The following is a 41,996-nucleotide window of genomic DNA, read 5'->3' on the forward strand; positions in this document are numbered from 1 at the left end:
AGATGGGGGAGATGGGGGAGATGGGGGCGTGGGAGCGGGGAGCGTGGGGGCGTGGGGGAGGTGGGGAAGATAGGGGAAGAAATGGGGAGAGGGGGATGGGGGGTTAGGGGGTGGGGGCGGGTTTGGGGGTATTTGGGGAGGGTGGGTTGAGGCTGCGGAAGTAGGTGCTGCCGACGAGGGCTAGAAAGCCTAGATAGGCCAAAATTTGGACTAAATAGAGGTGATCGCGGTAGCCTAGCAGGGTTTTAAGCAAGATGCCGGGAAACTGGCGATCGGGCAGACTGCCGCTGCCATCCCACACCAGCGGGCCGAGGATGCAGGAGTTTTGGGCAAAGCAGAGGTCGGCCAGGGGGTTGATTTGGCTGATGGCGGCCAGGGCGGCATCTAGATTCTTAAACACCGAGATCACCAGGCCGCCCACAATCAGCAGCAGCAGCACTCCCATCACCTGAAAGAAGCGCTTGAGATTGATGCGCAGCCCCCAGCCAAACAGGGCCAGGCCAATGAGCACGGCCCCGAATACGCCTGCGATCGCACCCCCCACCGCCGCCAGACTGGCATCTACGTTAGTGAAGATAAACAGCACTGTCTCAAACCCCTCGCGCAGCACGGCAATGCAGACCAGGCTAAAGATGCTCCAGCCTGCGGTTTGGGTGTCGGTATCGTTGAGGGCAGAGCGCACGGTGCCCTCCAGCTCGCCCTTGAGACTGCGAGACTGGCGGGTCATCCACAGCAGCATCCAGCTCAGCATAATCACCGCGATCGCGCCAAACAGCACATTGAGCAGCGGCTTCACCACCATTTGCAGGCCCGGTAGCCCCTGCTGTAGCTGCTGTAGCCCCAGTCCCAGGGCAAAGCCCAGCATAACGCTGCCCGCTAAACCGGCCCCCACCCCGCCATAGGCCCAGGGATTGAGCACCTGGCGCTGGGCCTTGGCCAGGCAGGCCAGCACAATGCCAACCACCAGAGCAGCCTCTACCCCCTCGCGCAGGGTGATCAAAAACGTCGGCAGAGCAGCGGTAAAATCCATGCTTAGCGTAGATGAGGGAACGATTGCTATAGGTATTGTGTCAAACAACCACACCCTTTGCAGAAGGGATAAAGCCACTGCCAAAAGAAACGCCGCCCCACTCCCCCACCTCCCCCATCTCCCCCCACCCCATTACACCCCCCCACTCCCACGCCCCAACCCCATCACGCCCCCGCACTCCCACGCCCCCACGCCCCACGCCCCACGCCCCTACGACCGACTCTCCAACACCAGCGACCCCGCAGGCACAGGCGGATCCGAAGCTCGCTCAGCAGTCACTAGCATCTGCACCGGGCTCCTACCACAGGCGGCATCCGGCAAGGCCCATTGATTGGTGTCGTGGGTGGCATCGGGATTGAACTCACCGCAAAACACCGGATTGCCATCGGCCAAGGCCCACAGGCGGTAGACCTGATCGGCCCCCAGGGTGGGCAGGTCGGTGGTGACAATCAGCGCCGTCTGATCCTTCGGATCGACCACCAGGCGACCGCTGGCCTGGGTTTTGGAATCGGTGGCGGCCAGGGTGTAGAGCTGATTGGCGGGCTGGCTAAAGCTCGCTACCACCGCCTCGTTTTGCCGCAGAGCCAGGCGCAGGCGCTGGTTTTCTTGCAGGGTAAAGGCCAGGGCCAGGGCGGTGGCGGCCCAGCCCAGGGCCAGCCCCAGGCCGCCCCAGGGAAATCGGCGGCGGCCAATTTCGGGTGCTGGAACTGGGGCCAGAGCCACTTCTGGGGACGCTGCTGGAGCTGGGTCTGAACCTGGTTCAGGGGCGGCCTGCACGGCGGCCAGAATGCGATCGCGCACCTCCGGCGGTGGAGCCACGGGCGGCAGTACCGCAGGCAGGCTCTCCCAGGTGGTTTGCAGGGCCTCTAGCTCACTGGCGACCTCAGGATACTGCCCTAGCCACTGCTCTACCAGGGCGGCTTCGTCGTCGGTGACGTCGTTGAGCACGTACCCGGCTAGCAGCGATCGCCAGTCTTCAGGAAGGGGGGTTGGGTTCATCGGGACGGGGATGGGAGGTGGGCGTGTGGGGGTGTGGGGGCGTGGGGGCGTGGGGGGGTGGGGGAATGGGGGGTGGGGGTTAGTTGCGCTGGTGCTGGAGTAAGGCCCGGAGGCGGAGCAGGCCCTGGCGGCAGCGGGATTTAACGGTGCCGAGGGGAATGCCGAGCTGGGCGGCGATTTCGGACTGGCTGAGGCCCTGGAAGTAGGCGATCTCTAGCACCTCACGCTCGGTGAGGGGAAGCTGGTCGAGGGCATGGCGCAGGTGCTGCTGCTGTTCTTTGTGGGTGGCGTGGTCAAGGGGGTTGGGGACATGGGTAGAGGCCGCCGTAATGCGCTGAAACCGCTGCAAAATGTTGGCCCGTCCGCTGCTGACTCGCAGGCGATCGATAGCGCGGGAGCGGGTATAGGTAGCCAGGTAGCTGCCAATACTGCCCCGGTCGGGGTCGTACTGCCGTCGCTGCCAAAAATTGACAAACACCTCCTGGGTCAGGTCTTCGGCTTCGGCGGTGTTGCACAGCATTTTGAGAGCCAGGGTGTAGACCATGGAGGAGTAGCGATCGTAGAGGGTAGCGAGGGCATTGGTATCACCAGCCCACAGGCCATTGACCAGGTCGCGATCGCTCACCGGGTCAGTAGGCTGGGGGTCTGAGGCGGAAAATGGGGGCATTAGCTATCTGCCAGTGATACGAATCAGGGGGCGTCGTTGGATGGCCACAGAAAAAGACTGTCGACTCTGGGTAGGGGCCGATCATCCATTGGCTGGGGCTACTCGTATTGTGCCTGGTTCTTGGAAACAACAAGACCCGCCTAAGACGTTAGCGCAAAGGACACTCCATGAATAACGACCTAATGCCTTCAGATTCGCTGTTTTCAAAGTCTGGGGTTTCCCGGCGGCGGATTGTGGTTGGGGGAGCGATCGCAGGGTTGGCTGGCACCCTGGGCTTCTCGGCCATCACCAAAAACGCGGCCCAGGCAACCATGGACAACAGCGCCGCCGCCAACGATGTAGAAATTCTCAACGGTGCCCTCTACTACGAGCACCAGGCCATTTGGGCCTATAACACCGCCGCCGGTGGCCTGAGCGATACCGACGTGGGCAAAGCCGTTCTGGCCATTGCCCTGGCCAACCAGGCCGACCACATGGTGCACCGCGACACCCTATCTAAGGTGATTACCGATCTGGGCGGTCGCCCGGTGATGGCCAAAGATAGCTACGATCTGTCGTCCTACCTGGAGCGCGGCGATGGCGGCCTCGATTCCGATGTCAACATTGCCAAGCTGGCCCTGGCCCTCGAAACCGATGCCGCGATCGCCTACGCCACCGAAGTCTCGAAGCTTAAAACCCCAGAGCTGATCACCGCTGGGGCCACCATTGCCTCGGCAGAGGCCTCCCACGCCACCACCATTCGGGCGGCGTTTATCTCCCTGGGAGTCGATATTGCCTACGTGCCCGCGCCCTTTGTCAGCGCCGACACCCGCGAAGCCTGGGTGCTCAAGGTGTAGCCGCCATAGCCAAGTTGTTCTTGAAGTCGCCGCTCTAGATCGTCACATTCACAGACCGTCACATTCACGCCTGACTCAGCCCGGAGCATTGCTTCGGGCTTTTCTATGGGGCTGACTGGAGTTACAGGAGGGTCAGGGGGTGATGGCGGCCACCGCCGTCGATTGCGCGATTGCCTGCCAGCTGTCGGTGGTGCTGAGATAGCCCACTTCTACCACGTAGATGCGGTCCCATTCGGGGATGGGCAGGTACCAGTCTTGGGCAAAGTCGTCACGACAGCGCTGCTCGGCCACCGCCGAGGGCAGCGGCGACTGGGTAGCGCGGCCCGTCACATCGTAGAGACGCAGGGTCATAGTTTCGCCACCCTGGGCTTTGGCCTGGGCGCGATCGTCGCCGTCGATATGCCACACCGCATAGAAGCGATCGCCCTCGTGATCCACCGACAGGCGAATCCAGCTCTTGGCAGCCATGGCCGCAGGGGGATCGGTCTCGATCGCGGTCTCGACACTGGCGGGCATCACCCCAAAGCTGTCGGGCGAGCTGGGCGGAATGCTGGCCATCGCCGCCACCACCTCCGGCGGCAGGCCCTCTAGCCCAGAAGCGCCCTCAGCAACGGAGGTTTCGGGCGGTGGCGGAATGTAGTCGCCTGGCTCTAGCGCTACCGGCGGCGGCACGGGTACAGGGGCCGGGCGCAGCGGCGGCATCACACCAGCGGAATCGCTCGCCTCAGCATCGCCGGGGGGCAGGTCGCCGTCGGACAGTTCCGGCTGCCCCGTCCCTGGGGTAGACGGGGCACCCAGCTGCACCTGGCTGAGTAGCTCATCTTCCAGGGTGTCGGGGGGCAGGGGACCAGCGGTAATCCCATCGGCGGGCACCGGGCCTGGGGTAATTCCATCGGCAGGAAGCGGGCCAGCCGTAATTCCATCGGCGGGCACCGGGCCTGGGGTAATCCCATCGGCGGGCACCGGGCCTGGGGTAATCCCATCGGCGGGCACCGGGCCTGGGGTAATTGGCACCCCAGGGGAGATAGCCCCACCCGCTGAGGCGGCTTCGGCCTGGCCCGGCAGTCCAGCGGCTTCGGCGGCCAGGGCCGCAGGCACGTCATCGGCGCTGGGGCTGCTGGAGCCAGCCATGTCCACATCGGCGGAGGGGAGTCCCTGCACCATGTGCTGCAACTCCAGGGGCACATCGGGGTCGTAGTCTGGCCATGGCGCATATTCTGGGGGTACCACCCCCGGGGTACCTGCTTCCGGCCGCTCTGGGCGATCGCCGCCCAGGGCAGTAGCCTTGGCCAGACAGGCCTGGCCCTCGCTCTGGCGACCCATCTGAATCAGGGCCTGCCCCTTAGCAGCCCAGGCTGCCGCCGCCGTCTGGTCAAGCTCCAGGGCCGTGTCAAAGCAGAAAATGGCCTCTTCGTAGCGGCCCATATTGCTGAGCAGGCGACCTTTCCCAATCCAGGCCTCGATCACGCTGGTGTCGAGCTGGAGAGCGGCATTGTAGCTGTCCATGGCCTCATTGGCCTGGTTCAAGCGGGCCAGAGCGTCGCCCCGCTGGGCCTGGGCCTGGGCCGCAATGGCATTGATGCCCTGGGCCGGTATCCCCGTGGCGTCGGCCTTGCTGCGCTCCACTTCAGTGGCCTCCACGGCCTGGTTGAAGTAGATCAGGGCGGTATCGTAGCGGCCCTCCCGCATCAGCCGGCGACCCTCCGCCAAATCTATGCGGGCCTGCTCTAGCTTGCTGGGGGCTGTCTCCACCAGATATTCCCCTGCTTCGGGAACCAGCCCAGCCTCGGGGGGCAAACTCTCTCCGTCGGGCAGCGCCGGGTCTGGCGGCAGCGGGCCAGCGGTGATCGGCGGCTTGCTGCCCACCCCAGAGAAATCGATGTCCAGCCCAGGGCCTGGGGTCAGATCGGCCTCGGCGGTATCGAGGTCCACCGCATCGTCGTCGTCGTCGCGATCTTTGTCGCCAAACAGCGCCCCCACAATTCCGGCCAGCAGCAGCAGGGCCGGAATTGCCGCCAGCATCCACCAGGCGCTGGGCGGCAGGTTGCGAATCCGATCCCAAAGACTGCCCAGGTCAGTGGCTGACGTTTCGTCGGTGGCTTCGGATCCGCCATCGGCTCCAGAAACCACCTCACCCTGGTCGTTGAGTAGCTCCACCTGGCGATCGCTGCTCCCCACCACCAGCTGCCCCTCGGGGGTATAGCCCAGCGAAGCGGCGGGGGCCTTCAGCTGCATCGGCTCCGCCAAGCGCGCCGTCCCATCCGCCTGCCAGAGTTGCAGGGTGCCGTCCGCCCCTGCCGTGGCCAGGGTACTGCCGTCGGGGCTGTAGGCCACGGCGCTAACCGGGCCGTCGTGGGCATTAATAACATCGCCTCGGGGCTGAAGGGTTGCCCGATCCCAGTTGCGCACAGTTCCGTCGCCGCCAGTGGTGGTAATTACCTGGCCGTCGGGGCTGCTGGTAATTGCCGTCACCCCCCCCTGCTGGGCACTGGGAGCCTGCCCGGCAGCAGTGCCATCGGCATTCCAAAGGCCCAAACTACCGTCGCTGCTGCCGGTGATCAGCACCTGGCCTCCGGCGGGGTAGTGGAGGGCCTGCACCGGCCCGTTGGAGGCAGAAATAGGGTCGCCCAGGGGCGTGCCATCCGCCATGGACCAGCGCTCTACGGTGCCGTCGGCATGGCCGCTGGCCAGGGTTTGACCGTCGGGACTGAGGGCCAGAGCTAAAATTGGCCCGCCCTGCCCCACCATAGGTGCCCCCAGGGGGTTGCCGCTGCGATCCCAGCGGCGCAGGGTGCCATCGGCCCCGCTAGAGACCACGGTCTGCCCGTCGGGGCTAATGGCTACAGCGGAGACGGCCCCCCGGTGGGCATCGGCGATCGCGGTTTTCGTGGGGTTGCCCTGGGCATCTAGCCACTGAAGCTGGCCGTCCTCGGTGCCGCGCACCATAAAGCTGCCGTCGGGGGCCAGGGCCACACCGCCGGGTAGCTTGTTGGCCCCCACGGTCACGTTGGCGCTGGCGGTCTGCTTGGCCTGGGCCACGGCAGCCTGGCCCTCGTCGCTGGTGGCAAAGCCCAAAAAGGCCTCCACCGGCAGGCTGGGCTCGCCCCGGTAGATATAGTTGCGGGGCTGGGAGTAGGGATAGCGAGGGTCGTCGGGCAGGGCACCGTCCATGCTCACCGGGCGCACGGCATCCTGGTCTAGGACTTCAGAGGCGATCGCATAGCTAATTCCGTCTTTACCCAGTTCGCGCACCACCGCAGCAGTGTCGTCTTCGTCCACCTGCACGGCATTTTTGCCGGTTTCGAAGGGCTGCCCGCTAAAAATTTCGTAGTCGGCCAGGGCCAGCCGGGTATCGCTCTCGGCGGGGCGATCGATAAATCGGATGGGCGCGTCAGGGCCACCCAGCTCAGACCAGTTGGTAATCTCACCGCGAAAGATGGCCGCAAACTCCTCAAAGGTCAAGTCACCCCGAAACGGGTTATCGCGACCGACGATGATGGCAATTTTTTCCCGCGTGACCGGAATTGAGGTCAGGCTGGGGTCTTCTTCGGCGTCGCTCAGCCGCCGACCCAGGGCCGCCAGATCAATATTGCCGCCCCGCAGATCCTGGAGGGCCTGATCATCGCCAGTGGCCTCGTGCTTAACATCGGTATCGGGGTAGCGTTTCTCAAAGCCCTCGGCCAGGCTCTGATTGATCCCCTCCATCGACGGCGACCCATCGATGGAGAGCGTCGTACCGGGGGGCACAGTCTCCTGCAGGGCAAACGTAGGCGTGGGTTCCGCCGTCACCTGAGCCAATAGCCCTGGCTCAGACCTGAGCATGTTTAGGGGCAGCGCAGCGAGGGCGCTAAACAGTGCTAGCAGGGCCAGAGACGGCTTGGAAAGCTGATTCATGGCGGTACCCAGAAGTCAGTGAACAATCTGCTAAAGGATACACGCTAGGGCGGGGGGTGAGCGGTTTTTTTAGGCAGGGGGATGCGGGGATGCGGGGATGCGGGGATGCGGGGATGCGGGGATGCGGGGATGCGGGGATGCGGAAAGTTTTGGATGTTAGATTTTGGATTTCCCAAATTAATCCAAACTAAATTTACACCCCCCTACTCTCCCACGCCCCCACGCCCCCACGCCCCACGCCCCCGACGCCCCTACTCTCCCACGCCCCCCAAACAACCGCTAAATTAAGATCACCTAAGATCACCACCACTCCCCGCAAGCGCTATGAGCACTGCCGTTTTTCTGGTCGCTGGCCTCTTGGGCTTTGGCCTGTCATTTTGGCTCACCCAGCGATTACGGCGCTCCCCAAAATGGGGCCAGCCGGGGATGAAAACCACCCCAACGAGAAAATTACCGCAGGTACCCCTGATGATCCCAGCATCCTTCAACTCAGACGGGGCCGGGGCCGACCTCGATCGCCAGGTGTGCGACCTGATCGGCCAGGGCAGGCTGATCGACGCCATTAAACAGGTGCGAGAAAGCCAGGGCTGTAGTCTGGCCGACGCCAGGGCCTACGTCACCGAGCGGCTGCCCTAGCTCCCGGCGATCGCCATCCCCTACCCCCGGCCCCCGGCAAATCGCGATAAGCTGATAAAGGCTCAATTTTGCTTATCCACAGGCGACCTATGGCACTACGTGGGATCTTCACCGCTCTTTTAATTGCGGCCCTCTGGCTGCTCAGCGGGGTCGGGCTAACGGCCCAGGCGCTGACCCCCATCGACTTAGCCGACATCAGCTACGCCCCCTGCCCACCCGAATATGCCGACGGCATGGTCGCCGCTGGTTCCATTCAGGAGGCCAACTGTTTTTTAATCACGGGCACGGCCATCAACCGCACCGGCAAGCCCGTTATCGATGCCGATATTTTTGGCCGCATTTTTGACGCCAACGACAACCCGGTCATGCAAAACCGGGGTCGTCTGGGCGGCATTGCGGAGGTTCCCCCCGGCGAGAGTCCCTTTGAGCTGCGTATCTCGGTGGCAGCCAACCAGCCCGAACCACTGAAGCTCAAGCAGTTTAAGGCCTCAGGGTTTAGCTCCACCGTGCGCAAATATTCCGTCACCCCCTCGGCTCAGCAGTAGCGCTAGAGACACCAGAAGCGGATTGTTTCGTCGGCGCTGGTGCTGACTACCATGCGGCTGTCGGGGGTAAAGGCAAGAGCGCGCACGGCCCAGGCGTGGCGGAGGGGCGGAGCGGGGCTTTGGCCCTGCAAATTGATCAGGCTGAGGTGGCCGTTTTCGGCCCCGATCGCCAGCCAGTCACCACTGGGGCTAATCGCCAGCGCGGTGACAGGGCTGGGGGATTTGTGAATTACTAGCCCCTCGTCGGGGTTGGCGGCACTCCACACCTGCACCTGACCCGCCTGATCGCCGCTGACGATGCGGCCATCGTCGGGGTGACAGGCTAGGGCCGTAATAGCGGCGGTGGGTGCCGTCAGGGTGCGCGTGAGGCGACCAGAGGGCAACGACCAGAGGCGAAGGGTGCGATCGCGCCCCCCGCTCACCAGCAGATTTCCCGCCCTATCCACCCCCAGGGCTGTCACCTGGTCCTGGTGGTGCACCAGGGTTTTGGGCGTATTCCCCCTGGCCCAAGCTTCCTGATTTAGAGGCAGTAGATAGATCCGTCCGTCGCCGCTGCCCACCGCCACACTGTCGCCGGGGGGGAGAACGAGCAGGGCCGAAATCTGCCAGCCCGACACCGGCAATTTTTCCCCGCTGTAGTCGGCTAAATTCCACAGAAGGAGCTGGCCGTCTTCGCCGCCGCTGAGGACCGCATCTCCACTGGCGGTAAACACCACTGCCCTAGCCGCGCCGCGATGGCCCACGCCGAGCATCCCCAGGGATTTACGAAAGCTGTGGATGGACTCGCCGTTGGTGCAGTTCCACAGCCGCACCGAACCATCGGAGCAGGCCGCAGCGATCGCCCGTCCGCTGGGGCTAATCGCCAGCCCGTTGGCCATCACCCCCGCCAGGCTGAGGGCAAACCGCTGCTGCCAAAGCGGCGCTGGGGCCTCCAGGATCATCGGGGGCTGAGCCGAACCCTGGGGCGCTACGGCACCACCCTCCAGGGCCAGACCGCTCCAGCGCAAATCCGCCAGCACCTGCTGGGCGGTGGCGTAGCGCTCGCTCAAGCGGCGGTTGACCATGCGATCGAGCACCCGTCCCAGTGGCGGACTCACGGGATTCGTTAGGTAGGAGCGCCACACCCAGGCATCGTCGCCGACGGAATACAGGTCGAAGGGGTGCAGCCCGGTGAGCAGGTGCAGGCAGGTCACCCCCAGGCTAAAAATATCGCTGGCAAAGACGGCCTTGCCCAGGGCTTGCTCCGGGGCGGCATAGCCCGCGCTGCCGATCACCGTGGCGGTGCGCTTGAGCTGTGCGGGGTCGGCGATGGCCTTGGCCGCGCCAAAATCAACCAGCGCTAGGGGTTGAGGAGCCGGGGGCGCAATAATGTTGGCGGGCTTGATGTCGCGGTGAATGACGCCGTGGTCGTGAATGTAGGCCAGCACCGGCAGCAGCTCGTAGAGCACCCGATGCACCAGGGCCTCACCGCCCAGGTCGGGGGATTGCTGAAGCAGCTGATCGAGGTTGGGGCCAGGGACATAGGCCTGCACCAAAAACTGGCCCTGGGCATTGTCGATCACAGCCAGCAGGGCCGGAATTTGGGGATGCTGACCCAGGGTAGCCAGGCGATCGGCCTCGCGGTGGAAGCGATCGCGCCCCTCGGCACGATCTTTCCCCAGGGCAAGGGTCATCTGCTTGACCACGCAAACTGGCTGGGAATCGCTGCCCTCATCCACTGCCAGATAGGTGCGGCCAAAACCGCCCTGCCCCAGAGGGCGCTGGCAGCGGTAGCGATCGGCCACCCGCAGCGGCTGACCGCAGGCGGCACAGACCAGCGCAGCCGCTGCATTGTCAGGCCGGGGGCAGGCGGGGTTAACGCACAGAGTAGTCAAGCGGCGCACTCACCTACCCATTCACCCATCTACTCCTAAGTAGGCACCAGCTCGCCGGGGCGCAGCTTGGCCCACTTGCCCTGTTCTTCAACAAAGCTGTCGCAGCCCACCACGTCAAACTCCTTTTCAACCACGTCGCCAACTACGCGGAGGTTGGCATTGATGGTGGGATTCACCGCTTCAAAGCTGGGGGAGTCGGTCAAATGTACCTGTTCGTGCAGCTCTTCTACGGCATGGTAGGTGGTGCAGCGATCGACGTAGTGGCAGTTCACACAAATGCACATGGCACGCCCCCAGCAGGAACACAATCAGGTCAAGGCCGCTATCCCCAGTTTAGTCAGCCCTGGACTAGCCAGCCGTCATGCTTTGGGCTGAAAGGGTTTCTAACGGCAAAGGGGATGCGTTTTCTGGTAGTCTAGCTCAAGTTTTTTGAATGTCCCGGGCGGCCCAGCCCAGATGTTGCAAAATGAAAACCTTCTCCAGGTTTTCGGCTGTTCTCTGCGGGGCCAGGGTGTCAAGACTAAAAAACCCTGTTGTAATGAAATAAATGAGGGTTCATTGAATCCAACGCTATCACCAATCTCCCTTGCAGTGGCTACTGAACAATCGGCGCTTTCGCCAAAAACCTGGCCCTTTAGCGTGTCGCTACTGCCGCAGCAAGCCTACCTGGTGGGGGGAAGTGTCAGGGACGCACTGCTGCGTCGTCAGGCCGATTATTTAGACCTCGATTTCGTGCTGCCGGAGCGGGCGATCGCCACCGCCCAGGGCATTGCTAAGCAATACGGCGCAGGCTTTGTGGTGCTCGACGCCGACCACCAGATTGCTCGGGTGGTGTTTGCCAACGCCACCGTAGACTTTGCCCAGCAGGTGGGGCCAACCATTTACTCCGACCTGCATCGGCGCGACTTTACTATTAATGCGATCGCCTACAGTCCCCACAGCGAAACCCTGCTCGACCCCCTCGACGGTTGCGCCGACCTGGCCCGCAAAACCCTCTGCATGGTCGCCGCCGAAAACCTGGAGGATGACCCCCTGCGGCTGCTGCGGGCCTACCGCCAAGCGGCCCAGCTGGGCTTTAGTCTCGACTCCAGCACCCAGCAAACCATTCGCGCCCTGGCCCCGGCCCTGGGGCAGATGGCCGCTGAGCGGGTGCGCGGCGAGCTAGACTGCCTGCTCAGCCTGCCCGAGGGATCGGCCCTGCTGGAGCTGGCCTGGCAGGACGGTCTGCTGCAAGCCTGGCTGCCCGAAGTCGATCGCTCCCACCTGGAGCATCTGGCCACCATCGACCAGCTGGCGGCCCAGTACCACGAGCGCTGGCCCGAGTTTTCCCGGCTGCTGCACAGCTGGATCAAAGAACAAACCACCCCGGGCCTGCACCGCAGCTGGCTCAAGGCCACCAAGCTCAGCCAGCTGCTGCCCCCCGATCTGTCCAGCGCCGAGGCGACCCTGGCGAAGCTCAAGTACAGCCGCGCCGAGCAGCAGGCGGTGGTGAGCATTCTCAAGGGCTGGCAGTACCTGCACCTGCACCAGGGAGCTACCCCGCTGCCCCCCGGCCAGCAGTATCAGCTGTTCAAAATTGCGGGGGCAGGGTTTTGCAGCGTGGCCCTGCTGAGCCTGGCCCATGGGGTGCCCGAGGCGCTGGTGCTGCCGCTGATTCAGCGCTACCTCACCCCCCACGACCCCGTGGCTCATCCCCAACCCCTGATAACCGGAAAAGACCTGGTGCAGGGGCTTGCCCTTAAACCAGGTCCCAAAATTGGTGAGCTGCTAGAGGCCGTGCATCTGGCCCAGGCCGAGGGGCTGGTGGGCAGCCGCGCCGAAGCCCTAGGGTGGATTAAGCAGCAGCTCTAGCCCCCGCTTGGAGCCTAGCTACCGGGGGTAGCGGCGGGGGCGTCTAGCGCACCTTCAACGGAGCTTTCGCCGTCGGGAGTATCAACTGCGGCCTCGCCGGGCATTTTGGGAGCGGCGTCTTCACCCACGGTTTCGAGGTCGGCGGGGGTTTCCAGTTCGGCGTTAGATTCCTCGGCGGTGGGTTCCTCGGCGGTAGAGTCTTCAGGGGCAGCTTCAGAAGCGGCGGCGGGTTCGGCCGACTCAGTCGCCTCTTCGGTCACAACCCCAGGAGTGGCAGCTTCGATCGCCGCTTCCCGCTCGGCCTTAAATTCAGAATCGATCGCGTTGACATCTACGGCGGGGCCAGCATCGGGGGTGGCGGCTTCGATCGCCGCTTCCCGCTCGGCTTCGAGTTCAGCGTCGATGGCATTGACGTCTACGGCGGGGCCAGCGTCGGGGGTAGCGGCTTCGATCGCCGCTTCCCGCTGGGCCTTAAATTCGGCGTCGATGGCGTTGACATCGACGGTGGGAGAGGGGGTAGGGGTGGGGGTTTCGGTTTCGGCGGCGGCTTCGGTGCTGGCGGGCATAGCCTCAGCGCTGGAATCGTCGGCGCGGGCGGCGGGCAGGCTCAGGGCCATGCTGGCGAGGGTGAGGCTGCCGACGGCGAGGGCAAGCTTACGGTAAATCGTCATAAATTGTCTCCTGAAAAAGCGTCTTCCGATGGGCGCTGGGGCAGTGCTACATGAGTAATACGGGCACTACCGCCAACGCTTGGTGAACTTATCACGGGGGCCTGGCCAGGGCCAACGGTGTTAAGCAAGAAGTATGAAGTTTTGGTAAAGCGATTGGAATACCTTTGGTTAAGCCCGGTTTCGGGAACTTTGCAGCAAGTCTTGGCATCTATAGGCGATTTGGTTGGGCCACTGCGATGGGGCAACCGTGATGGGGCAACCGTGAAAAACGCTACATTACCGAATAGGGATTGGCCCCGCCGAGAGGCGCGGGCGATCGCCCCTTTCCCCTGACTCACCGCTGCAAACTCTAGCTAAGCCCATGACCACTGCCCCAGCTCCAACCTCCCAGTACGGCGATCGCGCCATTCTCCAGGCCAGCGTAGATCCGCTGGAGAAGTGGCCCAACCCCTCGGAAAACGTCTACACCATCCACCTGGAACACCCGGAATTTACGGCCCTCTGCCCGCGATCGGGCTATCCCGACTTTGGCACCATTGTGGTGGACTACTGCCCCGGGCCGTGGGTGGTGGAGCTAAAGGCCTTTAAGCTCTATATCAATAGCTTCCGCGACCAGCGCATCAGCCACGAGACGGTGGCGAACCAGATTGCCGATCGCCTGTGGAATGAGCTACAGCCCCGGGGCTTGCGGGTGGTCGGCGACTACACCCGGCGGGGCGGCGTGAAGACCGTAGTTACGGTAAAAAAAGGGAATTGTGACGATTTTGAGCCCTATACCCCCAATTTGCTCTAACATTTCCCAAATAATCCAAGCTCCTGCCCATCTACCGACCCGAGAACCCATGCCCGAGAACCCATGTACGACGTAATTGTGGTGGGGGCTGGCCCCGCCGGATCCGCCGCCGCCTACCACCTGGCCAGGTACGGGCACTCGGTGCTGCTGCTAGAAAAAGATGCCCTACCGCGCTACAAACCCTGTAGCGGCGCGGTTTCGCCCAGCGTGGCCGAGTTCTTTGACTTTGACTTTGCCCCGGCGATCGATCGCCCCCTGCGGCGGGTGCGCTACACCTACAAGCTGGGCGACCCAATTGAGGCCGAACTCACCACCACCGACCCGATCTGGATGGTAAAGCGGGAGGTGTTTGACCATTTCCTGGTGCAGCAGGCCCAGGGCCAGGGGGCAGAGCTAAAGGATGGCACGGCAGTCACTGGCGTCGAGAATAAGGGCGACTGCTGGCAGGTTTCCACCACCGCCGGAACCCTGGAAGCCGCCTACCTGGTGGCCGCCGATGGGGCCAAGGGGCCAATGGCAACGTGGCTGGGCTTTCCTGTGGTGCCGCTGCGCATGGCCAGCGTTTTGGAAGTACCGGCCCCGGTGGGCAACGACTGCGCCATCAACTTTGAGTTTGGCCTAGTCAAGCAGGGCTGCGCCTGGAACTTCCCCAAGGGGAATAGCTACTCGATTGGGGCGGCGGCATTCTTGGGCCAGGGGACAGCCGACTACCGTAAGGTTCTGGAAAACTATAGCCAGTCCTTTGGCGTCAGCCTTGACCAGGGTGTGCTCTACAGCCACCCGCTCAAACTGTGGGACGGCAACCATCCCCTGCACGCTCACCGGGCGGTGCTGGTGGGGGAAGCCGCCGCCATTGTCGATCCCCTCAGCGCCGAAGGCATTCGCCCCGGCATGATCAGCGGCGTGCGGGCCGCCGAGGCCATCCACGCCGCTCTGGGTGGCGATTCGGAGGCGTTAGCCACCTACACCACCACCATGCACACCACCTGGGGCGAAGACATGCCCTGGGCCAAGCGCATTGCCGGGCTGTTCTTTCGGGTGCCGGGAATTGGCTACCGGGTGGGCATTAAGCGGCCCACCGCCACCCAGCGCCTGGGGCAGATTTTGGCCGGTGAGGTGCGCTACGCCGACATTGCAGGCCGCGTGATGAAGCGCCTGAGCGGCGGCTTGCTGTCGGGTTAGCGGTGCTGAGGGAACTACCGCTTCTGAGTTTTAGTCCGCCTTTATGGAATGATCCGTAGGGAACATCCACAGCGATGGCGTAATTATGGAGCGATACAATCCGCTGTCAACTGCCGAGACCTTTGAGGAAAGGCGACAGCAGGCTCTGCGTCAGTGCGACCACCTGATTCAGGATTTTTCTAAACGGGCCGATCGCCACAAGCTTCGATTTCAGAGGCTGCAAACCGTCAGCATTGGCCTGGCCGTTGGCACCACGATTGTATCGGCTCTGTCGGCCAGTAAGGTGTTTGGCCAGCTGGATTGGCTGGTCCTATCGATTAGCGGCTTGGCCACTCTGGCAACTACCTTGCTCAGCCAAACCAACGCTCAAAAAATGTGGGTTCAATCGCGCAATATTTCCCAGAGCTTTCAGGTCGAGCTGTTTTTGTATCTTCAGGACGGTGGAGAGTACGCCGACGTGCAGGACGATGCAGCGCGGCTGAAGCTATTTTCAAAGCGGCTGATGGAAGTCTGGTCCCAGGCTCAGGAAAACTGGTCCCAGCAGGCAACGTCCGGCAAGTAGTGGGCGCGGGTCAGCCGTGAGGCCTGGAGAGCACGCACTTCGGTAAGACAACTGCATAGGCGCGGGCTGCGGCGCTGCTCAGCCCGCGCTAGGAGCGGAGTTTGCCAAGGTGGCGATACCACTGCGCCAGCCAGTGGGGGTTAACGCCGAGCAGGTAGCCGATCACCATGACCTGGTTGGCCAGGGTGGTGCGCAAAATGCCCAGTCGGCGCCAGCGGCGATCGCTCGTTACCACCGCCGCCGGGGCGATCGCCACGCGTCCCAGCTTTCGCAGCCGCCGCACCAGCTCAAAGTCTTCCATCATCGGCAGGTCAGGGAAGCCGCCGAGCCGGTGAAAGGTTTCTGCCCTTAGAAAAATTCCCTGGTCGCCGTAGGGCATTTGCAGCAGGCGCGATCGCACCTTGACCCCCCATTCCACCCAGCGCAGCCCGCGCCTGGGGCTGTCGATCGCCAGCGTAAAGGCCCCGGCAACAACGCCAGGCTGGGCCAGGATCTGGCGAATCGCCTGGTCAAACCCCTCGGGCGGGCGGGTGTCGGCGTGGAGAAAGAGCAAAATAGAGCCTTTGGCGACCCTGGCCCCCTGGTTTTGCTGGCGCGATCGCCCCGGCGTAGATTTGACCACCCTGGCACCCCTGGCCTGGGCCACCTCAGCGGTGCCATCGGTACTGCCCCCGTCTACCACCACCACCTCCACCGGGGCGGCGGCGCAGATAGCCCCTAGCACAGCGGGCAATTGCCCCGCTTCATTCAGCGCGGGAATCACGATGGTAATCGTGGGTGTCTGCCACTCGGCCCCAGCCCATCGACCTTCAACAGAGGGGGGCATACCACAACACCAGCGAGCGTCTCGATAATTTACCCAACCCGCTGCCGGGGCGCATGAGGGGCGACTTAATGTTCACTGAGAAATATGTTCACTGAGAAATATGTTCACTGAGAAAGGGCCACTCAAACGGGGGACAGGGTGAAGCTAAAACGGGTCAAAAATGTAGTTGTCGGCATGCTGGAGGGCGCGATCGCAGTCCACCGGGCTGCGCACCGTCCAGGCCAGCAGGGGCACGTTGAAGTAGCGGCGGGCCAGGGTCGTCGGCAGCGTCGGCAGCGCCTTCACATTGTAGGCAATGAACTGGGGCGCGCTGGCCCAGGTGAGCAGCAGATTGCTGCGCAAAAACTGCTGCGGCTTGCTGGCCAGCTGGCCGCGCAAAATCTCTGGCGCCTGGTGCCGAAACCACTGGAGCGATCGCGGGTTGAACGACTGCACCGCAAACTGGCCCCCGTAGCCCGCCAGGGTTTTTAGCAGCGCCTGCTCTGGGCGGCCAACCTTCTTCTCGTTTTTAAGCTCAATCAGCAGCGGCACCCGGCCCTCAACGCAGGCCAAAACCTCAGCCAGCGAGGGAATGAACTGGTCGGTATCGTAGAGCCGAAGCTGCCGGAGGGTGTCGAGGCTTTGCTCGGCGAGGCGGCCTTTTTTGCCCGTCAGGCGCTTCAGGTCGCGATCGTGAAACACCACCAGGTGGCCATCGGCCAGCAGCTGCACATCCAGCTCGATGGGGTGGCAGGCCGCGATCGCCGCCTCAAACGCCGCCAGCGAATTTTCGGGCACCGCTGTCCCTCGATGCAGCCCCCGATGGGCAATGGGTCGGGTCGTAATCCACTCCATCGCTGGCCTCATCTACCCTGCTAAGCTGAGCTATATTCCACAGCGGTCGAGCCGCAAGACTTCACAGTACGGCCTAGCCCTGCCCCTCGCCAACCCCAACCATGCCCCTCGACACCTGGTTTCCCCTCGCCATTTACTACGACGACCTGCCCAACGCGGCCCAGCACAAAGCCGCCCTCACCGAGGCCATTCTGGACTTAGAGGCCAGCGGCAGCGAACCCCGCAACTTTCCCGAAATGGCCTGGACGGGCGACCTGCACGGCGTCGAAAAGGTTCACGCCGACTCCCGCTTTAGCTGGGTCGTCGCCCAGGTCGAAACCCACGTGGCGATCTACCTACAGGAACTCGGCCTCGACCTCAGCCAGGTCGATCTCTACATTCAGCGGGCCTGGCCCGTGATCTCGCGCCCCCAGCAGGAGGTGGGCGACCACTGCCACAACACCGCCCACATCAGCGCCGTGTACTACGTCGCCGTGCCCGAGTCGGGCACCGACACCGCCGGATGCCTGACCTTTTTTGACGACGCCCGCCCCAACGAAGTCAGCCCCGGCCTGGGCAGCGAAAACACTGATATTGTCGCCACCTGGAACTACCTCAACCAGGATCAGGCCCTCTACCTGCCCACCGAGGGGCGGCTGATTATCTTCCCCGCCAAGCAGCGCCACGGGGTAACGCCCAACCACAGCGGCGATCTGCGCCTGTCGCTGTCGTTTGATATTGTGCTCACCGCTGCCCCCGGTCAGGCCGCCGGAGCCTATGAATTTCTGATGCCGCCGCCCACCCAGTGGCAGCGGTTTGGCCCTACGCCCTAGCCGCGAGTCGCGATTTTCAACCGCTGGGTTTTTCAGAACAGGAAATATGGGGCAATTAACCAGAGACAAGTGCCATGAAAATTCGCGAAGATGACCTGACCGGCCCGCAGATTGTTGCCCTGCTGCGCGAACATCTCGACCACATGCGCGAGATTACGCCCCCCGGCAGCGTTCACGCGCTGGATTTGGATCGACTGCGCCGGTCGTTGATTGCCCCTGAGGGGAAAACGCCCGAAATTACCTTCTGGACCGCCTGGGACGGCGAAGACCTGCTGGGCTGCGGCGCGCTGAAAGAACTCGACACCGCCACGGGCGAAATCAAATCGATGCGTACGCCCACCATTCACCGCCGCCGGGGCATTGCCTCCAAAATGTTGGCCCACATCATGGCCGTCGCCAAACAGCGCGGCTATACCCACCTGTATTTGGAAACCGGGGCTTTCCCAGCCTTTGCGCCCGCCCGCGCCCTGTACGCCCGCTACGGCTTTGAGCCCTGCGGCCCCTTTGCCGACTACACCGACGACCCCAACAGCGCGTTTATGGCAAAAAGACTTTAGATCTGGCGCAAAAAGACTATTCACGGAGGTGACTACGGTTTCGGCATCGACCTAGCGAATACCGAATCAAGATGTCCGAATGTAGCGAGATAGGTGGTAAGCCGCAAGCTTTACATCTTCTAAAGCAATCCGCTGTGGCTCATTGTCAATAAATGTAGGTAACGCCTTTGGGTTGAGTACCCAGAGGTCAGCAGCCCCTTTTGCCTTGGTTGACTCAACGAACCAGCCGGGATACACCACCACTGGTTTGACCGCAAAGGACTTGCCGGTGCTTTCCTTCAAAACTTCTCTAACCCAATAGGCTTGGGCCTTGGCTTGTTCAACGGCATTACGCTCCATCAGCTGTCCATTGACCTTGATAGTCTCACCATCGAAGTGAATAGCGGATTTTCCAGACGACGGTTTGCTGTAGGTTTTGGTTTCGATCGTGAAAATGCCGCGATCGCAAATCACCACATGATCGACGTTGAAGCCCTTGCCCACAATGTCGTGGAAGACGCGATAGCCTTTTTCTCTTAAATCTGACAGGTACTGGCCCACCGCTTTCTCTCCGTCGCGAGCCATTCTCAATCGTCTGAGCTTTAATCGCAATCGATAGAGCCTGTAGAAGGCATAACTCGAAATAGGAATGGCCGCGATGAGGGCTCCTAAAGGCTGTGGCGGAGTGTTACTTACCGCTCGCCACCACTCATAGCCGGTAAAGATAATTGGCAACAACAACATGGCTATCCATGTGTTGAGATCCTCATCCCACAGGCGCTGTAGCTCTTCATCGAGGGACTGGCCTGGATTCCGCAAGGGCTTATCTTTGAGGGGAGATATCCGTTGCTTGCGGGCGTTTAGTTTCATAGTGGATCGGCCTTGGGGACATGCTGAGAGTATGCCCTGCATAAATCACGCCGAAGACACGTGTAGGGTTGTGGTGGTAGTACTTGCAGTTTAGGTAATAAGGTTATGAGGCTATGTCCCGCTTAGATGCTTTAAGCGCGATCGCATGCCCGTGTTGTTATAGCCAATCAGCTTGCCCGACCGCCTCAAACACACAGCCACGGTTATCGAGAGCAAGCCGCCTTCGTTGAGTACCGTTGCAGACAAAGACACTTAGGACGAGGCTATGGTCTACGCATTTCCGCCGGGGTTTCAGTGGGGGGTCGCCACCGCGTCGTACCAGATTGAGGGGGCTGCCGATACCCGTGGCCCCAGCGTGTGGGATACCTTTAGCCAGACCCCAGGGCGGGTGCTGCATGGCGATACTGGGGCGATCGCCTGCGACCACCTCCACCGCTACCGCGACGACATCGCCCTGATGGCGGAGCTGGGCGTGCGCCACTACCGTTTCAGCCTCTCCTGGCCCCGCATCATCCCCGAGGGGCGCGGCGCAGTGAGTGAGGCTGGGCTGGCTTTCTATAGCGAGCTGGTCGATACCCTGCTGGAGTTTGGCATTACCCCCCACATCACCCTGTTCCACTGGGATAGCCCCCAGGCGCTCGAAGACAAGTACGGCTCCTGGCGCAGTCGCCAGATGGCCCAGGACTTTGCCGACTATGCGGCGATCGCGGTCAAGTCGCTGGGCGATCGCGTCACCCACTGGATGACCCTGAACGAAATTTTCTGCTTTACCCACCTGGGCTACGGGGTGAACAGAGTGCCCGAAATGGCCCCCGGCACCGTGGTCAACACCGCTAAGGAAGTCTGGCAGACCTCCCACCACGCCCTGCTGGCCCATGGCCTGGGTTGTCAGGCCATTCGCGCCGCCTCGCCCCAGCCCTGCCAGGTGGCGCTGGTGGATAACTACCTCGCCACCGTGCCGCTGACCGATACTCCTGAAGACATCGCCGCCGCCCAGGCCGCCTTCCCGCTGGCGGGCACCAACGGCGGCATTCTCTACCCGGCCCTGACGGGCGAGTACAGTCCTGAACTGCTCGAAGATCTGGGAGAACAAGCCCCAGACATTCAACCCGGCGACCTGGAGGTGATTCATCAGCCGCTCGATTCCCTGGGCTTCAATGTTTATACCGGAGTCTATGTACGCGCCGCCGATAATGACCGAGGTTTTGAGCTACTACCCTTTCCCCAGGGATACCCACGGATGCACATGCCCTGGCTGCATGTCATGCCCGACAGCCTCTACTGGGGGATACGCCACATTAGCGAAACGCTCAACCGCCCCGAACTAGGCATCTTCATCAGCGAGAACGGCTGCGCTGCCCAGGATGAAATCACGTCTGCTGGGGACGTGCTGGATCTAGATCGCATTCAGTACCTTCAGCAGTATTTGCGATCGGCCCACCGCGCCGTGCAGGAGGGCTACCCACTGATGGGTTACTTTCTGTGGAGCTTTTTGGATAACTTTGAATGGGCCTACGGGCGCGATCGCCGCTTTGGCATCACCTATATCGACTTCGCTACCCAGCAGCGCATCCCTAAAGCCAGCTTCCACTGGTACAACCGCTGCGTAGAAGAGAATCGGATAGTGTAGCCTGCAAAGATTGGACAAACTCCCATAGCCAGTGGGTAAGGGCTACTTTGGCTCAGTACCGCAGCCATGTGGTCAAGCTGGCGCTACCAAAAGGGCTCACTTTGCCTAGAGATAACTGGCACTAGCTAAAATTAGCTTGATGCTAAGCTAATTTTAGCTAGTCAGCGGAGTCAGCTATGGTTCAGGATGTACGCTTCTTAACCGATGAATCAGGCGAAAGAGTAGCTGTGTTGCTAGATTTGGCAACCTACCAACAGCTGATGGCTAGCAACAATGACCCTGAGTTGCTCACAAGTCTAAATAGCCATGAGCTAACCGCCTTGGCAGAAAGCGCCCTGTCCCTGGAGACCCAAGCCCATCTCACAGATTTGCTAGAACGCAATACAGAAGGGCAACTTTTAACGAACGAGCTGGCTGACCTCGATCAACTTTTGGCCCAGGTTGATTATCTCAATATTCTCAAAGCCAGAGCTCGCTACACGCTAGAACATTCGAGCCAAATTGATGCTCTAGCCTCGTGAGTGCCTATATTTCTAGCGCTCTACAGAGGCAGATTCGCGATCGCTTTGCCAACTGCTGCGCCTACTGCCGCACCGCAGAGGCATTGACTGTCACTACGTTTGAGTTTGAGCACATTGTGCCACTCTCCGCCGATGGTACTACCGATTTTGAGAACCTTTGCCTGGCTTGCCCCACCTGCAATCGCCATAAGGCCAACCGCCAAACGGCAATAGACCCAGAAAGCCAGGCCGTTGCCCCACTTTTTCATCCCCAGCAGCAAAGCTGGAGTGACCACTTTGCCTGGAATGCCGATACCACTGAAATTATTGGGTTGACAGCGATCGGGCGAGCTACGGTAGCCATGCTGAAGATGAATCGCCCCCAAATGTCTCGGGTGCGAAGAATGTGGGTCAAGCTGGGTGAGCACCCACCCGAAATTGGCTAGTACCGCAGCCATTTGGTGAGCACACGCATAGGTCTGCCGGTTTTGGGGTCGATCTGCGGTTTACTCCAGGCCCTGGCTTCGGCAAAGCCGAGGCGATGGAGAATTTTGACCACCATGTCGATGCCAGCAGCGGAGCCGATGACGGTGATGAGAATGGGTTCACGCGCTTCGGCAGGCTCAGTGCTAGGAGGCTTAACGGAAGGCGGGGCAGTATAGATTTCGGCGTTGGGAATAAATTCTTCAGACATAAGAGCAGGATGACGAGTACGACAATGTGAACAAGTATGCTCACATTCAGAACTATACATGATGTGGACAAGTGTGTTCACATTTACGCTCTCATCGTCCCCTGACATGATTGGGGCATGGGAAAGGCAGGGCGAGTTTTAAAGCAGGTCTTAGAGACCTACGGCATCAGTCAAAACAAGCTTGCGGTCACGATGGGGATTGAGCGCACGGTAGTTTACCGTTGGACCCATGATCGTACAGACCCAGTAGGCGACACGATTACGTCAATTACTTCAGCGCTCAACCAACTCAACCCTAAAGCAGCTCAAGAGTTTGTAGACTTGTACCTGGGTGAGATCGTTCAAAATGACAGTGAGCTTTTGGAGTAGATAATAACAAGTGAGGAAAGAATGAAGCATTAAAGCCTCAATACCCCGATTGACTGACAAAACTCCTGAACACTTTATTTAAGATAAGTCAGCTACACTAGTGCACCTTTCAACCCATTGCAAAACTGTCCATTTTGAGAAATCTAGTAGCAGCAATTCTTTACATGACAAATGAACTGGCTTCCTATATACAGCTAGCATATTCAAGAAAAACCTTCTGTGCTGCTTAATTAAAGTATGACTACTCAACCCCTTAGCCTTTTCATCTCATACTCCCATCGAGACGAAGCTCTAAAGCAAGAACTAGAGGAACATCTGGCCTTGCTTAAGCGCCAAAACTTAATTCAGACTTGGCATGACGGACAGATTGAGGCAGGTACAGAATGGAATGCTCAAATTCTTGATGCTCTAGATAGCGCTAACATCATTTTGTTATTAATTAGCTCTAGGTTTATAAGCTCAGATTTCTGCTATGGCCAGGAAATGCAGCGAGCAATGCAACGTCACCAAAGTGGCGATGCTAGAGTCGTTCCTATTATTCTGACGCCTACAGATTGGGCAGGAGCACCATTTGACAAGCTGCAAGTATTACCAAAACATGGTAAGCCAGTTGTAGAATGGTCAAGCCATGATGCAGCCTTTCTGGATGTGGTAAGGGGTATTCGCAGAGTAATAGAATCTCTCTCTTCCCCAGAAAAAGCTAAATCAAACAAATGGGATGATTCTGCCCGATCGCAATACCTTCCAATTTCTCCAATTCAAACCGAGCGTTCAATATCTGCTGAAAATCGTATTCAGTTTTATAGAGAGCTTGCTTCTTTGCCAGAACCACAGTTTGAGCAGGTTTTGTTTGCGTTGAATCCACCTGCGGGTAATGTGCCTCGTTCTTCAGCATCTCAAGCTAGCCGAGTAATTTCACTTTTACAATGGGCAGAGAGTCCTGTTGGCCCTGGACTTTCTGAAGTGAACAATGTCTTACATCAGGTTATAGGAAGAGCAGAGAATAATTCAAGCTAGCTCTTGAGTTATCAATATCAAGATGAATTCATTATTTGCGCATTTTTCTAGAGAGATCAACTACCCAAAGTCTTTTTGGGAAATAAACTATTATTCCAAAAGGCGCTTCCGAGAATGACAAAGGGCAATGGATTTTATACATCATTGGCATTGATTACCTTTGTGATCATCATCGCCTTCAGCAATTTTTCTGGGGTTTACATTTGCGTTTCAAGTCGGTTAAATCTAGATACATGTACTCTGCTTGGGAAGTCCATTTGGGAATGGCTTGAACTCCTGATTGCACCTGCTGCATTAGCTATTCTAGGGATTCTTTCGAGTGAGTACTTTAGCAATCAGGCAAAAAGAAGAGAGGATAGAGAGAAGGAGGAACAAGAGGTTCGTTTAGAGCAAGAGAAAAAGCTTGCACAAGACAAAGAAAGACAAGGAGTTCTAAAGGACTACTTTGAAAAAATTACTCAGCGGCTTTTAGATGAAGCTTGGCCATTGAAATATGCGGTTTGGAAGGAGGCTGACGATGGAACGATAGAAAATGAAAAGAGAAAAAAGCTTGTTGCTGTAACCCGTGCTATGACTCTTGCAATCTTGAGAGAACTTGACGGAACCCGTAAAGCTTCAGTAGTAAAGTTTCTCAAAGAGACAGGCGCTCTACAGTACATATCTTTGAGCTCAGCAGATCTAAGTCAAGCAGATCTTCGATACTTAGACCTTCAAGGGATTGATATGAAGAGAGTCGATTTGAGCGAAGCAAATCTGAGTGACTCGAACATAAGCGGTGCTAATCTCGATGAGGCGAACTTAAAGTCAACTATTTTTAGTGGTGGTACTTTGAGAGCTAGCCTCAATAGAGCTGACCTGAGTGATGCTGATCTTAGAGGCGCAAATCTCAATGGTGCTGAACTCAACGGAGCAACTCTCACAGGAACTATCCTCGGCAACGCTAATCTAACAAAAGCTTCACTTGAGAAAGCTTATCTAGTTGGAACCGATTTGACTGGTGCTGCTTTAGTAGGAGCAAGAGGTATAGCAGCGACTTTTACAAAAGCTTTACTTATTGAGACTGACCTTAGTGAATCTGATCTTGCAAAAGCAGACTTTAGCTCAGCCAACCTTCAAAGAGCCATTCTTAGTAGATCTAATCTTGAGGGAGCTAATTTTAGCGGTGCAGATATTAGAGGTGCTTATCTTAGTAGAGCCAATCTCAAAGACACAGATCTTCTGAATATTCAATGGGATAATAATACTTTCTGGCCTGATAACGCCGAGATGGTTAATGCTAAAAACATTCCAGTGTCTCTAAGAAAACATTTAGGCATCTAGCAAGTAAGAAAACCTCTATTGAGTGTAGTTGTAGCGATATAAAAATCCTTTATATCTCTTTGCTAATAACGTATTGTTTGAAGTGTTAGGTTTTGGGTTGCCTAAGATTAGGGAAACATACTGCATCGGCACCCTCAAGCAGCCGATGCTGACGTTGTGCGTGCTGGAGGGCGATCGATACCCTGAAGCACCTGCTTTTGATAGCGATCGCCTTCAATTGCTTACCTTCCCCAGCCTCAGCCTGACCGCTGGCCAAGTCTTTGCGGCGGGTCAGTAGCTATCGACCCAGCACCGTTGAGACAATTACCGTTACGGTGGCGGCGGCAATCAGGCTAAAGGCCAATTGCACAACCCACTGGGTCGCCTTCTGGTAATTATCGAACTTCTGGTTAAATTCGTTATTTTTTTGGTTAGCCTGCTCAACCTCCTGGCGCAGCTCTCGCACTTCTTCGAGAATTTGCTGTGCCTGAGTCGGGTTAGCGTTGAGATCGTCAGCGGCTTGGGCCATGGCAATGCAACAGGTTAACTTTCTCTATACTACTCATGCTCGCCAATGGCGAGGCTAGCATAGGTCGATCCTCATTTACTTGAGAGCATTAACTGCCCTTGCCTCTGGTGCCAGTGCGCCACATAACATGCTTTTCGTACCTAGGCCTTCTTGAAGCTTCCCAACGATATGAAACGCCGCCCGTTCCTCCGCTACACCACCACCACCGCTCTCACAGCTTCAGGCCTGGGCTACTGCTCAGGGAAAGTCCTCGCCAGCCCGCCGCCGCTGGTACTGCACGCCTATCTGCCCAACGGCAACCCTTTCCCAAAGGATGACCTCAACCGCCTCTACTTTCTCGACCTCAAGGACGAGCCCATCCCCCACCCCGATCGCACCGTAGCAGACGGCATTCTGACATCCCAGCCGCCGCCTTTTCCCTTTGCCATCGCCCTTCAACTGCCCGCCCTTGGCTTTGGCGATGTCACCCTCTACGCCGACAATCGGGGGCGCGGGTTCACACCGAGCGACTTTCCGCTGGTGGTGAATGGGGCCTTTGCGCGCGATCGCCTGCACCGAGTCGCTACCGCCTGCGATCGCTGGCAGCAACAGGGCTATGGTATTCCTGCCAGCGTGCGCGATCGCCTTCAGCGCGCCCAGGCTTACCTCAGCCAGGCAGGGCAAGCCCCCGATCTGCAAACCCAAATTTCTCTGTGGAATAACGCTCTAGTCGAGGGGCTATGGGCCGGGGAAGAAGCCGCCCTCAGCCGCGCCCGCCAGCGCATTGTGCGAACCGCGCCGCGCCAGGGTTTTAAGTTCGGCTGCAACGCCTTTAGCCATCCTTACTTCGGCCCCGACTACGATCGCTACTTCGAGGCTCTTTTCTCCATCGCCACCGTGCCCTTTTACTGGAAGCCCATGGAGCCAGAGCGCGGCCAGCCCGACTACGCCGCCGTCGATGCCCAGGTGAATTGGCTCCAGCACACCGGCATTGCCCCCAAAGGACACCCGCTAGTGTGGTTCTACGACGGCATCGTGCCCGACTGGGTGCAGCCGCTGCCCTACGAGCAGGTCAAAGCGGCCCTGCGCCAGCGAATTTTGGACATTACCCGGCGCTACGGGGAACGCATTCCCGCCTACGACGTGATTAACGAAGCCCACGGTGCCCCCTGGGCCAACGCCCTCGGCTACAACCAGGCCCAGTTTCTCGACCTCACCCGCATGGCCTGCGAAACGGCCAAGGAGGGCTACCCGGCGGTGCAGCGCGTGGTCAACAGCTGCTGTCTGTGGGCGCGCAATGTCGCCATTTACGGCCCGCCCCAGCGCAGTCCATACCAGTACCTCAAGGCCTGCCTGGCCGCAGGCATCGACTTCGAGGTCATTGGCCTCCAGCTCTACTACCCCGACCAGGATATGTTTGAGATCGATCGCCTGCTCGATCGCTTCACCGCCCTGGGCAAGCCCGTCCACATTACCGAAATGGCCTGCTCGTCTGGCACGGGCAACGACGAAAACTCCCAAATTGGCGAGGCCACGGGCCTCTGGCATGCCCCCTGGAGCGAAGCCGTGCAGGCCGACTGGGTGGAGCAGGTCTACACCCTGGCCTACAGCAAACCCGAGATTGCCGCCGTCACCTGGTGGGACTTATCAGACCAGGGCGCTTTTTGGCCCTTTGGTGGCCTGCTCAACCGCCAAAACCAGCCCAAGGCCGCCTACTACCGCCTCCAGGGGCTCAGAAAAGCCTGGGATATTTAGGCTAGCGGGCGCTGCCAGCGGTAAGGCTGAATTGCTGGGCGCGATCGCTCGGCTCATCAAAGTCAATCACTGGCCCCAGGGGCACAATCTGGTGCGGGTTCACGCCGGGGTGGCTCATGTAGTAGTGGCGCTTGATGTGCTCTAAGTTGCAGGTGTTCTTGAAGGCGGGCTGCTGGTACAGGTCGCGCAGGTAGCCCCACAGATTGGGGTAGTCGACAATGCGGCGCAGGTTGCACTTGAAATGCACGTAGTAAACCGCATCGAAGCGGTAAAGGGTGGTGAACATGCAGATATCGGCTTCGGTGAGGCGATCGCCGCACAGGTAGCGCTGCTGGCCCAGCACCTCTTCCCAATGGTCGAGGGCGTCGAATAGCTCGGTCACCGCTTCTTCGTAAGCGCCCTGCTTGGTAGCAAACCCGGCCCGGTACACGCCATTGTTAATCGGCTGATAGATGGCGTCGATGGCGTCGTCAACTTTAGCCCGGAGCTTTTCGGGGTAAAGGTCAACGTCGTTGGTGGCAATGTCGTTCCACTCGGTATCGAGCATGCGAATGATTTCGCGCGACTCGTTGTTGACGATGGTGCCCGTCTGTTTGTCCCACAAAATCGGCACCGTCACCCGACCCGAAATATCGGGCTTGGCCCTGGTATAGATTTCGCGCAGGTACTTCGCCCCATTCACCATGTCAGGAATTGTGCCGGGGTAGTCGCTAAAGAACCAGCCGTCGTCGCCCATGTACGGGTCAACAATAGATAGAGAAATCGCATCGGTGAGACCCTTCAGCTCGCGCATAATCAGCGTGCGGTGCGCCCAGGGGCAGGCCAGCGAGACGTACAGATGGTAGCGACCCGCCTCCGGCTTAAAGTCGCTGCTGCCATCGGCTTTCGTCCAGTGGTGAAAGTCGGTTTCGGGCCGCACAAAACGCCCCTGCTCATCTTCCTGGTCACGCTTTTGCTGCCACTGGCCGTTGACGAGTAAGCCCAGTCCCATGGGGTCTCCTTCATTTTTCTTCTTCACATTTTTCTGGCTTAAGCCTAGCGTTTCTCCCCCAGGCCGTCCTCTGGCTGGCGAAAGAATTCTTAAAGAGGGCCAGCGTTGATCGTATCGGGATGATGGGGAGAGTCAGCCATATTTGCCTCTCCCGGTTCGCGATCGCAAATACTCCAAGGCGGAACCACACCCACCGTTTTGGCTCCCTGGCTCCCCCGCTCCCTAGCTTGCCAAAATACTCACCAAACTTCTGCCATTCAGTCCTAATTCCCAAACAGCCGCGTTGCGCCTTCCACTAAAATCTCGGCTTTATCGAGCAGACTACCGAAAATAACCACCGTAGCCGCAGCAATGATCACGGTACGCGAGATGGCCAGGTTATCCTTCGACAGCTGCAAGAAACGCTCTTCCCATTTGTCGGTGCGCTCATCCAGTCGCTGAATATCGGTGTCGAGCTTTTGCTCCAGGCGATCGACGCTGGCATCTAGCTGTTGCTCTAGACGTTCCAGGCGCTCAAGTACTTCGCTTTGAAAGTCTCTGGGTTCTGGCGTTGCGGTCATGGCAAGTGGCTTTGCCCGATAGGGATGTCTCAATCATAACGGCAGATTTTACTCGGGTGAAGTCCATCGAGATAATCCCCCCTGCCTCCCTCGATAAGGGCAACAGGGGGGAATTTAGAACTCAGCAACTGTGTACCCGACTCAATCGAGCGATCGAGAACCCTATAGCTTCATCGCGCAGATTTCTTGCGATGGGAAATGCTATGCCTGCTAAAACGTAAACGTTGTCCTCAAAACGCCTACCACGGTAGTGCTATTACTGCTTTGCCCCTCCGGGTTAAACACGGCATATACTCCAGGAGTAATGCTGATTTTATCGTTCACGCGCATGTTGAAGTAGCCCTCAACATGGTAAGGGTCAGCATTTTCAGGATTAACTGCAATGCCCCCAACCGAAACTCGATTGAGCGGCTGACCGAAAATCAGCCCTGCTGTATTGCCTTCGCTAAAAACATCTCTAAAATGAAGACCGACTAGCCAACTCACAAAATTTGTTGAGGCGTTGAGATCAACCAGGTCAGCAAAAATGTAGCTTCCCGACACCGTTAAATCGACGCTAGGAGCAAACTGCCAGTTCAAAGTCGCACCGACGGAGTTAAGCCGAATTCCTTCATCTAAAACCGCTAATGTAGCATTTCCTCCGGTTGCAGCTAATTGCTGAGCATTGGGCGAAAACTGTACCGCGTTAATGTCTGATGCGCTGAGGCCCGTACCCAAAATGTTGATTTGGTGATAGCTATTGGCGTAGTTGAGCCCAAACTTAAGGTTATCCCCAAAATTAAACGCCAGTCGCGATGAGAACACGTAGCTGCCGCCAAATAGCCCATCCCCGAGAGGCGTAGAAGGCGTACCCAGCAGACCATTATTCTCACCAACGGCGGCATTTACGCTGCCATAGAAAGCCGTTAAATTTACCTGGTCAGACAAATCCCAAATGGCTCCAGCAGCCGAGGCTAACCCAATTCCTGAAGTGCCCCCAGACACTCGGGTAACGGCGTTGTCGGTGGTAGCAAAACGAGATACAGCACCTTGGCTGGCGTTGGCAAAGGGGGCAATGGCAGGGTAAGCATCTGTGGCCTCAACCCTGGGGCCGACAAACATTGTTAACCGATCGGCCACCGGAAACACGTAGAGAAGTTTATAGAGGTTGACATCGTTCAAACCTCGATTGGACAGATTGCTGGGGTTGGTGAGCCCAAATTCAGGGGCGGTTCCTAAACTCACATTACTGGCCGTGCCAAAGACAGGATCACCTAACCCCAAGGCCTCGGGCAGGCTTCCAGTGGCCCCAAAGCCACCCCCGAACGCATCCGACTGCAAACCTACGATCAGCAAATCCCGTCCGCTGAAGGAGGTATTGAGATTTAGCCGCAGTCGATTGTTAAAGGCAATTCCAGTACCCACATTATTGGGTCCACCATTGGCCGTAGACAAACTGAAAATGGCCTCGCCAGCAAGTTTTGTCGTGGTAGAAAATTGAGTTCCCCTCAAATCAGCTACGTCTGCTTCTAAACCACTGACTCGCCCTTCGAGAGCAGCTAATTCGCTGGTAAACTCGTTTTGCAAGCGTTGCAGTGTGGCTAAATCTTCTTCAGGAATGTTTGAGCCATTGCTGATCAATGTAGACATGACGTCTAAGCAGGAGTTCAAGCCCGCAGCAAATTCATAGCGAGTTAGAGAGCGATCGCCGCGAAAGGTGCGGTCCGGATATCCCTCCAAACAGCCATAGTTCTGAATTAAAGACTGGAGTGCCTGAAATGCCCAATCAGAGGGTTGCACATCGGTTAACTCAGAAACTGAAGTAACCTGTGCCGTGAATAAACCCGATGGGTCTTGAGAAATTGGCAGGTCATCTGTGTCAGAGCGATCGCCTATAGCTGACACCTCTTCTATAGTGGTCGCGACCTGCGCTAAAACAGGCTCTTGAGAGCCTACCCACCCAGCTAAAAGACACAGCAAAACGCCCCCCACTTTGGAGGAAGCATATTCGATACCTAAAGACATTTAAGTTTCCCTACACCACAAAATAATCTAAAGGAAGAAAACATCCAGCCCCAGAAAAATCAATTTGAATGATTGACTTCGCTCTATTTAAGGCTGTTTGATGGGTTTCTTCTAAGACCAATACTGGGCTAAGCTTTTCAACAAGTCAAATAGCTTTTAAGCGATTTTTTCATAAGCAAACCTAATCCATGGAAGAATTGGTTGTATATAAAATGCTTTAGAAATGGTCGATCACTGTGCTAGAAGAGCGAGACGGAAAGATGCTTTCGATATTGAACAGCGTTAGCTGAAACGTCAGCAGCAAGACATAAGTAGCTGATTTGCTGGAATAAAAATAGTGATGACCAGGCGGCACAGGGCCGTGATGCAAAAAATTAGGGATAGATTAAGGTGCGTGTTATTCATCTAGCTCTGCGCCGCCACGGCGAGAGGCCAGTTCTTGCCCAAGGGTAGTTTGGTTGAGTAGAGGTTCACCACTAGCAACAATTTTGGTGCGCAGACTACGGAGGCGATTCGCGAAGCGATCCGTCCCGGAATCGCTCAAGGATTCTTCTACTTCTTCAAGGGGGCGAGTTTGCCCAGCCTCAACGGCTTCGAGCCCCTGCTGAATGCCCGCAATGGTCTCTAGCTGGTCGATTAGCTGCTGAAGCTTGGCGGGGTCAAGGCTGCCTGGCTGAAGAAATGTGACTAGCACCTGGGCGCGATCGCTGACGCCCTCGGGCAGCTCTGACAGCTGAATCTGCCCATCTTGGTACATGCCCTCAACGGTTTTCAGCATAGGATTCCTTGATTAGGCCGAGTTGTCTTGACTCTAGCTTTGCCGCTCGGGTGATGCCGCTAACCCGAGACCCCAGGGTTCTAGGCCAATCGCCAAGAGTGATGCTGCGCCAAAGCAGAACCCTGGGGTCTGGATGTCGCGGTTTCTGGCATCGCCGGATACCCTTGAACAAAGCTCTCTTTGTCGCCAAGGCCTATGTCGTCGTCATCGCGCGGTTTTCTCTCTAGCCCGGAGGGGCGATCGCTGCTACAGGTCGTTGGGACAGTTTGTTATGCTAGTGCCAGCAATGGCGGCTAAATAAAGATGATCCACTCCTTCCGCAATCAGGGAACCGAGGACATCTTTAACGGCAAAGCGTCTAAGGTCGCTAGGGCTGTTTGCCCGCAAGACCTTTGGAAGCGAGCTACCCGCAAACTCGACCAGATTGATTCAGCGCTTAGCGTCGATGACCTGAAGGTTCCTCCCGGCAATCGGTTGGAATTGCTGAAAGGCGATCGTGCTGGACAGTACAGCATCCGCATCAATGACCAATACCGCATCTGTTTTGGCTGGTCAGACCAAGGGGCGACAGAAGTTGAGATTGCTGATTATCACTAGAATTGGTTAGCCCATGAGAGTGCCTACCCATCGATTGCCCACCCACCCAGGAGAGATGCTGCTGGAAGAGTTTTTGGTGCCGATGGAGCTTTCTCCTCAGGCTTTGGCCACCTCAATTAATGTGCCAGCCGCAAAGCTTGAGGCGGTGATCAGCGGGCAGCAGGGGCTAACGCCGGGGCTGGCGCTGCGGTTGGCTAAGTTTTTTGCCATGTCTGCCGACTTTTGGCTGACGCTACAGCTCCGGTGGGATCTCTACCAGGCGCAGCAAGAAGAAGCCGAGGCCCTGGCGCAGATTCATCCATACAAAGCAGCTTCTTGATAGGTGGAAGCTAGAAACCGGGTTTCTGAACCTGTGGCGAAGGGTTAGGACAAAACAAAGAAGCAACCCGGTTTCTGAAATCGCCGGATACCCTTGAACAAAGCTCTCTTTGTCGCCAAGGCCTATGTCGTCGTCATCGCGCGGTTTTCTCGCTAGCCCGGAGGGTCTGGAGCTGCTACAGGCGGCGAAGGCGAAGCGGGGATGGACGTTTGCGGCGATCGCCGAACGGGCGGGGGTGAGTGCCGACACAGTGAGCCGGTTGTTTCACCCGGAGCGGGGGAAGCGGGTGAGTGGGGAGAGTGTGAGGGCGATCGCTGGGGTGTTAGGGGTGGAGGTGGAGGTGGATGCAAGCGACTTAGAAGACGACGCTCCATCTCCATTAGCTGAAGCAGAGCGGCGAATTCAAGCTGTACTCCAAAGTGGTGCTATGAGGCTTGACTTATCAAACTTGGGGATAATGACATTACCTCAAAGCATAGGGAAGCTCACGAGGATAGAAGAAATCGATCTTTCTGATAATGAGCTGACCACCTTGCCATTGATTCTGGCAAAACTAGAGAATTTAAGGGTATTGCAAGTAAGAAGGAACAATCTATACAAGCTATGTGAAAATATTGGAAATTTGCAGCGACTTCAAGAACTTGACCTTCAGATAAATCGCATAAGCTATTTGCCAGAATCAATATGCAATTTAAGAAATCTAAGATACCTGCAACTTTACAGAAACTCACTGAGGCGTTTGCCAAAGAGGTTTAATCAACTAATCAATCTTGAACTCCTTGACTTAGACAGCAATCAGATAAGCTGTTAAGCATCTAAACTACATATTAGGGAGTGTATTTTGGTGAGTTATACATGCCAATCAAGAATTACCTAACGGCCGAAGAGAAACAGGAATTGCAGAAGCAGCTTAAATTTCATGAGCATCCCGACGTTCGTGAGCGTATTCTAATTCTGCTATTGCGAAATGATGGCAGAAAACAGCAAGAGATTGCAGACTTTCTAGGTTGCTCCTTAAGGAAAGTAGCCTATTGGTGTGCCCACGGAAATCCAAGTGACTTAGCCAGTGTAACCGATGAACGAATGCATGGGAATTATCATAAGGCCACCGATCAATATGTCAACTTATTATTGGATGTCATTGAGAAAGAGCCTCAAGAATTGGGGTACGAATTTGGTCGATGGACGGCGGCTCGGCTCGCCACATATTTAGAACAAGAAACCGGGATTCAGCTAAGTGGGAGTGGGAGCATCCCACTTTCGACAAAATAGTCAACTTGCGAGTTGACCATTGAGGTAGGCACAGCGCAGACTCAACATTGCATTGACGGAGGCCGTATTCCAGCGGGCACCCGAGATTTGGAGACGTCGCCCAATCTGTTTGACAGCCGACTCAACGGCTCCTGAACCAATGGAGCAGAGTTGCTCACTCTGATAGGCTCCATAATTCACGATGCGAGCCCGATGGGTGCTCAGATAAGCTTCAAAGTTGCGGGCTTGCTTGCGCCGACAGTCCGCAAAGAGGGCCTGGGCAGACGCCACCTCACCTTGCCATAACAGCGTTTCCGCCGCCGCTAAGCGCTTGAGCGACCCACCGACTTTGTAGAGGTTTTCTTTGAGGTGATACCAATCGAGGATTTCCCAACGGGTCTCAACGGTGGTGAGTTGACTAAACAAATTCCACACCCCAGCGTGACCATCGCCCAGACAGACCAGCGGGGAGAGCAATCGCTGAGCGCTGAGATAGTCAATCAAGCTCTCATTGTCCTGGAAGAAGGCGTTGTAGTAGATCCCTTGCACCCGCACCGCTTTGTAGTCTCGCCACGGGCTGGTGGACTCCACCAGGTCACGCAGACGGACTTTGCCGCCATCAATGCTGACCTCACTGACGCCTTGTTTGGCCTCGGCAGACTCGAACGACTGACGCCCCACCAGGCGTTGTTGGGTCGAGTGCCCGACCTTCATCCCGGTCAGGGCCGCGATGTCATCCTCTGCACCTTGAAACGATTCGTTAGCACTTAAGCGTAAGTTGGCTTTCTCTAGGCCACCACTGAGACGGCTGTAAGCCTTTACGCCTAACTGTTCTGCCTGGCTTTGACGAATCTGGAGGAAACCCACCAAACTCTTCAGTCGGCGAACCCGGCCTCGGGCCGGGTAGGCTTGCTGGTTGACAAAAAAACGGCGACTCGAGGGCTGACCTCCTCCAGCATCTGCTGTCGCACGGTTTGCTCAATGCTTTCCAGACTATCGAGCCTGTCTCGGTTGCTATTGCGGTACAAAATCTCGGCAATCTCTGCTGTACAAGCTTCCAATCGCTTTTGGTCTTCGGGGGTCATGGTGAGTCGTCCCTGAGCTACCCCTCTATTCTCCCCCTGACACTGTTTTCGCGAAAGTGGGATGCTCCCGTGGGAGTCAAGTGAGGAGGATTCTCAAGTCAAAAAAGTACGTTTACCTCTGGGCCAAATATAGCTTAGAGGAGAAGCAAGATCCAGAGAAGCGAAAACTCTTCAAGGCAAAACTGTTGGAGTATTTAAGAATTACTAAAGAATCCCCAGAGAAGCTCCAGGTCTGGTTTTGGGATGAATGTGGCTTTAGTTTGAGAGTGACACGTCGAAAGGATTGGGTCAAGAAAGGGACGCGCAAGAAGGTTTCTGGAATTCGACGGAAAGGACGTATCAATGTGATGGGAGGAATCCGCTATTCGGACAAGAAGCGGTTGGTGGACTTTCTCCCCAAAGGAACCGGTGAAAATTTTTATAAGGTTCTCAAGAACTTTTACGAGGAGGTTATTTATGACTGGGCTGGCGAGGATAGGAGCGTGAGCGAATTTGAGAAAGACGGGCCTAAGGTTGTGATTATTTTAGACAATGCGAGCATTCACAAAAAGGAGGAATTTACAGAGAAGATAAAGTTAGAGATGCCAAATTTAGTTTTGGAGTTTTTACCTGAGTATAGCCCGGACTACAATCTGGTCGAATTGGTTTGGCATTCAGCAAAAGAGTTCATCTCAAATCGTTTATTTAAGTCTATTGAAGATCTCGAGGCTCTTATCAATAAGCTTCTCAATGAAGGAGAACTGGCCATAAATTGGCATCGGAAGGCGAAAAACAAGGGAAGTGCTATTGATGCAATTTAGATGCGCAACAGCTTAGACGATCCAAGTTTTATTGAAAATATTTCTAGCCTCCCAAACCTGGTAACATTAGATCTTCGCAACAACTATATAAATGAACTCTCGTCAAGTGTCAATGGATTTATCAATCTTAGGGATTTGCTTCTTAGCAGCAATGGATTGAGTTCCATACCAATTTCAATTGGCCTGCTAAGTTCTTTGGAGGTTTTTAGGATTGCCGACAATAAAATTAGTTTTATTCCAGCGGAGATGGGCAGGATTCCCGGACCTAAAGTGCTGGATTTTTCATGGAATAGATTAAAAAATATTCCTCAAGAAATTTTCAAGGCTGGAGACCTGACGGAGGTCGATCTATCTGGAAACAAGTTGGCTTCTTTCCCTGAGGGTTTAACTACTCTTTGCAAGCTTGAAAAATTGAACTTATCCAGAAACTTATTGAAGTCTATTCCGGCCGAGATTGAAAATCTTAAAAATATAACAGAATTAAATCTGTCTCACAATCAGATAGCTATACTTCCTGTGGAATTGAACTGCCTGAAAGATCTGAATGAACTATTTCTCCATGGGAATGATTTTCTGGGATTGCCTAAAGAAATACTTGGTTCAACGTGGCAAGAGGTTAATGAGGGAGCAACAGCAAGTACTCCAAAAGATATCCTTGATTACTATTTTCGGCTGCGATTTGAGCGTACTCCACTGAATGAAGCCAAGATGATTTTGGTGGGTTTCGGCGCGGTGGGAAAAACGTCCTTGGTCAATCGCCTGATTTATCAAAATTTTAGCCCAAGATCTGCTAAGACAGAGGGCATTCAGATTACCCAGTGGCCTATTGCTCTCAACGACGCTGAAGATATCAAACTCCATGTGTGGGATTTTGGTGGGCAAGAGATTATGCACTCTACCCATCAATTCTTTCTCACCGAGCGTAGCCTTTACCTGCTGGTGCTCAACGGTCGCCAGGGCCACGAAGATGCCGATGCCGAGTACTGGCTCGAACTCATCCAAAGCTTTGGCGGCGACTCCCCCGTTCTCGTTGTGCTCAACAAAATCAAAGAGCACCCCTTCGATGTCAACCGGGGCGCATTGCAGCAAAAATTCCCCAACATTCGCGAATTCATCGCCACCGACTGCGAAACTGGACAGGGCATCGACCACCTCCTCGCCACCATCGAGCGCAAAACCGACGCCCTAGAGCCAGGGCTATTTCATTCTAAAAATGGTCTTGAGGGTATCTAGGCCAAATTTGCAGAGTCGTTCAGCCTGAGCCATATTGGAGAACTCGTTGGAGCGATAGAGATTGAGCGCGAAGTTACGCGCGACGGCAAAGATTTGCGGCAACTGATGCATGCGGATGCGCGAAGCATCTTCGCCTTGGGTCACATCCCGAACGTGGTGCACTTTGTTTTCGACGCCCCAATAGCCCCGAATGCGCTGAGCAAAGGATTCCGCTGATTCTAAAAACGACGCGATATAATAGCGAGTCTCGGTTTCTCGGCGGGGCTGTCCGCCGTAGTTGAATTGGCGCTCACTCTCGACGCGCACCAGTGTCTTCAGACCTGGCCAGGGCTTGATAGTATCGAGGGTTGTGCAAAGGCTAACGACCCGCTTCTCCAGTCGCCCATGCCCTTTACTAAGCTCGGTATAGCTGGCTTCAGCGATAAAGTTGGCCTGAACGCTTTTGTGCAAGCTACTTTGATTGCCTTTGAGGGCACCCAAGTAATGATTGTTGGTGTCAAGGATGAGTTGACAGGTTTTTTTGGGTGCTAACCGCATCAAAGGCAATCACCACCCCCTTGAGCGCCAGTTGCTCGATGAATTCCGGCAAGGCTTTGATTTCGTTGGTTTTATGGTTGACCTGATAGGGTTCCAGAATCAACCCACGCTCCACTAGATAGGCACTGACCAGCAGAATGGCGGGATGCGGGGGAGAGTCAGGATTGTCACGCTCTAGTTGATACGACCCGCGTAAGACTTTGCCATCTACCGCTAAGGTTTCACCCGGTAACGCTTCAATGCCAAAGAACCGCGCTAAGGCCGCTGAATACTCCCCATAGTCCAGCTTCAGTAGCACTCGGCGAATTGTACTGTAGGAGGGCAGACGACCTTTGGGCGGGTCGAAGAGGTCAATCAAATCGTGCTGGTAGCACCTGAGCCAGTCGCCAATGGACAAAAATCCTCGATTGCCTGCCGTCACTGCCAGGGTAAAAAGTGCTAGGCACAGGGCCATGTGATGCCGCTTCCCAGATGCCTTACGCACATCCGGCAGGTCCGCGAAGGCTTCGAGAATCTCAATTCTCTCAGGCCGTGCCTCAAGGCTAGGTTTCGAGCCAACGGCAGAGGATTGCGAGGGAAGATGCATAAGCCTTAGCGAAAAGGTGATCAGCCTGAAACTCTAGCATCCTCAGCCTTCCTTGAGAATGAAATGGCCCTGCCCTAGAGCACCTGCGCGATCCCTTCCCCGCCAGTTGGGTGGCGATCAAAAACAAGCTTTCCGAAATGGCCGACAACTACATATCCTTCGAGCAATATCGAGCCATTTGCCAGACCGATGGCGAAACCGACTATGGGGCGCAAGACTCCCTCGCCGTGCATCTCCACAGCCTCGGCATTGCCCTCAACTACAAAGACGACCCCCGCCTGCGCGATACCCACGTGCTCAATCCCCACTGGGTCACCAACGGCATTTACACCCTGCTCAACGCCCACGAACTCGCCGACACCAAAGGCGAACTCGAAGCCGCCTGCCTTGCCCGCAATTTAGACGCCCAAAACTACCCCGCCGAGCGCCACGGCTTTTTGCTAGAGCTGATGCGCAAATTCGAACTGTGCTTTCGCTTTCAAGACGACGAACATCGCTACCTAATCCCCAACCTGCTCGACAAGCAGCAGCCTGCTGCCGCCGCTGAGTTTGACCCGGCAGACTGCCTCAACTTTCGCTACGAATACCCGATTTTGCCCGAGGGGTTGCTGCCCCGCTTCATTGTGCGTACCCACGTGCTGAGCGAGCACCAGCTCCGCTGGCGCACCGGGGTGATTTTGCACTTTGAGGGCAACCGCGCCCTGGTCAAAGCCGACCCCCAAGATCGCTGCGTGTCGATCAGCGTGGATGGCCCCATGAACAGTCGTCGTCGGCTCCTGGCGGTGATTCGCTCTGACTTTGAGCGCATCCACCGCAGCTTTAAGTTCACCCCCAAAGAGCTGGTGCCGGTGCCGGGGCATCCCGGCATTGCCCTGCCCTACCAAGACCTGATCGTGATGGAAGAAAGCCGCCTGACGGAGTTTCCCCAGGTGATCGATGGCCAGGTGGTGCGGCTCAACATTCGCGACTTGCTCAATGGGGTAGATTTGGAGGGCACCCGCCAGCCCACCACCGCCATGGAACGCCACAGCCAGGCCCTGCGCCTATTCTTCAGCTATTCCCATAAAGACGACCTGCTGCGCGAACAGCTGGAGACCCACCTGAAGTTGCTGCAACGGCAGGAGCTCATTCAACCCTGGCACGATCGCAGAATTCTCCCCGGCGACGACTGGGCGGGCGACATCGACGACAACCTCAACCGGGCCGACATCATTTTGCTGCTGGTGAGCGCCGACTTCATCGCCTCCGACTACTGCTACGACATCGAAATGACCCGCGCCATGGAGCGTCACGAGGCAAGCGAGGCCCGCGTCATCCCGATCATTCTGCGCCCGGTGGATTGGCGAGGGACGCCCTTTAACAAGCTCAGCTGGCTACCGCAGAACGGGGAGCCAGTGGTGCAGTGGGAGAACCGCGATGCCGCCTGGCTGAACGTGGAAACAGGCATTAAACGGGTGGTGAGTCGATTAGAGGCGACAAGCGGCTGTAGAGGGCATATCGCCTGGGGAGAAACCGGGTTTCTGAGCCAATAACCAGGATTTGTAGCACTGCAAGGGAGAAACCCGGTTTCTGGACGCAGTAGCTACCAGGCAGCGGGCTGAAAGGTGGTGTCGTTCGCAATGGCTACTGTATCGCCCATTTGCTTGATCACAAATAGCCCCTGCTGGTAAGCGTAGCGATCTACCCCTTCATCAATTTCAATGCCCGCCACTGCCCCATGAATTTGATATCCGGTGTAATGGGGAAACGCCTGCCGAAATCGCCCCAGCCGCGCCAAGAAATCATCCACATCTTGCTTTGATAAGCGCGATTTAACTTCCACAGCAACGGCGACATCGCCATCCACCGCAAAAATATCAATTTCCATCTCGGCCCCAGGCCGCTTCGACTGCATGCGGCGGGAGAGTTCCTGCACCTCAATGCCCCGCTCTTGAAACAGGCGAATTACCGCTGGCGCGACCAGGTTTTCGACAAACTGTCCCCAGCGGGTCGTTAGCCCCGCTACTTCTCGGCTAGTGTTGGCCGCGACACGTTTAAGTTCTTGAAGCTGACGCTCAGACTCGGCAGCGCGGCGATCTGCTTCGGCAGCGCGGCGATCGTCCTCAGCCCGAGAGGCTTGAAAGAGGGCGTAAATGTCTGCGATCGTGACGGGCTCGGCCATGGTTGAGTCCTGCGCTCATAAGCTTTATGTCCATTATGGGCGATCGCGGCGAACACCAGTGGTAGGATGCTATCAAGCTAGGGGTGTCCGAGCAATCGGGCTGAGATCATACCCTCAGAACCTGACCTGGTTAATGCCAGCGGAGGAAAGCGTTGATTGAGGTCACGCACCGAAACGACGAGCGTATAGGCGTTCTGGAGTTGTTCCCAGAACAGTGAATTGGCATCAGCGACAGGCTGGTGCTGGCTATCTATCGCTCTTCAACTCTCGATGCCACCCGACCCTATCCATAGACGTGTTCTGCGAGTCTCCTGTTCTTTAAGGCAGCCGCCTCTAGCAACCACCCAACCCTAACGAGGTGAGTTGTGATATGACGACGCTAAGTGCAACGGCGATCGCCGTTATTTTGATTACCACGGCCAGTTTTACCCTGCTGGGGCTGCTCCAGGCCAGCCGCCGCGCTATTTCCCTGGAAGACTACATGGTCAGCCGCAACCGGGTCGGTACCCCGATGGCTCTGGCCACCATTGTCGCGTCTGCCATGGGCGCGTGGATTTTGTTTAGCCCGCCCGAGGTAGGGGCCACCAGCGGCATTGCGGGCATTGTCGGCTACTGCATTGGCCAGGCCACTCCGGCGGCGCTGTTTGCCTTTTTGGGCACCCGCATGCGGTTTCTCATGCCCAAGGGTCACTCGCTGAATGAGTATGTACTGCATCGCTTTGGCCATGCCATGTACCGGCTGACCCTTGGCATTGTGGTGTTCTACATGTTTGTGTACCTGGCGGCGGAGCTGACCGCGATCGCAAAAGCCGTCGAACTCATGGCTGGCGTCCCCCTCTGGCTCACGGCCCTGCTGGTGATCACGGCTGTCTTCATCTACACCCTGGTGGGCGGCCTGGAGGCGACGATCTTTACCGACGCCATCCAGTTTGCGGTGATTGTGCCGCTGCTGCTGCTGAGCTTTGGCATTGCGGTGTTTGCCCTGGGCGGCTGGGGCAGTGCGATCGCGCCCGTATCCCAATCTGCGCCTGAACTGCTGACCCTGGCCAATGGTCCCGGCATTCAGTTTGGGGCCACGCTGGTAATCGCGGTGATTGCCGCTGAGATGTTTAACCAGACCAACTGGCAGCGGATCTACGCCTGCAAGAGCGATCGGGTGGTGCGGCAGTCCTTTCTGGGTTCCTTCCTGCTGATTTTGCCGATGCTGTTTATTGCCGGGCTGCTGGGCATTTTGGCGATGAACTTTGGCTTTAACGACGATCGCGCCTTTTTCTCGCTGATTCAGGCGCTGGCGCTGCCGGGCTGGGTCAGCATTGCGGTGCTGGTGCTAGTTCTGGCCCTGGTGATGAGTAGCCTGGACTCGCTGCTCAACGGCATCGCCAGCGTATTTACCCCCGATCTGCTGCGCTTTTTTCCCGATCAATCTACCCATGGCATTTTGCGGCTGAGCCGGGTGCTGACGGTCGCCGTGGGCATTCCCGCGATCGCGATCGCCTCGCGGGGCTACAACGTGCTGTACCTGTTTTTGCTGGCCGATCTGGTCTGCGCCGGGGCGCTGTTTCCGGTGCTGTTTGGCCTGTATTCCAGACGGCTGACGGGGACGATGGCGTTTTGGAGCGCGATCGCATCCATTGCCGCTGGTGCCCTGTTCTTCCCCCGGCCCGACTTTAGCCCCTGGAATGGCTTGCCCTTCGCGGGCGATCTGCTGGTCAGCTTTGCCGCCCCGATCGTAGTGTCGATAGTGCTCTGCCTGGGCTGGATTCAGCTGATGGCCAGCCAGGGCAAGACGGAGGCGTTTGACTTTGGCATTCTCAGCCGTGACATCCGCGCCTACGGCGAGGGGGAAGGGTTAGCGATAGCAAGTGCGGTGGAAGAAGCCCCTAACTAACGCAGTCAACAGGCCA

At 57.4% G+C, this 41,996-nt stretch carries 40 protein-coding genes, 4 pseudogenes and 1 riboswitch; of the genes and pseudogenes, 25 read left to right on the top strand and 19 right to left on the bottom strand.

The features are described 5' to 3' along the window. Positions 1-103: 103 nt before the first annotated feature. The 3 genes from LEPTO7104_RS0112260 to LEPTO7104_RS0112270 all read right to left on the bottom strand — a co-directional run bounded on the left by LEPTO7104_RS0112260 (position 104) and on the right by LEPTO7104_RS0112270 (position 2,696). Positions 104-1,030 carry an FTR1 family iron permease gene (locus tag LEPTO7104_RS0112260; protein ID WP_017298871.1) on the bottom strand — a complete coding sequence of 309 codons (927 nt, stop codon included), beginning with the start codon at positions 1,028-1,030 and terminating at the stop codon, positions 104-106. Positions 1,031-1,240: 210 nt separating this feature from the next. Next, entirely contained in the window at positions 1,241-2,029 is a 789-nt protein-coding gene (locus LEPTO7104_RS0112265; protein ID WP_017298872.1) for an anti-sigma factor, read from the bottom strand. A gap of 79 nt (positions 2,030-2,108) precedes the next feature. Further along, positions 2,109-2,696, bottom strand: coding sequence for a sigma-70 family RNA polymerase sigma factor (locus tag LEPTO7104_RS0112270; RefSeq protein ID WP_017298873.1), 588 nt, complete (start codon positions 2,694-2,696; stop codon positions 2,109-2,111). Between the two features lie 167 nt (positions 2,697-2,863). Here LEPTO7104_RS0112270 and LEPTO7104_RS0112275 point away from each other — a divergent pair, with 167 nt between their 5' ends. Then, on the top strand, positions 2,864-3,532 hold the full coding sequence (locus tag LEPTO7104_RS0112275) for a ferritin-like domain-containing protein (RefSeq protein WP_017298874.1): 669 nt from the start codon (positions 2,864-2,866) through the stop codon (positions 3,530-3,532). A 132-nt stretch (positions 3,533-3,664) separates the two neighbouring features. Here LEPTO7104_RS0112275 and LEPTO7104_RS36905 read toward each other — a convergent pair whose 3' ends face one another. Further along, on the bottom strand, positions 3,665-7,426 hold the full coding sequence (locus tag LEPTO7104_RS36905) for a substrate-binding domain-containing protein (protein WP_017298875.1): 3,762 nt from the start codon (positions 7,424-7,426) through the stop codon (positions 3,665-3,667). A gap of 468 nt (positions 7,427-7,894) precedes the next feature. On the opposite strand from LEPTO7104_RS36905, the gene LEPTO7104_RS41630 reads away from it, so the two are divergent. Together LEPTO7104_RS41630 and LEPTO7104_RS0112290 are read left to right on the top strand one after the other, a co-directional pair. Next, complete coding sequence (locus LEPTO7104_RS41630; protein ID WP_225886972.1) at positions 7,895-8,062, top strand: hypothetical protein; 168 nt, start codon at positions 7,895-7,897, stop codon at positions 8,060-8,062. Positions 8,063-8,151: 89 nt separating this feature from the next. Continuing rightward, positions 8,152-8,607 carry a hypothetical protein gene (locus tag LEPTO7104_RS0112290; RefSeq protein WP_017298877.1) on the top strand — a complete coding sequence of 152 codons (456 nt, stop codon included), beginning with the start codon at positions 8,152-8,154 and terminating at the stop codon, positions 8,605-8,607. Between the two features lie 2 nt (positions 8,608-8,609). Here the strand turns inward: LEPTO7104_RS0112290 and LEPTO7104_RS0112295 are convergent, their stop codons facing one another. Both LEPTO7104_RS0112295 and LEPTO7104_RS0112300 read right to left on the bottom strand, forming a co-directional pair. After that, positions 8,610-10,481, bottom strand: coding sequence for a serine/threonine-protein kinase (locus LEPTO7104_RS0112295; protein WP_026072631.1), 1,872 nt, complete (start codon positions 10,479-10,481; stop codon positions 8,610-8,612). A gap of 35 nt (positions 10,482-10,516) precedes the next feature. Then, positions 10,517-10,765 carry a Ycf34 family protein gene (locus LEPTO7104_RS0112300; RefSeq protein WP_017298879.1) on the bottom strand — a complete coding sequence of 83 codons (249 nt, stop codon included), beginning with the start codon at positions 10,763-10,765 and terminating at the stop codon, positions 10,517-10,519. 307 nt (positions 10,766-11,072) lie between these two features. Between LEPTO7104_RS0112300 and LEPTO7104_RS0112305 the strand changes: the two genes are divergently transcribed. Beyond that, complete coding sequence (locus LEPTO7104_RS0112305) at positions 11,073-12,332, top strand: tRNA nucleotidyltransferase/poly(A) polymerase-related protein (RefSeq protein WP_026072632.1); 1,260 nt, start codon at positions 11,073-11,075, stop codon at positions 12,330-12,332. Positions 12,333-12,346: 14 nt separating this feature from the next. Here LEPTO7104_RS0112305 and LEPTO7104_RS0112310 read toward each other — a convergent pair whose 3' ends face one another. Then, positions 12,347-13,003 (bottom strand): hypothetical protein, encoded by a 657-nt coding sequence (locus LEPTO7104_RS0112310; RefSeq protein ID WP_017298881.1) that lies wholly within the window; start codon positions 13,001-13,003, stop codon positions 12,347-12,349. Positions 13,004-13,364: 361 nt separating this feature from the next. Between LEPTO7104_RS0112310 and queF the strand changes: the two genes are divergently transcribed. From queF to LEPTO7104_RS0112325, 3 genes are all read left to right on the top strand, one after another. Then, positions 13,365-13,796 (top strand): preQ(1) synthase, encoded by a 432-nt coding sequence (gene queF, locus LEPTO7104_RS33630; protein ID WP_017298882.1) that lies wholly within the window; start codon positions 13,365-13,367, stop codon positions 13,794-13,796. A gap of 63 nt (positions 13,797-13,859) precedes the next feature. Then, positions 13,860-14,978, top strand: a complete 1,119-nt coding sequence (locus LEPTO7104_RS0112320; RefSeq protein WP_017298883.1) for a geranylgeranyl reductase family protein — start codon at positions 13,860-13,862, stop codon at positions 14,976-14,978. An 85-nt stretch (positions 14,979-15,063) separates the two neighbouring features. Beyond that, positions 15,064-15,540 (top strand): DUF4231 domain-containing protein, encoded by a 477-nt coding sequence (locus LEPTO7104_RS0112325; RefSeq protein ID WP_017298884.1) that lies wholly within the window; start codon positions 15,064-15,066, stop codon positions 15,538-15,540. An 88-nt stretch (positions 15,541-15,628) separates the two neighbouring features. Here the strand turns inward: LEPTO7104_RS0112325 and LEPTO7104_RS0112330 are convergent, their stop codons facing one another. Both LEPTO7104_RS0112330 and LEPTO7104_RS0112335 read right to left on the bottom strand, forming a co-directional pair. Continuing rightward, positions 15,629-16,366: a TIGR04283 family arsenosugar biosynthesis glycosyltransferase gene (locus LEPTO7104_RS0112330; RefSeq protein WP_017298885.1), complete on the bottom strand. Its 738-nt coding sequence runs from the start codon at positions 16,364-16,366 to the stop codon at positions 15,629-15,631. A 144-nt stretch (positions 16,367-16,510) separates the two neighbouring features. Next, positions 16,511-17,200 carry a glycerophosphodiester phosphodiesterase family protein gene (locus tag LEPTO7104_RS0112335; RefSeq protein ID WP_017298886.1) on the bottom strand — a complete coding sequence of 230 codons (690 nt, stop codon included), beginning with the start codon at positions 17,198-17,200 and terminating at the stop codon, positions 16,511-16,513. Between the two features lie 101 nt (positions 17,201-17,301). Between LEPTO7104_RS0112335 and LEPTO7104_RS0112340 the strand changes: the two genes are divergently transcribed. Further along, entirely contained in the window at positions 17,302-18,012 is a 711-nt protein-coding gene (locus LEPTO7104_RS0112340; RefSeq protein WP_017298887.1) for a TIGR02466 family protein, read from the top strand. Positions 18,013-18,086: 74 nt separating this feature from the next. Next, positions 18,087-18,569 carry a GNAT family N-acetyltransferase gene (locus LEPTO7104_RS0112345; RefSeq protein WP_017298888.1) on the top strand — a complete coding sequence of 161 codons (483 nt, stop codon included), beginning with the start codon at positions 18,087-18,089 and terminating at the stop codon, positions 18,567-18,569. 66 nt (positions 18,570-18,635) lie between these two features. On the opposite strand, the gene LEPTO7104_RS0112350 is transcribed toward LEPTO7104_RS0112345, so the two are convergent. Beyond that, positions 18,636-19,418, bottom strand: a complete 783-nt coding sequence (locus LEPTO7104_RS0112350; RefSeq protein WP_026072635.1) for a nuclease-related domain-containing protein — start codon at positions 19,416-19,418, stop codon at positions 18,636-18,638. A 265-nt stretch (positions 19,419-19,683) separates the two neighbouring features. Between LEPTO7104_RS0112350 and LEPTO7104_RS0112355 the strand changes: the two genes are divergently transcribed. The 3 genes from LEPTO7104_RS0112355 (at position 19,684) to LEPTO7104_RS0112365 (ending at position 21,994) form a co-directional block, all read left to right on the top strand. Next, entirely contained in the window at positions 19,684-21,048 is a 1,365-nt protein-coding gene (locus LEPTO7104_RS0112355) for a GH1 family beta-glucosidase (RefSeq protein WP_017298890.1), read from the top strand. Positions 21,049-21,224: 176 nt separating this feature from the next. After that, on the top strand, positions 21,225-21,569 hold the full coding sequence (locus LEPTO7104_RS0112360; RefSeq protein WP_017298891.1) for a hypothetical protein: 345 nt from the start codon (positions 21,225-21,227) through the stop codon (positions 21,567-21,569). Beyond that, a complete protein-coding gene (locus LEPTO7104_RS0112365) occupies positions 21,566-21,994 on the top strand; it encodes an HNH endonuclease (protein ID WP_017298892.1) in 429 nt (142 codons plus the stop codon). Before LEPTO7104_RS0112360 ends, LEPTO7104_RS0112365 begins: the two co-directional genes overlap by 4 nt. On the opposite strand, the gene LEPTO7104_RS0112370 is transcribed toward LEPTO7104_RS0112365, so the two are convergent. After that, the gene (locus tag LEPTO7104_RS0112370; protein WP_017298893.1) at positions 21,991-22,242 is read right to left on the bottom strand and encodes a hypothetical protein; all 252 of its coding nucleotides are present in this window, start codon (positions 22,240-22,242) and stop codon (positions 21,991-21,993) included. The two genes, LEPTO7104_RS0112365 and LEPTO7104_RS0112370, sit on opposite strands and share 4 nt — an antisense overlap. Before the next feature lie 117 nt (positions 22,243-22,359). Here LEPTO7104_RS0112370 and LEPTO7104_RS0112375 point away from each other — a divergent pair, with 117 nt between their 5' ends. The 4 genes from LEPTO7104_RS0112375 to LEPTO7104_RS0112390 all read left to right on the top strand — a co-directional run bounded on the left by LEPTO7104_RS0112375 (position 22,360) and on the right by LEPTO7104_RS0112390 (position 25,225). Beyond that, entirely contained in the window at positions 22,360-22,611 is a 252-nt protein-coding gene (locus LEPTO7104_RS0112375; protein ID WP_017298894.1) for a helix-turn-helix domain-containing protein, read from the top strand. A 237-nt stretch (positions 22,612-22,848) separates the two neighbouring features. Continuing rightward, positions 22,849-23,628 (top strand): toll/interleukin-1 receptor domain-containing protein, encoded by a 780-nt coding sequence (locus tag LEPTO7104_RS38210; protein ID WP_071527226.1) that lies wholly within the window; start codon positions 22,849-22,851, stop codon positions 23,626-23,628. A gap of 114 nt (positions 23,629-23,742) precedes the next feature. Further along, positions 23,743-24,948 (top strand): pentapeptide repeat-containing protein, encoded by a 1,206-nt coding sequence (locus tag LEPTO7104_RS36910; RefSeq protein ID WP_017298896.1) that lies wholly within the window; start codon positions 23,743-23,745, stop codon positions 24,946-24,948. 97 nt (positions 24,949-25,045) lie between these two features. Beyond that, positions 25,046-25,225 (top strand): hypothetical protein, encoded by a 180-nt coding sequence (locus LEPTO7104_RS0112390; RefSeq protein ID WP_155523612.1) that lies wholly within the window; start codon positions 25,046-25,048, stop codon positions 25,223-25,225. Here LEPTO7104_RS0112390 and LEPTO7104_RS0112395 read toward each other — a convergent pair whose 3' ends face one another. Beyond that, positions 25,226-25,456, bottom strand: coding sequence for a ssr2422 family thylakoid membrane protein (locus LEPTO7104_RS0112395; protein WP_017298898.1), 231 nt, complete (start codon positions 25,454-25,456; stop codon positions 25,226-25,228). It lies immediately after the preceding gene. A 168-nt stretch (positions 25,457-25,624) separates the two neighbouring features. Here LEPTO7104_RS0112395 and LEPTO7104_RS0112400 point away from each other — a divergent pair, with 168 nt between their 5' ends. After that, on the top strand, positions 25,625-27,190 hold the full coding sequence (locus LEPTO7104_RS0112400; RefSeq protein ID WP_017298899.1) for an endo-1,4-beta-xylanase: 1,566 nt from the start codon (positions 25,625-25,627) through the stop codon (positions 27,188-27,190). A gap of 1 nt (position 27,191) precedes the next feature. Here the strand turns inward: LEPTO7104_RS0112400 and LEPTO7104_RS0112405 are convergent, their stop codons facing one another. The 4 genes and pseudogenes from LEPTO7104_RS0112405 to LEPTO7104_RS43590 form a co-directional block, all read right to left on the bottom strand. After that, positions 27,192-28,181, bottom strand: coding sequence for a glutathione S-transferase family protein (locus tag LEPTO7104_RS0112405; protein ID WP_017298900.1), 990 nt, complete (start codon positions 28,179-28,181; stop codon positions 27,192-27,194). Between the two features lie 263 nt (positions 28,182-28,444). Further along, complete coding sequence (locus tag LEPTO7104_RS0112415) at positions 28,445-28,741, bottom strand: hypothetical protein (protein WP_017298902.1); 297 nt, start codon at positions 28,739-28,741, stop codon at positions 28,445-28,447. Positions 28,742-28,951: 210 nt separating this feature from the next. Then, entirely contained in the window at positions 28,952-30,745 is a 1,794-nt protein-coding gene (locus tag LEPTO7104_RS0112420; RefSeq protein ID WP_026072636.1) for an iron uptake porin, read from the bottom strand. Positions 30,746-31,280: 535 nt separating this feature from the next. Beyond that, a pseudogene (locus tag LEPTO7104_RS43590) lies at positions 31,281-31,523 on the bottom strand (hypothetical protein); the annotation flags it as partial. A gap of 303 nt (positions 31,524-31,826) precedes the next feature. Between LEPTO7104_RS43590 and LEPTO7104_RS0112430 the strand changes: the two are divergent. The 4 genes and pseudogenes from LEPTO7104_RS0112430 to LEPTO7104_RS0112445 form a co-directional block, all read left to right on the top strand. Continuing rightward, complete coding sequence (locus tag LEPTO7104_RS0112430; protein WP_017298905.1) at positions 31,827-32,120, top strand: type II toxin-antitoxin system RelE/ParE family toxin; 294 nt, start codon at positions 31,827-31,829, stop codon at positions 32,118-32,120. 13 nt (positions 32,121-32,133) lie between these two features. Then, positions 32,134-32,439 carry a HigA family addiction module antitoxin gene (locus tag LEPTO7104_RS0112435; protein WP_040695415.1) on the top strand — a complete coding sequence of 102 codons (306 nt, stop codon included), beginning with the start codon at positions 32,134-32,136 and terminating at the stop codon, positions 32,437-32,439. A gap of 124 nt (positions 32,440-32,563) precedes the next feature. Continuing rightward, entirely contained in the window at positions 32,564-33,250 is a 687-nt protein-coding gene (locus tag LEPTO7104_RS36915; protein WP_017298907.1) for a helix-turn-helix domain-containing protein, read from the top strand. Positions 33,251-33,294: 44 nt separating this feature from the next. Next, positions 33,295-33,684 (top strand): annotated as a pseudogene (locus LEPTO7104_RS0112445) (helix-turn-helix domain-containing protein); the annotation flags it as partial. 27 nt (positions 33,685-33,711) lie between these two features. Here the strand turns inward: LEPTO7104_RS0112445 and LEPTO7104_RS0112450 are convergent. Next, positions 33,712-34,775, bottom strand: a protein-coding gene (locus tag LEPTO7104_RS0112450) for an ISKra4 family transposase (RefSeq protein WP_155523613.1) whose coding sequence is annotated in 2 segments (ribosomal slippage) — positions 33,712-34,619 and positions 34,619-34,775 — 1,065 coding nt in all. Because the reading frame shifts where the segments join, the coding sequence is not laid out codon by codon here. A gap of 71 nt (positions 34,776-34,846) precedes the next feature. Here LEPTO7104_RS0112450 and LEPTO7104_RS0112460 point away from each other — a divergent pair. Both LEPTO7104_RS0112460 and LEPTO7104_RS38215 read left to right on the top strand, forming a co-directional pair. After that, positions 34,847-35,575, top strand: a pseudogene (locus LEPTO7104_RS0112460) (IS630 family transposase); the annotation flags it as partial. Then, positions 35,576-36,808: a GTP-binding protein gene (locus LEPTO7104_RS38215; RefSeq protein WP_083887059.1), complete on the top strand. Its 1,233-nt coding sequence runs from the start codon at positions 35,576-35,578 to the stop codon at positions 36,806-36,808. Here LEPTO7104_RS38215 and LEPTO7104_RS43595 read toward each other — a convergent pair. Beyond that, positions 36,773-37,931 (bottom strand): annotated as a pseudogene (locus tag LEPTO7104_RS43595) (ISAs1 family transposase). The gene LEPTO7104_RS38215 and the pseudogene LEPTO7104_RS43595 overlap by 36 nt on opposite strands. Positions 37,932-38,041: 110 nt before the next feature. On the opposite strand from LEPTO7104_RS43595, the gene LEPTO7104_RS33655 reads away from it, so the two are divergent. Next, positions 38,042-39,463, top strand: coding sequence for a COR domain-containing protein (locus LEPTO7104_RS33655; RefSeq protein ID WP_017298916.1), 1,422 nt, complete (start codon positions 38,042-38,044; stop codon positions 39,461-39,463). 50 nt (positions 39,464-39,513) lie between these two features. On the opposite strand, the gene LEPTO7104_RS0112490 is transcribed toward LEPTO7104_RS33655, so the two are convergent. Then, the gene (locus LEPTO7104_RS0112490; protein WP_017298917.1) at positions 39,514-40,092 is read right to left on the bottom strand and encodes a hypothetical protein; all 579 of its coding nucleotides are present in this window, start codon (positions 40,090-40,092) and stop codon (positions 39,514-39,516) included. A 69-nt stretch (positions 40,093-40,161) separates the two neighbouring features. After that, positions 40,162-40,257: riboswitch (TPP riboswitch) on the top strand. A gap of 205 nt (positions 40,258-40,462) precedes the next feature. Here LEPTO7104_RS0112490 and LEPTO7104_RS0112495 point away from each other — a divergent pair. Further along, on the top strand, positions 40,463-41,980 hold the full coding sequence (locus LEPTO7104_RS0112495; RefSeq protein ID WP_017298918.1) for a sodium:solute symporter family transporter: 1,518 nt from the start codon (positions 40,463-40,465) through the stop codon (positions 41,978-41,980). The last annotated feature ends 16 nt before the right edge of the window (positions 41,981-41,996 follow it).

The sequence above is a fragment of the Nodosilinea nodulosa PCC 7104 genome (assembly GCF_000309385.1).
Classification (GTDB): Bacteria; Cyanobacteriota; Cyanobacteriia; order Phormidesmidales; family Phormidesmidaceae; genus Nodosilinea; species Nodosilinea nodulosa.

Excerpts from the sequence above, each read along its gene's own strand:
- LEPTO7104_RS0112355 (WP_017298890.1), top strand. The coding sequence starts at position 19,684 with ATGGTCTACGCATTTCCGCCGGGGTTTCAGTGGGGGGTCGCCACCGCG.
- queF (WP_017298882.1), top strand. The coding sequence starts at position 13,365 with ATGACCACTGCCCCAGCTCCAACCTCCCAGTACGGCGATCGCGCCATT.
- LEPTO7104_RS0112360 (WP_017298891.1), top strand. The coding sequence starts at position 21,225 with ATGGTTCAGGATGTACGCTTCTTAACCGATGAATCAGGCGAAAGAGTA.
- LEPTO7104_RS41630 (WP_225886972.1), top strand. The coding sequence starts at position 7,895 with ATGATCCCAGCATCCTTCAACTCAGACGGGGCCGGGGCCGACCTCGAT.
- LEPTO7104_RS0112435 (WP_040695415.1), top strand. The coding sequence starts at position 32,134 with ATGAGAGTGCCTACCCATCGATTGCCCACCCACCCAGGAGAGATGCTG.
- LEPTO7104_RS0112420 (WP_026072636.1), bottom strand. The coding sequence starts at position 30,745 with ATGTCTTTAGGTATCGAATATGCTTCCTCCAAAGTGGGGGGCGTTTTG.
- LEPTO7104_RS0112320 (WP_017298883.1), top strand. The coding sequence starts at position 13,860 with ATGTACGACGTAATTGTGGTGGGGGCTGGCCCCGCCGGATCCGCCGCC.
- LEPTO7104_RS0112375 (WP_017298894.1), top strand. The coding sequence starts at position 22,360 with ATGGGAAAGGCAGGGCGAGTTTTAAAGCAGGTCTTAGAGACCTACGGC.
- LEPTO7104_RS0112265 (WP_017298872.1), bottom strand. The coding sequence starts at position 2,029 with ATGAACCCAACCCCCCTTCCTGAAGACTGGCGATCGCTGCTAGCCGGG.
- LEPTO7104_RS0112290 (WP_017298877.1), top strand. The coding sequence starts at position 8,152 with ATGGCACTACGTGGGATCTTCACCGCTCTTTTAATTGCGGCCCTCTGG.
- LEPTO7104_RS0112330 (WP_017298885.1), bottom strand. The coding sequence starts at position 16,366 with ATGCCCCCCTCTGTTGAAGGTCGATGGGCTGGGGCCGAGTGGCAGACA.
- LEPTO7104_RS0112400 (WP_017298899.1), top strand. The coding sequence starts at position 25,625 with ATGAAACGCCGCCCGTTCCTCCGCTACACCACCACCACCGCTCTCACA.
- LEPTO7104_RS0112350 (WP_026072635.1), bottom strand. The coding sequence starts at position 19,418 with ATGAAACTAAACGCCCGCAAGCAACGGATATCTCCCCTCAAAGATAAG.
- LEPTO7104_RS36910 (WP_017298896.1), top strand. The coding sequence starts at position 23,743 with ATGACAAAGGGCAATGGATTTTATACATCATTGGCATTGATTACCTTT.
- LEPTO7104_RS0112490 (WP_017298917.1), bottom strand. The coding sequence starts at position 40,092 with ATGGCCGAGCCCGTCACGATCGCAGACATTTACGCCCTCTTTCAAGCC.
- LEPTO7104_RS0112415 (WP_017298902.1), bottom strand. The coding sequence starts at position 28,741 with ATGACCGCAACGCCAGAACCCAGAGACTTTCAAAGCGAAGTACTTGAG.
- LEPTO7104_RS0112395 (WP_017298898.1), bottom strand. The coding sequence starts at position 25,456 with ATGGCCCAAGCCGCTGACGATCTCAACGCTAACCCGACTCAGGCACAG.
- LEPTO7104_RS0112340 (WP_017298887.1), top strand. The coding sequence starts at position 17,302 with ATGCCCCTCGACACCTGGTTTCCCCTCGCCATTTACTACGACGACCTG.
- LEPTO7104_RS36905 (WP_017298875.1), bottom strand. The coding sequence starts at position 7,426 with ATGAATCAGCTTTCCAAGCCGTCTCTGGCCCTGCTAGCACTGTTTAGC.
- LEPTO7104_RS36915 (WP_017298907.1), top strand. The coding sequence starts at position 32,564 with ATGTCGTCGTCATCGCGCGGTTTTCTCGCTAGCCCGGAGGGTCTGGAG.
- LEPTO7104_RS0112310 (WP_017298881.1), bottom strand. The coding sequence starts at position 13,003 with ATGACGATTTACCGTAAGCTTGCCCTCGCCGTCGGCAGCCTCACCCTC.
- LEPTO7104_RS38215 (WP_083887059.1), top strand. The coding sequence starts at position 35,576 with ATGCGCAACAGCTTAGACGATCCAAGTTTTATTGAAAATATTTCTAGC.
- LEPTO7104_RS0112270 (WP_017298873.1), bottom strand. The coding sequence starts at position 2,696 with ATGCCCCCATTTTCCGCCTCAGACCCCCAGCCTACTGACCCGGTGAGC.
- LEPTO7104_RS0112300 (WP_017298879.1), bottom strand. The coding sequence starts at position 10,765 with ATGTGCATTTGTGTGAACTGCCACTACGTCGATCGCTGCACCACCTAC.
- LEPTO7104_RS0112345 (WP_017298888.1), top strand. The coding sequence starts at position 18,087 with ATGAAAATTCGCGAAGATGACCTGACCGGCCCGCAGATTGTTGCCCTG.
- LEPTO7104_RS0112495 (WP_017298918.1), top strand. The coding sequence starts at position 40,463 with ATGACGACGCTAAGTGCAACGGCGATCGCCGTTATTTTGATTACCACG.
- LEPTO7104_RS0112325 (WP_017298884.1), top strand. The coding sequence starts at position 15,064 with ATGGAGCGATACAATCCGCTGTCAACTGCCGAGACCTTTGAGGAAAGG.
- LEPTO7104_RS0112335 (WP_017298886.1), bottom strand. The coding sequence starts at position 17,200 with ATGGAGTGGATTACGACCCGACCCATTGCCCATCGGGGGCTGCATCGA.
- LEPTO7104_RS0112260 (WP_017298871.1), bottom strand. The coding sequence starts at position 1,030 with ATGGATTTTACCGCTGCTCTGCCGACGTTTTTGATCACCCTGCGCGAG.
- LEPTO7104_RS38210 (WP_071527226.1), top strand. The coding sequence starts at position 22,849 with ATGACTACTCAACCCCTTAGCCTTTTCATCTCATACTCCCATCGAGAC.
- LEPTO7104_RS0112275 (WP_017298874.1), top strand. The coding sequence starts at position 2,864 with ATGAATAACGACCTAATGCCTTCAGATTCGCTGTTTTCAAAGTCTGGG.
- LEPTO7104_RS0112430 (WP_017298905.1), top strand. The coding sequence starts at position 31,827 with ATGATCCACTCCTTCCGCAATCAGGGAACCGAGGACATCTTTAACGGC.
- LEPTO7104_RS0112370 (WP_017298893.1), bottom strand. The coding sequence starts at position 22,242 with ATGTCTGAAGAATTTATTCCCAACGCCGAAATCTATACTGCCCCGCCT.
- LEPTO7104_RS0112405 (WP_017298900.1), bottom strand. The coding sequence starts at position 28,181 with ATGGGACTGGGCTTACTCGTCAACGGCCAGTGGCAGCAAAAGCGTGAC.